The organism is Streptomyces sp. WAC04114 (assembly GCF_019733245.1).
Lineage (GTDB): Bacteria > Actinomycetota > Actinomycetes > Streptomycetales > Streptomycetaceae > Streptomyces > Streptomyces massasporeus_A.
This window is the reverse complement of sequence record NZ_JAIGQA010000031.1, coordinates 1-55,405: the sequence shown is the minus strand read 5'-3', so window position 1 is coordinate 55,405 and position 55,405 is coordinate 1. Positions and strand designations below refer to the sequence as shown.

The 55,405-nt window shown below is 72.4% G+C and carries 49 protein-coding genes and 4 pseudogenes; 37 read left to right on the top strand and 16 right to left on the bottom strand.

All coding sequences use genetic code 11. The features are described 5' to 3' along the window. The 5 genes and pseudogenes from K4G64_RS11765 to K4G64_RS11745 all read left to right on the top strand — a co-directional run. A pseudogene (locus tag K4G64_RS11765) lies at nucleotides 1-779 on the top strand (alpha-1,4-glucan--maltose-1-phosphate maltosyltransferase); the annotation flags it as partial. After that, on the top strand, nucleotides 776-2,494 hold the full coding sequence (treS, locus tag K4G64_RS11760; protein WP_221755969.1) for a maltose alpha-D-glucosyltransferase: 1,719 nt from the start codon (nucleotides 776-778) through the stop codon (nucleotides 2,492-2,494). The pseudogene K4G64_RS11765 and the gene treS, both read left to right, overlap by 4 nt. A 28-nt stretch (nucleotides 2,495-2,522) precedes the next feature. Beyond that, nucleotides 2,523-3,893 carry a maltokinase gene (locus K4G64_RS11755; protein WP_221755968.1) on the top strand — a complete coding sequence of 457 codons (1,371 nt, stop codon included), beginning with the start codon at nucleotides 2,523-2,525 and terminating at the stop codon, nucleotides 3,891-3,893. A gap of 3 nt (nucleotides 3,894-3,896) precedes the next feature. Further along, nucleotides 3,897-6,104: a 1,4-alpha-glucan branching enzyme gene (gene glgB, locus K4G64_RS11750; protein WP_221755967.1), complete on the top strand. Its 2,208-nt coding sequence runs from the start codon at nucleotides 3,897-3,899 to the stop codon at nucleotides 6,102-6,104. A 111-nt stretch (nucleotides 6,105-6,215) separates the two neighbouring features. Continuing rightward, complete coding sequence (locus K4G64_RS11745) at nucleotides 6,216-7,304, top strand: glutamate--cysteine ligase (RefSeq protein ID WP_221755966.1); 1,089 nt, start codon at nucleotides 6,216-6,218, stop codon at nucleotides 7,302-7,304. Between the two features lie 28 nt (nucleotides 7,305-7,332). On the opposite strand, the gene K4G64_RS11740 is transcribed toward K4G64_RS11745, so the two are convergent. Beyond that, nucleotides 7,333-7,566, bottom strand: a complete 234-nt coding sequence (locus tag K4G64_RS11740; protein ID WP_221755965.1) for a DUF6480 family protein — start codon at nucleotides 7,564-7,566, stop codon at nucleotides 7,333-7,335. A 151-nt stretch (nucleotides 7,567-7,717) separates the two neighbouring features. Here K4G64_RS11740 and K4G64_RS11735 point away from each other — a divergent pair, with 151 nt between their 5' ends. After that, nucleotides 7,718-9,616, top strand: a complete 1,899-nt coding sequence (locus tag K4G64_RS11735) for a long-chain fatty acid--CoA ligase (protein ID WP_221755964.1) — start codon at nucleotides 7,718-7,720, stop codon at nucleotides 9,614-9,616. Between the two features lie 117 nt (nucleotides 9,617-9,733). Next, nucleotides 9,734-10,168 carry an ATP-binding protein gene (locus tag K4G64_RS11730; RefSeq protein ID WP_030844024.1) on the top strand — a complete coding sequence of 145 codons (435 nt, stop codon included), beginning with the start codon at nucleotides 9,734-9,736 and terminating at the stop codon, nucleotides 10,166-10,168. 84 nt (nucleotides 10,169-10,252) lie between these two features. On the opposite strand, the gene K4G64_RS11725 is transcribed toward K4G64_RS11730, so the two are convergent. Next, entirely contained in the window at nucleotides 10,253-10,624 is a 372-nt protein-coding gene (locus tag K4G64_RS11725) for a PRC-barrel domain containing protein (protein WP_185013767.1), read from the bottom strand. Between the two features lie 349 nt (nucleotides 10,625-10,973). Between K4G64_RS11725 and K4G64_RS11720 the strand changes: the two genes are divergently transcribed. The 9 genes and pseudogenes from K4G64_RS11720 to K4G64_RS11680 all read left to right on the top strand — a co-directional run bounded on the left by K4G64_RS11720 (nucleotide 10,974) and on the right by K4G64_RS11680 (nucleotide 20,496). Beyond that, nucleotides 10,974-11,366 carry an STAS domain-containing protein gene (locus K4G64_RS11720; protein ID WP_221755963.1) on the top strand — a complete coding sequence of 131 codons (393 nt, stop codon included), beginning with the start codon at nucleotides 10,974-10,976 and terminating at the stop codon, nucleotides 11,364-11,366. A 265-nt stretch (nucleotides 11,367-11,631) separates the two neighbouring features. After that, nucleotides 11,632-12,519: an STAS domain-containing protein gene (locus K4G64_RS11715; protein WP_221755962.1), complete on the top strand. Its 888-nt coding sequence runs from the start codon at nucleotides 11,632-11,634 to the stop codon at nucleotides 12,517-12,519. After that, on the top strand, nucleotides 12,516-12,935 hold the full coding sequence (locus tag K4G64_RS11710; RefSeq protein ID WP_221755961.1) for an STAS domain-containing protein: 420 nt from the start codon (nucleotides 12,516-12,518) through the stop codon (nucleotides 12,933-12,935). Before K4G64_RS11715 ends, K4G64_RS11710 begins: the two co-directional genes overlap by 4 nt. Beyond that, nucleotides 12,935-13,375, top strand: a complete 441-nt coding sequence (locus K4G64_RS11705; protein ID WP_221755973.1) for an anti-sigma regulatory factor — start codon at nucleotides 12,935-12,937, stop codon at nucleotides 13,373-13,375. Before K4G64_RS11710 ends, K4G64_RS11705 begins: the two co-directional genes overlap by 1 nt. After that, nucleotides 13,375-13,758: pseudogene (locus tag K4G64_RS11700) on the top strand (ATP-binding protein); the annotation flags it as partial. The gene K4G64_RS11705 and the pseudogene K4G64_RS11700, both read left to right, overlap by 1 nt. A gap of 249 nt (nucleotides 13,759-14,007) precedes the next feature. Beyond that, nucleotides 14,008-14,859, top strand: a pseudogene (locus K4G64_RS40110) (SpoIIE family protein phosphatase); the annotation flags it as partial. Further along, nucleotides 14,856-16,583 carry a PP2C family protein-serine/threonine phosphatase gene (locus tag K4G64_RS11690; RefSeq protein WP_221755960.1) on the top strand — a complete coding sequence of 576 codons (1,728 nt, stop codon included), beginning with the start codon at nucleotides 14,856-14,858 and terminating at the stop codon, nucleotides 16,581-16,583. The pseudogene K4G64_RS40110 and the gene K4G64_RS11690, both read left to right, overlap by 4 nt. A 217-nt stretch (nucleotides 16,584-16,800) precedes the next feature. Continuing rightward, nucleotides 16,801-18,168, top strand: a complete 1,368-nt coding sequence (locus K4G64_RS11685; protein WP_221755959.1) for an NAD(P)/FAD-dependent oxidoreductase — start codon at nucleotides 16,801-16,803, stop codon at nucleotides 18,166-18,168. Nucleotides 18,169-18,252: 84 nt separating this feature from the next. After that, a complete protein-coding gene (locus tag K4G64_RS11680) occupies nucleotides 18,253-20,496 on the top strand; it encodes an FUSC family protein (protein ID WP_221755958.1) in 2,244 nt (747 codons plus the stop codon). 24 nt (nucleotides 20,497-20,520) lie between these two features. Here K4G64_RS11680 and K4G64_RS11675 read toward each other — a convergent pair whose 3' ends face one another. The 7 genes from K4G64_RS11675 to K4G64_RS11650 all read right to left on the bottom strand — a co-directional run bounded on the left by K4G64_RS11675 (nucleotide 20,521) and on the right by K4G64_RS11650 (nucleotide 24,519). Continuing rightward, nucleotides 20,521-20,955 (bottom strand): hypothetical protein, encoded by a 435-nt coding sequence (locus K4G64_RS11675; protein ID WP_221755957.1) that lies wholly within the window; start codon nucleotides 20,953-20,955, stop codon nucleotides 20,521-20,523. A 28-nt stretch (nucleotides 20,956-20,983) separates the two neighbouring features. Continuing rightward, nucleotides 20,984-21,820, bottom strand: coding sequence for a DUF1206 domain-containing protein (locus tag K4G64_RS11670; protein WP_221755956.1), 837 nt, complete (start codon nucleotides 21,818-21,820; stop codon nucleotides 20,984-20,986). A 90-nt stretch (nucleotides 21,821-21,910) separates the two neighbouring features. Next, complete coding sequence (locus K4G64_RS40105) at nucleotides 21,911-22,282, bottom strand: hypothetical protein (protein ID WP_260460339.1); 372 nt, start codon at nucleotides 22,280-22,282, stop codon at nucleotides 21,911-21,913. Nucleotides 22,283-22,287: 5 nt separating this feature from the next. Then, nucleotides 22,288-22,590, bottom strand: a complete 303-nt coding sequence (locus tag K4G64_RS40100; RefSeq protein WP_308122335.1) for an ANTAR domain-containing protein — start codon at nucleotides 22,588-22,590, stop codon at nucleotides 22,288-22,290. A 136-nt stretch (nucleotides 22,591-22,726) separates the two neighbouring features. Then, nucleotides 22,727-22,990, bottom strand: a complete 264-nt coding sequence (locus K4G64_RS11660) for a DUF5133 domain-containing protein (RefSeq protein ID WP_221755955.1) — start codon at nucleotides 22,988-22,990, stop codon at nucleotides 22,727-22,729. A 30-nt stretch (nucleotides 22,991-23,020) separates the two neighbouring features. Then, nucleotides 23,021-23,884: an RNA polymerase sigma factor SigF gene (locus K4G64_RS11655; protein ID WP_221755954.1), complete on the bottom strand. Its 864-nt coding sequence runs from the start codon at nucleotides 23,882-23,884 to the stop codon at nucleotides 23,021-23,023. A gap of 200 nt (nucleotides 23,885-24,084) precedes the next feature. After that, on the bottom strand, nucleotides 24,085-24,519 hold the full coding sequence (locus tag K4G64_RS11650) for an ATP-binding protein (RefSeq protein WP_221755953.1): 435 nt from the start codon (nucleotides 24,517-24,519) through the stop codon (nucleotides 24,085-24,087). A gap of 267 nt (nucleotides 24,520-24,786) precedes the next feature. Between K4G64_RS11650 and K4G64_RS11645 the strand changes: the two genes are divergently transcribed. The 3 genes and pseudogenes from K4G64_RS11645 (at nucleotide 24,787) to K4G64_RS11635 (ending at nucleotide 27,281) form a co-directional block, all read left to right on the top strand. After that, nucleotides 24,787-25,008, top strand: coding sequence for a hypothetical protein (locus tag K4G64_RS11645; RefSeq protein WP_221755952.1), 222 nt, complete (start codon nucleotides 24,787-24,789; stop codon nucleotides 25,006-25,008). 69 nt (nucleotides 25,009-25,077) lie between these two features. Then, nucleotides 25,078-26,548 (top strand): annotated as a pseudogene (locus tag K4G64_RS41035) (aminotransferase class I/II-fold pyridoxal phosphate-dependent enzyme). Between the two features lie 277 nt (nucleotides 26,549-26,825). Next, a complete protein-coding gene (locus K4G64_RS11635) occupies nucleotides 26,826-27,281 on the top strand; it encodes a cyclic nucleotide-binding domain-containing protein (protein WP_221755951.1) in 456 nt (151 codons plus the stop codon). A gap of 4 nt (nucleotides 27,282-27,285) precedes the next feature. Here K4G64_RS11635 and K4G64_RS11630 read toward each other — a convergent pair whose 3' ends face one another. Further along, complete coding sequence (locus K4G64_RS11630) at nucleotides 27,286-28,578, bottom strand: MFS transporter (RefSeq protein ID WP_221755950.1); 1,293 nt, start codon at nucleotides 28,576-28,578, stop codon at nucleotides 27,286-27,288. Between the two features lie 83 nt (nucleotides 28,579-28,661). Then, nucleotides 28,662-29,279 (bottom strand): LysE/ArgO family amino acid transporter, encoded by a 618-nt coding sequence (locus K4G64_RS11625; protein WP_221755949.1) that lies wholly within the window; start codon nucleotides 29,277-29,279, stop codon nucleotides 28,662-28,664. Nucleotides 29,280-29,348: 69 nt separating this feature from the next. Here K4G64_RS11625 and K4G64_RS11620 point away from each other — a divergent pair, with 69 nt between their 5' ends. Next, the gene (locus tag K4G64_RS11620) at nucleotides 29,349-30,248 is read left to right on the top strand and encodes a LysR family transcriptional regulator ArgP (protein ID WP_221755971.1); all 900 of its coding nucleotides are present in this window, start codon (nucleotides 29,349-29,351) and stop codon (nucleotides 30,246-30,248) included. A gap of 3 nt (nucleotides 30,249-30,251) precedes the next feature. Here K4G64_RS11620 and K4G64_RS11615 read toward each other — a convergent pair whose 3' ends face one another. Continuing rightward, nucleotides 30,252-30,959 carry a TetR/AcrR family transcriptional regulator gene (locus K4G64_RS11615; RefSeq protein WP_221755948.1) on the bottom strand — a complete coding sequence of 236 codons (708 nt, stop codon included), beginning with the start codon at nucleotides 30,957-30,959 and terminating at the stop codon, nucleotides 30,252-30,254. A 103-nt stretch (nucleotides 30,960-31,062) separates the two neighbouring features. Between K4G64_RS11615 and K4G64_RS11610 the strand changes: the two genes are divergently transcribed. The 3 genes from K4G64_RS11610 (at nucleotide 31,063) to K4G64_RS11600 (ending at nucleotide 33,156) form a co-directional block, all read left to right on the top strand. Further along, nucleotides 31,063-32,280 carry a saccharopine dehydrogenase family protein gene (locus K4G64_RS11610; RefSeq protein WP_221755947.1) on the top strand — a complete coding sequence of 406 codons (1,218 nt, stop codon included), beginning with the start codon at nucleotides 31,063-31,065 and terminating at the stop codon, nucleotides 32,278-32,280. Between the two features lie 103 nt (nucleotides 32,281-32,383). Continuing rightward, a complete protein-coding gene (locus tag K4G64_RS11605; RefSeq protein ID WP_030844076.1) occupies nucleotides 32,384-32,638 on the top strand; it encodes a WhiB family transcriptional regulator in 255 nt (84 codons plus the stop codon). Between the two features lie 167 nt (nucleotides 32,639-32,805). After that, on the top strand, nucleotides 32,806-33,156 hold the full coding sequence (locus tag K4G64_RS11600; RefSeq protein WP_221755946.1) for a DUF488 domain-containing protein: 351 nt from the start codon (nucleotides 32,806-32,808) through the stop codon (nucleotides 33,154-33,156). A gap of 19 nt (nucleotides 33,157-33,175) precedes the next feature. Here K4G64_RS11600 and K4G64_RS11595 read toward each other — a convergent pair whose 3' ends face one another. Both K4G64_RS11595 and K4G64_RS11590 read right to left on the bottom strand, forming a co-directional pair. Then, nucleotides 33,176-34,849 carry an FAD-binding dehydrogenase gene (locus tag K4G64_RS11595; RefSeq protein ID WP_221755945.1) on the bottom strand — a complete coding sequence of 558 codons (1,674 nt, stop codon included), beginning with the start codon at nucleotides 34,847-34,849 and terminating at the stop codon, nucleotides 33,176-33,178. A gap of 17 nt (nucleotides 34,850-34,866) precedes the next feature. Further along, the gene (locus K4G64_RS11590) at nucleotides 34,867-35,505 is read right to left on the bottom strand and encodes a TetR/AcrR family transcriptional regulator (protein ID WP_221755944.1); all 639 of its coding nucleotides are present in this window, start codon (nucleotides 35,503-35,505) and stop codon (nucleotides 34,867-34,869) included. A 111-nt stretch (nucleotides 35,506-35,616) separates the two neighbouring features. Between K4G64_RS11590 and K4G64_RS11585 the strand changes: the two genes are divergently transcribed. From K4G64_RS11585 to K4G64_RS11575, 3 genes are all read left to right on the top strand, one after another. Continuing rightward, a complete protein-coding gene (locus K4G64_RS11585) occupies nucleotides 35,617-36,243 on the top strand; it encodes an alpha-ketoglutarate-dependent dioxygenase AlkB (RefSeq protein WP_221755943.1) in 627 nt (208 codons plus the stop codon). A gap of 156 nt (nucleotides 36,244-36,399) precedes the next feature. After that, a complete protein-coding gene (locus tag K4G64_RS11580) occupies nucleotides 36,400-37,146 on the top strand; it encodes an MBL fold metallo-hydrolase (protein WP_221755942.1) in 747 nt (248 codons plus the stop codon). Between the two features lie 41 nt (nucleotides 37,147-37,187). Continuing rightward, nucleotides 37,188-38,459: a DUF4032 domain-containing protein gene (locus tag K4G64_RS11575; RefSeq protein WP_221755941.1), complete on the top strand. Its 1,272-nt coding sequence runs from the start codon at nucleotides 37,188-37,190 to the stop codon at nucleotides 38,457-38,459. Between the two features lie 13 nt (nucleotides 38,460-38,472). On the opposite strand, the gene K4G64_RS11570 is transcribed toward K4G64_RS11575, so the two are convergent. Beyond that, nucleotides 38,473-39,354 (bottom strand): universal stress protein, encoded by an 882-nt coding sequence (locus K4G64_RS11570; protein WP_221755940.1) that lies wholly within the window; start codon nucleotides 39,352-39,354, stop codon nucleotides 38,473-38,475. Nucleotides 39,355-39,416: 62 nt separating this feature from the next. On the opposite strand from K4G64_RS11570, the gene K4G64_RS11565 reads away from it, so the two are divergent. The 5 genes from K4G64_RS11565 (at nucleotide 39,417) to K4G64_RS41030 (ending at nucleotide 46,370) form a co-directional block, all read left to right on the top strand. Continuing rightward, nucleotides 39,417-39,770, top strand: coding sequence for a VOC family protein (locus K4G64_RS11565; protein WP_221755939.1), 354 nt, complete (start codon nucleotides 39,417-39,419; stop codon nucleotides 39,768-39,770). 106 nt (nucleotides 39,771-39,876) lie between these two features. Continuing rightward, entirely contained in the window at nucleotides 39,877-41,553 is a 1,677-nt protein-coding gene (locus K4G64_RS11560) for an FAD-dependent oxidoreductase (protein WP_221755938.1), read from the top strand. Next, complete coding sequence (locus tag K4G64_RS11555; protein ID WP_221755937.1) at nucleotides 41,550-42,995, top strand: ATP-binding protein; 1,446 nt, start codon at nucleotides 41,550-41,552, stop codon at nucleotides 42,993-42,995. The genes K4G64_RS11560 and K4G64_RS11555 overlap by 4 nt, the downstream gene beginning before the upstream one ends. Next, a complete protein-coding gene (locus K4G64_RS11550) occupies nucleotides 42,992-43,345 on the top strand; it encodes a UBP-type zinc finger domain-containing protein (protein ID WP_221755936.1) in 354 nt (117 codons plus the stop codon). The genes K4G64_RS11555 and K4G64_RS11550 overlap by 4 nt, the downstream gene beginning before the upstream one ends. Before the next feature lie 91 nt (nucleotides 43,346-43,436). After that, on the top strand, nucleotides 43,437-46,370 hold the full coding sequence (locus K4G64_RS41030; protein ID WP_221755935.1) for a helix-turn-helix transcriptional regulator: 2,934 nt from the start codon (nucleotides 43,437-43,439) through the stop codon (nucleotides 46,368-46,370). Nucleotides 46,371-46,374: 4 nt separating this feature from the next. On the opposite strand, the gene K4G64_RS11540 is transcribed toward K4G64_RS41030, so the two are convergent. Beyond that, a complete protein-coding gene (locus K4G64_RS11540; protein ID WP_221755934.1) occupies nucleotides 46,375-47,610 on the bottom strand; it encodes an SGNH/GDSL hydrolase family protein in 1,236 nt (411 codons plus the stop codon). A gap of 426 nt (nucleotides 47,611-48,036) precedes the next feature. Between K4G64_RS11540 and K4G64_RS11535 the strand changes: the two genes are divergently transcribed. The 6 genes from K4G64_RS11535 to K4G64_RS11510 form a co-directional block, all read left to right on the top strand. After that, nucleotides 48,037-49,371, top strand: a complete 1,335-nt coding sequence (locus K4G64_RS11535) for a CAP domain-containing protein (RefSeq protein WP_221755933.1) — start codon at nucleotides 48,037-48,039, stop codon at nucleotides 49,369-49,371. Between the two features lie 73 nt (nucleotides 49,372-49,444). Further along, complete coding sequence (locus K4G64_RS11530; protein WP_221755932.1) at nucleotides 49,445-50,122, top strand: AIM24 family protein; 678 nt, start codon at nucleotides 49,445-49,447, stop codon at nucleotides 50,120-50,122. 172 nt (nucleotides 50,123-50,294) lie between these two features. After that, the gene (locus K4G64_RS11525) at nucleotides 50,295-51,353 is read left to right on the top strand and encodes a tetratricopeptide repeat protein (RefSeq protein WP_221755931.1); all 1,059 of its coding nucleotides are present in this window, start codon (nucleotides 50,295-50,297) and stop codon (nucleotides 51,351-51,353) included. Between the two features lie 602 nt (nucleotides 51,354-51,955). Further along, nucleotides 51,956-52,861: a polyprenyl synthetase family protein gene (locus tag K4G64_RS11520; RefSeq protein WP_260460338.1), complete on the top strand. Its 906-nt coding sequence runs from the start codon at nucleotides 51,956-51,958 to the stop codon at nucleotides 52,859-52,861. Between the two features lie 115 nt (nucleotides 52,862-52,976). Further along, a complete protein-coding gene (locus K4G64_RS11515; RefSeq protein WP_221755930.1) occupies nucleotides 52,977-53,936 on the top strand; it encodes a threonine/serine dehydratase in 960 nt (319 codons plus the stop codon). 339 nt (nucleotides 53,937-54,275) lie between these two features. Continuing rightward, a partial coding sequence (locus tag K4G64_RS11510; protein ID WP_221755929.1) for a serine/threonine-protein kinase occupies nucleotides 54,276-55,405 on the top strand: 1,130 nt, incomplete at its 3' end.

The following is a 55,405-nucleotide window of genomic DNA, read 5'->3' as shown; positions in this document are numbered from 1 at the left end:
TGATCTTCCTGGCCGAGGCGTTCACCCGGCCGGCGATGATGCACACCCTGGCCCAGATCGGCTTCCAGCAGTCCTACACCTACTTCACCTGGCGCAACTCCAAAGAGGAGCTGACCGAGTACCTCACCGAGCTGTCGGGTGAGGCCGCCTCCTACATGCGGCCCAACTTCTTCCCCAACACCCCCGACATCCTGCACGCCTACCTCCAGCACGGCGGCCGTCCCGCCTTCGAGGTCCGGGCCGTCCTCGCCGCGACGCTGTCACCGGCCTGGGGCATCTACTCCGGCTACGAACTGTGTGAGAACACCCCGCTGCGCGAGGGCAGCGAGGAGTACCTCGACTCGGAGAAGTACCAGCTCCGCCACCGCGACTGGGCGGCCGCCGAACGCGAGGGCCGCACCATCGCCCCGCTGCTCACCCGCCTCAACACCATCCGGCGGGAACACCGGGCACTGCGCCGGCTCAGAAACCTCCGCTTCCACCACACCGACAACGACGCGCTCATCGCGTACAGCAAGCGCAGCGGATCCGATGTCGTCCTGGTGGTCGCCAACCTCGACCCGCATCACGCCCAGGAGGGCACGGTCTCGTTGGACATGCCGCAACTCGGCCTGGACTGGTACCAGTCGGTGCCGGTGCGCGACGAGCTCACCGGCGAGACCTACCACTGGGGCAGGACCAACTACGTGCGCCTGGAGCCGGGGCGGGCTCCCGCGCACGTCCTTCACGTCCAGTCCCCGCCCGCCGCGCACGCGACCCCAGGGGCAGGAACGTCATGACCGTGAACGAGCCCGTGCTGGACACCTTCGAGGACACCCCCGCGAGGGACCGGGATCCCGACTGGTTCAAGCGCGCCGTCTTCTACGAGGTGCTCGTCCGCTCCTTCCAGGACAGCAACGGCGACGGCGTCGGCGACCTCAAGGGCCTGACCGCGAAGCTGGACTACCTCCAGTGGCTCGGCGTCGACTGCCTGTGGCTGCCGCCGTTCTTCAAGTCCCCCCTGCGCGACGGCGGTTACGACGTCTCCGACTACACGGCCGTGCTGCCCGAGTTCGGCGACCTGGCCGACTTCGTGGAGTTCGTCGACGCCGCCCACCAGCGCGGCATGCGCGTGATCATCGACTTCGTCATGAACCACACCAGCGACCAGCACCCGTGGTTCCAGGAGTCGCGCAAGGACCCCGACGGGCCCTACGGCGACTACTACATGTGGGCCGACGACGACAAGGGCTACCCGGACGCCCGGATCATCTTCGTCGACACCGAGACCTCGAACTGGACCTTCGACCCGGTGCGCGGCCAGTACTTCTTCCACCGCTTCTTCTCCCACCAGCCGGACCTCAACTACGAGAACCCCCGCGTCCAGGAGGAGATCCTGGCCGCGCTGAGGTTCTGGCTGGACCTGGGCATCGACGGGTTCCGGCTGGACGCGGTGCCCTACCTCTACGCGGCCGAGGACACCAACTGCGAGAACCTGCCCGCCTCGCACGCGTTCCTCAAGCGCGTCCGCCGCGAGATCGACGCCCTCTACCCGGACACCGTGCTGCTGGCGGAGGCCAACCAGTGGCCCGAGGACGTCGTCGACTACTTCGGCGACTACGCCAGCGGCGGCGACGAGTGCCACATGGCCTTCCACTTCCCGGTCATGCCGCGCATCTTCATGGCCGTGCGCCGCGAGTCGCGCTACCCGGTCTCCGAGATCCTGGCCAAGACCCCGGCCATCCCCTCGGGCTGCCAGTGGGGGATGTTCCTGCGCAACCACGACGAGCTCACCCTCGAGATGGTCACGGACGAAGAGCGCGACTACATGTGGGCCGAGTACGCCAAGGACCCCCGCATGCGCGCCAACATCGGCATCCGCAGGCGCCTGGCCCCGCTGCTGGACAACGACCGGCACACCATCGAGCTGTTCACCGCGCTGCTGCTCGCCCTGCCGGGCTCGCCGATCCTGTACTACGGCGACGAGATCGGCATGGGCGACAACATCTGGCTCGGCGACCGGGACGCCGTCCGGACCCCCATGCAGTGGACCCCGGACCGCAACGCCGGCTTCTCCACCTGCGACCCGGGGCGCCTCTACCTCCCGGCGATCATGGACCCGGTCTACGGCCACCAGGTGACCAATGTCGAGGCGTCGATGTCGTCGCCGTCGTCGCTGCTGCACTGGACCCGCCGCATGATCGAGATCCGCAAGCAGAACCCCGCCTTCGGACTCGGCTCGTACACCGAACTGCCCTCCTCCAACCCGGCGGTGCTGGCGTTCCTGCGGGAGTACGAGGACGACCTGGTCCTGTGTGTCAACAACTTCGCGCGGTTCGCGCAGCCCACCGAACTGGACCTGCGCGAGTTCGCGGGGCGGCACCCGGTGGAGCTGTTCGGCGGGGTCCGCTTCCCCGCCATCGGCGAGCTGCCGTACCTGCTGACCCTCGGGGGCCACGGCTTCTACTGGTTCCGGCTCACTCGAGTCGCATCCCGCATCGGCCGGCGACTGTGAGCCTGCGCCGAGACAAGGAGGCGTGACCATGCCGAAGACCGCATCCCTGCGCCCGGACCTCCCGCGCCTGGCCGAGCCCATGGAGTCGCTCGGCCGGCTGCTGCGCGACTGGCTGCCCCGGCAGCGCTGGTTCGCGGGCAAGGACCGGCCGGTCACCGAGCTCGGCCTGCTGTCGATGACCGAGCTCTTCCCGGGCTGTCTGCATCTGCTGGTCCACGCCGGTCACGCCGGCCACGCGGGCGTGCCCTCGCCCGGCGGGGCTCCCCAGGCCGGCGACTGCTACCAGCTGCTGCTCGGCGTGCGCGAGCACCCCTCGCCGCGGCTCGGGCGGGCGCTGATCGGGCGGGTGCAGGACGGGCCCCTGGCCGGCCTGACCGTCTACGACGCGCTGCACGACCCCCGTTCGGCCCAGCTGCTGCTGGACCGGCTGCGGCATCCGGGCACCACGGGTCCCCTGCGCTTCGACTGCGATCCGGACCAGCGGGTGCCCGCCGGACTGGTGCCGCGGCTGCTGGACGCCGAGCAGTCCAACTCCTCGCTGGTGTACGGAGACGAGTACATCCTGAAGGTCTTCCGGCGCATCCAGCCGGGCGTCAACCCGGACCTCGAGGTGCCGGGCGCGCTGGCCCGCCAGGGCTGTCACCGGGTGCCCGCGCCCGTGGCCTGGTTCCAGACGAACCATCCGTTCAAGGCCACCCTCGGCGTGCTCCAGCCGTATCTGCGGGACGCCTCCGACGGCTGGACGCTGGGTCTGAACGCGCTGGCCGCCGGGGACGACTTCACCGTCCAGGCCCGGGCGCTGGGGGCGGCCACGGCGGAGGTGCACCTCGCGCTGGCGTCGGCGTTCCCCGTCGGCGGGCCCGGGGAGAACGGACAGACGGCGGCCGCGATGACCGAGCGGCTGGACGCCGCCGCGCACTGCGTGCCCGCTCTGCAGCCGTTCGTACCCGGACTGCGGACCGCGTTCGCCGCCCTCACCAGCTGCGATCCCGGGCCGCCCGCCCAGCGCATCCACGGTGACCTGCACCTGGGTCAGGTGCTGCGGGCGGGGCGCGAGTGGTTCGTCATCGACTTCGAGGGCGAGCCGTCCCGGCCGCTCTCCGAACGGCGCAGCGCCCACTCCCCCGTGCGGGACATCGCCGGGATGCTGCGTTCCTTCGACTACGCCGCCCGGCAGCGCCGCCCCTGGCGCCCGGAGTGGGCCCGTCGCTGTCGCGAGGCCTACTGCGCGGGCTACGCGGCCCGCGCCGGCTGGGACCCGCGCAAGAAACACGGACTGCTCCGCGCCTATGAGACGGACCGGGCCGTGTACGAGGTGCTGTACGAGGCACGGCACCGCCCCGACTGGCTGCCTGTACCGATGGCGGCGATCGAGCGCCTCGCCGTGAGAGGAGACTGAGCCGTGGCCCTGCGCGACACCTCAATCCCGGAGCCGTCCGGCCCGGTCCCGAGCACCACCGCCCCTGCCCTGAGTCCCGAGGACCGCGGGCGTCTGCTGGCCGGAGCCCACCACGATCCGCACGCGCTGCTGGGTGCCCACCCGGTGCCCGGCGGGATCGCGTTCCGGGCGCTGCGCCCCTTCGCCCGCGCGGTGAGCGTGGTGATCGGCGGCAGCCGCACGGCCCTCGTCTCGGAGGGCGACGGCCTCTTCTCGGGCGTGCTGCCGCTGGAGGAGATCCCCGAGTACACGCTGCACGTGGCGTACGAGGGCGGAGAGCAGGAGACGCACGACCCGTACCGCTTCCTGCCCGCGCTCGGCGAGCTCGACCTGCACCTGATCCGCGAGGGCCGGCACGAGGAGCTGTGGCAGGCGCTCGGCGCGCAGCCCATGACCCACGAGGGCGTGACCGGCACCCGGTTCACGGTGTGGGCGCCGAACGCGCAGGGCGTGCGGGTCGCCACGGACTTCACCCACTGGGACGGCACGCAGTTCCCGATGCGGTCCCTGGGCGCCTCGGGCGTGTGGGAGCTGTTCCTGCCGGGTGTCGGCGAGGGCACCGCTTACAAGTTCGAGATCCACTCCCGGCACGGGCACCGCTTCCTCAAGGCGGACCCGATGGCCCGGCGCTGCGAGGAGCCGCCCAACACGGCGTCGATCGTGACGGCCTCGCACTACGAGTGGGGCGACACCGAATGGATGGCGCACCGCGCCGACACACCCGTGCACGAGGCGCCGTTCTCGGTGTACGAGGTGCACCTGGCGTCCTGGCGGCCGGGGCTGACCTACCGGCAGCTCGCCGAGGAACTCCCGGCGTACGTCAAGGACCTGGGCTTCACGCACGTGGAGCTGATGCCGGTCGCCGAGCACCCCTTCCACGGGTCCTGGGGCTACCAGGTGACCGGCTTCTACGCGCCGACGTCCCGGCTGGGCACGCCGGACGACTTCCGGTTCTTCGTCGACTCCTGCCACCGGGCCGGGATCGGCGTGATCATGGACTGGGTGCCGGCGCACTTCCCGAAGGACGACTGGGCACTGGCGCGGTTCGACGGTGAGCCGCTGTACGAGCCCGGTGACGACCGGCGTGCGGAGCACCCGGACTGGGGCACCTACGAGTTCGACTTCGGCCGCACCGAGGTGCGCAACTTCCTGGTCGCGAACGCCGTGTACTGGTGCGAGGAGTTCCACATCGACGGACTGCGCGTGGACGCGGTCGCCTCGATGCTGTACCTGGACTACTCGCGCGAGGACGGCCAGTGGGAGCCCAACGCCTATGGCGGCCGGGAGGACCTGGCGGCGATGGGGTTCCTCCAGGAGATGAACGCGACCGTGTACCGGCGGGCGCCGGGCGTGGTCACCATCGCGGAGGAGTCCACCGCCTGGGGCGGCGTGACCCGGCCGACCGAGACCGGCGGGCTCGGGTTCGGGCTGAAGTGGAACATGGGCTGGATGCACGATTCGCTGGAGTACATCGCCCACGAGCCGGTGCACCGCAAGTATCACCACCACGAGATGACGTTCTCGATGGTGTACGCCTACAGCGAGAACTACGTCCTGCCGATCTCCCACGACGAGGTCGTGCACGGCAAGCAGGCGCTGGTGTCGAAGATGCCCGGCGACTGGTGGCAGCGGCGCGCCACCCACCGTGCCTACCTCGGCTTCATGTGGGGCCACCCCGGCAAGCAGCTGCTGTTCATGGGGCAGGAGTTCGCGCAGGGGGCCGAGTGGTCGGTGGAACAGGGCCCGGAGTGGTGGCTGCTCGACGACGGCTACCACTCGGCGGGTGACCACCGAGGCGTGCGCGACCTGGTGCGCGACCTGAACACCGTCTACCGGGGGACGCCGGCGCTGTGGCAGTGCGACACCCGCCCGGAGGGCTTCCGGTGGGTGGCGGTGGACTCGGCCGACGACAACGTCCTCGCGTTCCTGCGCTACGACGCCGAGGGCCGTCCGCTGCTGGCGGTGTCGAACTTCTCCCCGGTGGTGCGGCAGGACTACGGCCTGTGGGTGCCCGGTGACGTCGTCGCCTGGGAGGAGCGTCTCAACACCGACGACGCACGCTACGGCGGCAGCGGCGTCACCAACCCGGATCCCGTCAAGCCGGAGGACGGCCGTGTCCACCTCACGCTGCCTCCGCTGGCCACGGTGTGGCTGACGCCGTTCGCCGTGTGAAGTCCTGTCGCCCCGGCAGGTGTCCCACCCGCCTGTGAGGGGCACTGGGGGTCGTACCACCGGGAGCACCCGGTGGTACGGCATGGCAGGGCACAGAAGGGCGGGCATCAGGTGCGCACGGTGGGTGTGGAGGAGGAACTCCTCCTGGTCGATCCGGAGACCGGAGAACCGCGGGCGTTGTCCGCAGCGGTGCTCGCCCGGGCGGAGAAGGCCGACGCTGATCAGGACGTCTTCGAGAAGGAACTCCACGAGCAGATGCTGGAGTTCGCCACCCATCCGCAGTCGTCCATGGAGAGCCTGCGCGCGGAGATCGCCCGGTGCCGCAAGGAGGCCGCCCGGCACGCGGAGGAGATCGGCTGCACCGTGGCGGCGCTCGCCACCTCACCGCTGCCCGTCAGCCCCGCTGTCAGCGTGAACCGGCGCTACCAGTGGATGGCGGACCAGTACGGCATCGCCACCCGGGAGCAGCTCGTCATGGGCTGTCATGTGCATGTGTCGGTGGAGTCCGACGAGGAGGGCGTCGCGGTCATCGACCGGCTGCGGCCGTGGCTCCCGGTGCTGCGGGCGCTCAGCGCGAATTCGCCGTTCTGGCAGGGCAAGGACACCGGGTACAACAGCTACCGCAGCCGGGTGTGGCTGCGCTGGCCGTCGGCCGGCCCGACCGAGATCTTCGGCTCGGCCGAGCGGTACCACCGTCTGATCGCGGACATGGTGGCCACCGGGGCCCTCCTCGACGACGGGATGATCTACTTCGACGCCCGGCTGTCCCCGCGGTATCCGACGGTGGAACTCCGGGTCTCGGACGTCTGCCTGCACTCCGGCACGGCCGCGCTCATCGCCACGCTCGTCCGCGGGCTGGTGGAGACCGCCGCGCGCGAGTGGCGGGCGGGCCGAGAGCCGCTGGGCCACAGCGTCAGCCTGCTGCGGCTGGCCGACTGGCAGGCCGCCCGGTCCGGTCTCTCGGGCGAACTGCTGCACCCCGGGACCATGCGGCGGATGCCCGCCGAGGCCGTCGTCCGTGCCCTGCTGGACCATGTCGAGGAGGCCCTCGACGGCACGGGCGACCTGGAGCGGGCCGGCGCCGCCTGCGAGGAACTGCTGCGGGACGGCAACGGCGCTCAGGTGCAGCGCGCTCTGATGGAGCGCACGGGGAGTCTGCGGGACGTCGTCACCGAGTGTGTCCGCCAGACGCAGGCGTGAGGCGTTCCGTCCCGCTCGGACCGGGGGTTCAGAGGATCAGGACGAGGGCGTAGGCCAGGAAGAACGCCGCGATCAGCACCGCGACGACGATGATCACGGTGAGCGGGGCCTTGGCCCAGCCCTTGGTCGGATTGTGGGTCTCCCGGGGCAGCGTTTCCGGCATGCTGCTCTCCACGGGCGGGGTCTCGCCCGGCGGCACACCGCCGCCGGGCTCCAGACCCGGGGTGCGTTCTGGTTCGGGATCGGGGCTGATGTGAGTCATGCCGTCCGGGTCCCCCGATCACGACGAGATCACCAGTGGGTCCACTTCCGTATTTTCCGACCCCGAAGGGTCCTGACTCGACTACATTCGAGCACCGCCGATGACGGTACCCGTCGGCAATGTCACACCCCGTACACGTCAGGAGCAGTGCATGCGCGACCTCGCCGTCGCTCCCCCGGCCGTGGCGCCCCTGACCGGCGGGCTCGCCGACAGCGTCTTCGAGACGGCGGGCCGCGAACCGACCCGGCCGATGCTCGCCCGCCGGGCCGACCCCGCCTCCACGACCTGGGAGGAGGTGACGGCGATCGAGCTGCGCGACCAGGTGGTGGACGTGGCCAAGGGGCTGATCGCCTCCGGGATCGCGCCGGGTCAGCGCGTGGCGATCATGGCGCGCACCCGGTTCGAGTGGACGGTGCTGTGCTACGCGCTGTGGGCCGTGGGCGCCGAGGTGGTCCCGGTCTACCCGACCTCCTCGCGTGACCAGGTGGAGTGGATCCTGCGGGACGCCGGCTGCGTGGCCGTGGTCGTCGAGGACGAGCAGGGCGTCATGACCGTCGGCTCGGTGTGCGCATCGCTGCCGCTGCTGCGCCACGTCTGGCAGCTGGACGCGGGCGCGCTGGAGCAGCTGACGGACCGCGGGGAGTTCATCCCGATCGCCACGGTCGACTCGATGCGGCGCATCGTGCTGCCGGACTCCACGGCCGTCATCGCCTACACCTCCGGCACCTCCGGGCACGCCATGGGCTGCGCCCTCAGCCACCGCAACCTGGCCGGACCCTGCGACACGCTGCTGGCGGGCTGGGGGCACACGGCGGCGCCGCGCGGGGAGCAGGGCTCCGTCCTCGCGTTCCTGCCCTTCTCCCATGTGTACGGGCTGATGATCCAGGGGCTGTGCGTACGCGGCGGGCTGCTGATGGGCCACCAGGGCGATCTGAGCGGGGAGGCGCTGTCGGCGGCGCTGCGCTCCTTCCGGCCGACGTACCTCTACGCGGTCCCGTCGATCCTCGAGAAGATCTACAAGAACTTCCTGCGCACGGCGCAGCAGGGGGGCCACGGCTCTCTGTTCGAGCGGGCCGCGGAGACGGCCCAGGACTTCGCCGCGGCCCTGGAACGCCAGCGGCTGGGCCGCGGCCGGGGGCCCGGCTTCGACCTGCGGCTCCAGCACGCCCTGTACGAGCGCACGGTGTACCGCAGGCTGCGGGCGGCGCTGGGCGGGCGGGTGCAGCGGGCGACGTCCGGCGGCTCCCCCCTCAGCCGCGATCTGTCCCTCTTCTACGAGGGCATCGGCATCTACGTGCACGACGGGTACGGCCTGACGGAGACCGCCGGCGGGGTGACCATGCAGCCGCTCGGCCGGGAGAAGTCGGGGACGGTCGGACAGGCCCTGCCGGGCATGGAGATCCGGGTGGCCGAGGACGGGGAGATCCTGGTGCGCGGCCCGTCGGTGTTCCAGGGATACGTGGGCGACCAGGCCGCCACCCGGGCCGCGCTGCGCGGCGGGTGGCTCGCCACCGGGGACCTCGGACGGCTGGACGCGGAGGGCTATCTGACGATCACCGGCCGCAAGAAGGACATCATCATCACCAGCAGCGGCAAGAGCGTCGCCCCGCTGGCCCTGGAGCAGCGGCTGCGGATGCACCCGCTCATCCACCAGGCCGTGGTGGTGGGCGACAACCGGCCCTGTGTCGGCGCCCTGATCACGCTGGATCCGGAGTTCCTTGCGCACTGGCGGGCCGGGCTGGCGCTGCAGGGCGAGATGCGGGAGGCCCGGGAGGAGAACGCGCTGCGGGAGGAGGTCGCCCGGGCCGTGGCCGCGGCCAACAGTGTCGTGTCGCCGTCGGAGTCGATCCGGGTGTTCCGGGTGCTGCCGGAGTCGTTCGACGTGACCAACGGGCTGCTCACGCCGTCGATGAAACTGCGCCGCGACGAGATCGTGCGGCACTACGCTTCCGAGATCGACGCGATGTACCAGTCACGCAGGCGTCCGGGGCGGCCGAGCACCCCGGACGAACCCTCTAACTGGGACGATTCCGACAACGTGTTCCGCTGAGCCTGCGGCCGGACGCGTAGGCGACGCCCACTCGGGAACACGCAACAGTGGCGACGCAAGAGAAAGGACGACAGCCCTGACGACAGCCTTCGCTGACGCCCGGGCCGGAAAGGCGATATGTCAACCGAGCCGCGTGGGGACGACGCCCTGACCTCCGAGGAGATCCCGAGCCGCACGAACAGCTTCGTGGGCGAGCCGCACGACGTGACAGGTGCGCGACTGGCCGCGGAGGAGTTCTTGCGTGATCTGGCACGCTCCGCCCCGCCCTCTGCCCCCGAGTACTGGGACGACATCCTGCTGGTGGTAACGGAACTGGCCGCCAACGCGGTCCAGTACGCCCCGGGTCCGTTCGCGCTGCGGATGCGCCGGACCTTCGACGGGGTGCATGTGGTCCTGCACGACACCAGCACCACGGAGCCCGCCCCCCGCCCCTTCGATCCGCGCAGCGGCGGCGGGGGCATCGGCTGGCACCTCATCCACACGCTGTGCGACCAGGTGAGCGTGGTGGCCGACGACCGCGGCAAGGACGTGCACGTGTTCTTGCCCTGGTGAGTCTCGCCGGGGTGAGTCCTGCCTCGGTGAGCTTCTCCCCCGACGAGCCGGGAGCGTCACGGGCGCTGTGCGCCCGTGACCGGCTCAGACCGAGGCCGTCTCGCGCGGCGGCAGCCGGTCGTAGTAGTCCCCCACGGCCCGCAGGTACTCCTGGTCCCTCGTCTCGCTGTCGGTCTGGAAGCGGGGCGCCGCCTTGGCGTCCGCCCTGCTGCAGGCAAGTGTGACCTTCCTCCCCTGTGTGTCGATGCCGGTGACCACTCCGGCCGGCACCAGGACGCTGCGGCCGAACACCCAGACACCGGTGTCGACGACCAGGTGCCGCATGTCGTGCGGGGCGGCCTCCCGGTCCACGTGCCCGATCGTGCCGTCGGTCGCGGCGACGGCGTACCCGGTCAGGTCCTGCCCCTCGGTGTGACCGCTGTCCGGCGCGTACGACCAGATTCTGTCGATGGCCACGCTGCCCCATCCTCCCTGGCGATGTGCTGATCGCGATTGCTGCGGCGGACGCCTCGCGCCCGACCCGTTCCACAGCAGCAATTACCCTGCTGCCGCAAGCGCATTCGGCGCACACACCTGCGACCGCGGGCGACTTCCTCGGGCCCGGTCCCGACGATGTTTCGGCAAGCGGTGCATGGAGGGTGGTTTCCGGGGTATTCGCGGGGGCGCGGTGACATCCGAAGCCCGTCAGCGAAGGGAGGCGCATGAGAATCGGCATTCGAGCCCGGAGAACGACCGGGGTCCCCTCGCACCGCGGTCATCCCCAGAGGTGACCAGCCCAGGCCGTAGCACTTCTTGGAGGTAATCCGTGCCCCTCGCCCAGAACCCGCTGTCCGTGGAAGTCGAACTGCCCCGTCCGGACGTGGCCCTGATCACGGTCGACGGCTACCTGGACGTCGACACCGCGACCGAGTTCCAGGCCCATCTGGCCAACCAACTCCACCACGGCCGACGGCATTTCCTCATCGACCTCTCGTCCGTGCCCTTCATGGACTCGTCCGGGATGAACATCATTCTCCGGGTGTACCAGGAGACCCGTAAGACCGAGGGCAGCGTGCACGTCATCAGCCCGACGCCGGCCGTGCGGCGCATCCTCGATCTGACCGGCGTCAGCATCACGGTGCCGATATCGGAGAGCGTCGACGAGGCCCTGGCCCGTGTCGACGCGGAGCCGGACCTCCCGGAGGAGCCGAGCGTCTGACGGTCCGGGTCCCCTCGGGCACGGCGCCGGCGAAGACCGGTGCGTCCGGTGCCCTCGCTCCGCCGTGCCCGGACGACGGATCACTCTCCGCACGCCGCGAACGGCGGGCGCCCAACGCCGTTTCCCCGAACCGGATCTCTTGCCCCGGAGCCGGTGTCGTGCGAGGTCGGCGCATGGTTAGAGTTGTCGCCCGGCAAGTGTCACATCGCCGTCTCGTTGCAAGAAGCGGGCTCGGTCGACGCAACGCGGATGAGGAGAGAACCAGGTGCCGGAGCACGAAGCGGACGGACAGCTCGCCACGCCCACCGACGAGGTCAGGGACTTCCTGCACCGCCGATGTGAGCAGATCGCCCAGCGGTGGGCGGACGAGCCCTTGTTCCGCACCGTGTTCACCGTCTCGCGCGACGAGGCGGTGGAAGCGGGCAAGGTCATCGTGGACGCACTGGCCCAGGTGGCCGACTCGGGCCAGGTGGAGGACCCGGACGCCGCCGGATTCAGCGCCGTGCGCGAGCAGCTGGGCCGGATGGGAGCGGCCCGCTCCCGCGCCGGGCTGTCCAACACCCAGATCTCCAGCGAGCTGGCGGCTCTGCGACCGCCCGTGGAGAACTTGCTGGCCGCCGATCTGGAGCAGGCGCCCCCCGAGCACCTGCGGGCCTGTTCGACCGCGCTGACGGTACTGATGGGCACCCTGCGGCTGGTGGCCATGCAGACCGCGCTGAGCGAATGGCAGGCGCTCAGCGACCGGCAGCGGATGCAGCTGATGGAGGTGGCCACGCCCGTCATCCGGCTGTGGGACGGCATCGTGGCCGTGCCGCTCATCGGAACGCTCGACAGCGCCCGCAGCCAGATCGTGATGGAGACGCTGCTGAACGCCGTCGTCGACCAGCGCGCGCGGTTCGCGATCCTCGACATCACCGGCGTGCCGACGGTCGACTCACTGGTGGCACAGCACCTGATGAAGACGGTCGCCGCGGCGCGCCTCATGGGCGCCCAGTGCATCGTCTCGGGCATCCGCCCCGCCATCGCCCAGACCATCGTGCATCTCGGCCTGGACCTGGACGTGATCACCCGTGCGAGCCTCGCCGACGCGCTGGGGTACGCGCTGCACCAGCTCGGCGCGGACATCGTGAACCCGGGTGCGGGTCTGCGGTGAACGACGCCCACCCCCACCCTGCGACCGGCCATGTGCCGGTCCTCCGGCTCGGCGACGTCCTGCTGGTCACGCTCCAGGGGGACCTGCACGACAGCACGGCGCAGCAGCTCCAGCAGGACCTCTCGGAGACCATTTCCCGTACCGGGGTGCGCGGGGTCCTCATCGACATCTCCGGTGTGGAGATCGTCGACTCCTTCCTCGGCCGGGTGCTGGCCGAGATCGCCGCGCAGTCCAAGCTGCTGGCCGCGCGCACCGTGGTGGCCGGCATGCGCCCGGCTGTCGCCATCACCCTGGTCGAACTGGGTCTGACGCTGCCGGGGCTGAGCACCGCACTCAGTACCGAGGCGGGGATGGAACTCCTCGCGCAGCAGGCCCCGTTGACCCGTCCCGGCAGCCCGCGTCAGGAGAGTCCGTGATGCACACCGCCGCGGGCGTCGAGGCCTGCCTGCCCATCCGGTCGGACATGGACCTGGTGTGGGTGCGACAGCACGTACGGCAGGCCGCTGCCCTGCTCGGCTTCGGCCTGGTGGACCAGACCAAGCTCGTCACCGCGGCCAGCGAGCTGGCCCGCAACACTCTGGTGCACGGCGGTGGCGGACAGATGGAGGCGACGCAGGTCGGCGGGGCGGGTGCGCAGGGGCTGCGGCTGGCCTTCAGCGACGACGGGCCGGGCATCGCCGACCTCGACCTGGCACTGAGCGACGGCTACACCTCCGGCGGCGGTCTGGGGATGGGGCTGAGCGGCGCGCGGCGGCTGGTGCACGACTTCGACATCGACACCACGCCGGGCTCGGGCACGACCGTGCGGGTGACCTGCTGGGTGGGCCGGCCGCCGCGTCCGCGTGAGGAGGTCTGATGCCGCGCGTGTGGGACGTGCCGGTGCGCGACTCGACCCGGGTGCGCGACGCCCGGGTCGCGGCCGAGGGCGCCGCCGCGATGGCCGGGCTGGACGAGCGGCGCACCGCGGCGGCCGCGCTGGTCGCGACCGAGCTCGCCACCAATCTGCTGAAGCACGCCGAGGGTGGCCAGGTGCTCATCGACGTCGTGGCTCCGCCGGTGCTGCGGGAGGGCCGGGAGGGGTCCCGGACGGTGCAGATCGCCGCGATCGATCACGGCCCGGGCATCGCGGACGTGCCCGCGGCGCTGCGTGACGGCTTTTCCACGAGCCGCTCGCTCGGCGCGGGCCTCGGTACGTGCCTGCGCCTGTCCGACGAGTTCGCCCTGCACAGCGTCCCCGGCAGCGGCACGGTCGCGGTGGCCCGCGTGGGCACGACGCCCCGGGGCGGTGAGGCGTCGGTGCGGCCCGAGGACGGTGCCGCCGACGGCGGTCGGTGGCCCGGCGGCGAGCCGCCGTTCGGCGCGGTGGCCTGCGGCGGCCTGACGGGCCACGCGACGGCGGGCCTCACCGGACAGGGTCAGGGCGCCACCGGCGGTATCGCGCCCGCGGCAGACCGTGCGCACGGGTCGTACACGACGCCGGGCCACGCCCACCCGGGAACGGGCGCGCCGGTCCCTCCGACGGCAGCGAGCCACGCTCCTCGGGACACCGGAACGAGGGACCCTCGGGCGACGCGGACACGCGGCCTCACGGACCCGGGCATCCCGGTCCCACAGGCGGCACCGCCCCACGGCCTCACGGACGCCGGTGCCGATCCGGGCCGCCGAACGGCACCGTTCGGCGACTTCCCCGACCCCGGCACCGCCCCGCAGAACCGATCCTTGCCGGTCACCGGAGTACGGGCCGGTGGGGTCAACATCCCCTACGGCGGAGCCGAGTACTCGGGAGACGCCTGGGCGTGGGTGCGGGCCGGGGACCGGGTGACGCTGATGCTGGCGGACGGGCTGGGGCACGGGCCCGAGGCCGCGCGGGCCTCGTCCGCCGCGGTCACGGCGCTGTACCGCTGGGCCCACCTCTCCCCCGCCGAGTCGCTGGGGCGCCTGCACGACGCGCTGAAGGGCACGCGTGGCGCGGCCGTCGCGATGGCCCAGCTCGACCTGTCGGCCGGGCGGCTGCGGTTCGCCGGCATCGGCAACGTCGGGGCGCGACTGCACACCGGCGGCTCCTGGCACGCCCTGCTGTCGCGGCCCGGCATCGTCGGGGTGCACCGGCCCGCCACCCTCCGTGAGGAGGAGGCCGACTGGACGGACGACCCCCTGCTGATCCTGCACACCGACGGCCTGCCCAGCCGCTGGACACCGCCGGCCGGCCCCTGGCTGGCCGCGGCGGACCCGGCCGTGACGGCCGCCGTGACGATACGTGACGCCAGCAGTCCCGCCCGGCCGGTGCGGGACGACACGGCCGTGGCCGTGCTGACCTCGACCCCGCCGGAACGCCCATGATGCGCACTTGGCAGATCACCACCGTCACCGACGCGGCCCGGGCCCGCATCTCGCTCGCGCGCCTGGCCGCCGCGTACGGTGTGCCCACCGTCGAACGGACCCGGCTCGCCACCGCCCTCAGCGCCCACCTGCGCCAGTGCCTCACCAAGGGCGGCACCTGGCGGCTCACCATCGACCTGGCGGGCTCCCCCGCCGAGGAGGGCCTGCTGCACGCCGTGGTGACCCCGTCGCCGGAGGCGTGCGCCGCCGGGGAGCCGCTCTGGGAGGTCACCGTCCCCTGCCCCGAGGCGGCCGAGGCCGCCGAGGACGGCACCGTCGTCGACGACCCCGCCGCCCTGTCGGAGGCGCTGCTCGGTGCGGACGAGGACACGGCCGTGGTGCTGGACAAGCTCACCGAGCAGGAGGACCTGGTCCTCTTCCACCGCGAGGAGCTCCACCAGACCAATCAGGGCGTCCTGGCGCTGCACGCCGAGCTGGACGCGGCCGGGCGGGCCCAGCGCGAGGCCTTCGCCGCCGAGCGCACCGCCCGCAACGAGGCGGAGAGCGCCCGGCGCAGGCTGATGTTCCTCGCGGACGCGAGCGCCGTGCTGACGGCGTCGCTGAACCACGAGGAGATCGTGCGCCGGCTGCCGGACCTGCTGGTGCCGGAGTACGCGAGCAGCGTCGACGTGTGGCTGTTCGACCACGAGGAGGACAGGAACCGCTCGGCGCCGCGTCCGGCCGCGGCCGTGGTCGCGGCCCGTACCGGGCGGCCCCAGTACGCCGCCGACCATCCCGGCAACCTGCCCGGCGTGGAGGACCAGCCACCGTCGGCGCTGGAGCCCGGGCGGCCGCTGCTGTGTGTGCCGCTGCCGACGCGGCGGGCGCCGCTGGGGGTGCTGACGCTGTCGCCGCCCGGTGCGCGCTGGGACCCGGACGACGCGGTGATGCTGATCGAGCTCACGCGGCGGGCCAGCATCGCGATCGACAACGCCCGGCGCTTCGAGCACAACCGCGACATCGCCGAGACATTGCAGCGCGCCCTGCTGACGGATCTGCCCACCACGCCCGGTCTCAGCCTGGCGGCACGGTATCTTCCGGCCACGCACGGACTGAACATCGGCGGTGACTGGTACGACGCGTTCCCCCAGCGGGACGGCGGTCTCATCACCGTCATCGGAGACGTGACCGGGCACGGGCTGCACGCTGCGGTGATGATGAGCCAGCTGCGCACCGCGCTGCGGGCCTACGCCGTCGACGGCGACAGCCCGGGCCGGCTGCTGACCCGGCTGCACCGGTTCCTGCACCATCTCCAGCCGGACCTCTACGCCACCGCCGTCATCGCCCGGTTCCACCCGGACGAGCCCACGCTGACCTGGGCCGCGGCGGGGCATCCGCCGCCGGTGCTGCGGCTGCCCGACGGCACCGTGCGCACCCTCGACGCCAAGCCCGGCGCGATGCTCGGCATCCCGCTCACCCAGGAGATCGCCGACCACACGGAGCAGCTGGAACCCGGCTCGACGCTCGCGCTGTACACGGACGGGCTGGTGGAGCGGCGTGCGCAGGGCATAGACCCGGGGATCGAGCGGCTGGCCACGGCGCTCGGCGGGTTCCGTTCGGCGGAGCTGGGCGCGGATCTGGAGGGGTCGGCGGACCGCTTGCTGCATCCGTTGCTGAGCGATTCCGAGCGGGACGACGACGTGTGTCTGTTGCTCTGTCATTTCCAAGGCCGCGCCCGCTCCTGACGGCGGGTCCGGCCGGCCCGGTGTGCACGCGTTCTTCACTCCCGCCTGGTGCTTTTCGGCCATGGTGCGGGCATGGTGGTGATCGACGCGTTCGTCTGCCTGCCGCGTCCGACTGGCGCACCGGCGGGGCACACGGTGGGATCGAAAGGGTGCGAACCGGCGATCCAGGGGCAGTCGGAAGGCGTTCGAGGCAGACCGCCTGGAGCCGCAGAAAGGGATGAACACCGTGACACGACCCAGGATCCTGGTGGTTGGCGCAGGCTTCGCCGGCGTGGAGTGCGTCCGCCGTCTGGAACGGAAACTCTCCCCGGAGGAGGCCGACGTCACGCTGGTGACGCCGTTCGCCTACCAGCTCTACCTGCCGCTGCTCCCCCAGGTCGCCTCCGGCGTGCTGACGCCGCAGTCGATCGCCGTCTCCCTGCGCCGCAGCAAGAAGTACCGCACGCGGATCATTCCGGGCGGCGCCATCGGTGTGGACCTGAAGTCCAAGGTCTGCGTCATCCGCACCATCACCGACGAGATCGTCGACGAGCCGTACGACTACATCGTGCTGGCGCCCGGCAGCATCACCCGGACCTTCGACATCCCGGGGCTGACGGACTACGCGTTCGGGATGAAGACGCTCGCCGAGGCGGCGTACATCCGTGACCACGTCATCTCGCAGCTGGACCTGGCCGACGCCAGCCACGACCCCGTGGAGCGGGCCTCGCGGCTGCAGTTCGTGGTGGTCGGCGGCGGTTACGCGGGCACCGAGACCGCGGCGTGCCTGCAGCGGCTGACGCATGCCGCGGTCCAGCGCTACCCGCGCCTGGACCCGAGTCTCATCAAGTGGCACCTGATCGACATCGCCCCGAAGCTGATGCCGGAGCTGGGCGACAAGCTCGGCAGCAGCGCGCAGGAGATCCTGCGCCGGCGGGGCATCGAGATCTCCCTGGGCACCTCCATCGCCAAGGCGGGCCCCGAGGAGGTCACCTTCACCGACGGGCGCGTGATCCCGACCCGCACGCTCATCTGGACCGCCGGGGTCGTCGCCAGCCCGCTCATCGCCACGCTGGGAGCGGAGACCGTCAAGGGGCGGCTCGCGGTGGCCCCCGAGATGAATCTGCCCGGCGAGGACGGGGTGTTCGCGCTCGGCGACTCGGCCGCCGTGCCCGATCTGGCCAAGGGGGACGGCGCCATGTGCCCGCCCACCGCGCAGCACGCCATGCGGCAGGGCAAGCACGTCGCCGACAACGTCATCGCGTCGCTGCGGGGCCAGGTGCTGAAGCGTTACGTCCACAAGGACCTCGGGCTCGTCGTCGACCTCGGCGGCACCGACGCGGTGTCCAAGCCGCTGGGCATCGAACTGCGCGGGCTGCCCGCCCAGGCCGTGGCCCGCGGCTACCACTGGTCGGCGCTGCGCACCAACGTGGCCAAGACGCGGGTGATGACGAACTGGCTGCTCAACGCGGTCGCCGGCGACGACTTCGTACGGACCGGGTTCCAGGCCCGCAAGGCCGCGCGGCTGAAGGACTTCGAGTACACCGACGCCTATCTGACACCGGAGCAGGTGCGGGAGCGGGTCGAGGGATCCCGGCCGGAGTAGCACCGGGCCGGGCGGAGGCTTCCGCTCGTGGCATGTCATGCTGAGATACGGATCTTGGTGTGAGTCGGGAGAGAGTGCGGCGGCGTGAGGGCAGCGGGACGCGCGGTGCGGGCACGACTGCGGGACCGGATCGCGGCGTCCGACCCAGGTCTGCTGCGTCTGACGGCCGGGTTGCGGACGGTCGGCGCGATCGCACTGACCGTGGCCGTGCTCTCCCTGTTCGGCGCCGACGTGCACATTCTGGTGGCGGGGGCCATTGCGGCGATGGTCGCCACCTTCGCCATCCGGGAGAAGCAGCTCGGGCCTCAGGCCGTGACCCTGGCGCTGGGGCTTCCGGTGGCCCTGGCCTCGGTGTCCCTGGGGGCGGTGCTCAGCTCGCGGGTCGTGGTCGGTGACGTCTTCTTCGTCGTCCTGATCTTCTGCGCGGTCTACGGCCGCCGGTTCGGCGACCGGGGCACCGCGCTGGGGCTGATCGGCTTCCAGGTCTACTTCCTGTCGCTGTTCGTCGGCGCCACCGTCGAGACGCTGCCGGAGCTGTGCGGTGCCATGGCCCTGGCGTTCTGCTCCAGTGCCCTGATGCGCTTCGCGGTCGTGCCAGCGACGCCCACGGGTGTACTGCTGCGGCTGCGCTCGGCGTTCCGTGCCCGGCTGGCCCAGCTGGTGTCCGCGCAAGCAGAACTCCTCGACGCCCCCGCGGAGGAGATGGACAAGGCGCTGAAGGCCCTGCGCGACGGCACCGCGCGGCTGCACGAGACGGCCATGATGATCCAGGGGCGGCTGGAGGAGGGCACCCCGGACGAGTCGGCGGCACGGCTGGTGCAGCGCAGGATCGCCGACGCCGAGATCGCCGCCGAGCGGCTCGGCCTGCTGCTGCTGACCGCCCGCACCGCCGAACGGGCCGACACACTGACCCTGCACCTGCCGGGCGCGCCCGCACCGACGCTCGCCGGTCCGGACATGCCGGACGAGGCCGGCGCCAGGCTCCGCCGTGATCTGCTGGCGCTGCACACCCTGGTGCTGCGGGCGGGCAGTGGCGACGCGGGCACCGGGCTGGCCCAGGTGCGCAACCGGCTCCTCGGCTACCGGGACGAGGAGAACCTGCCGCCCGCGTCGCCGGCGCTCCAGGACGTCTTCCGCGGCATCGGCGAGTCGGCCCGCTCCGTGCTCGGGCTGCGTATCGCGCTGGACGGCCCTCAGGACGAGTCGGACGACTCGCCGGCGACGGCCCGTTCCCGTGAGGAACTGGACGCCGAGGACGCCGCGATCGACGGCGGCGGCGAGGAGGCCGAGCAGGAGGAGCAGACCGGACTGCGGCGGCCCACCACCCGTGCGGCCGTGCAGGTCGCCGTCGGCTCGTCGCTGGCGATCGTGGGCGGCGAGCTGCTGTCCACGCAGCGCTGGTACTGGGCGGTGCTGACGTGCTGGATCGTCTTCATCAACACGTCGTCGACGGGCGAGATCCTGGTCAAGGGGTACCGGCGGCTGCTGGGGACGGTGTTCGGCGTCGTGGCCGGCATCGTGCTGGCGGGCCTGGTCGGCAACAACACCTGGACCGCGTTCGCCCTGGTCCTGGTGCTGATCTTCGCGATGTTCTACTCGGCGCCGCTGTCGTACACCCTGATGTCGTTCTTCGTCACCGCGATGCTCGGGCTGCTGTACACGCTGCTGCACACCTACAGCCTCGATGTGCTCGTGCTGCGCATCGAGGAGACGGCGCTCGGCGTGGCCTGCGGGGTGGTGGCGGCGGCGCTGGTGCTGCCGGTGCAGACGGACCGCCGTACGAACGAGCTGCTCGGCACCGTGCTGGAGCGGCTGGCCGAGGTCACGGAGGCCGCCGTCGGCCAGCTCAGTGGCGGACCGGCGGACGAGCTGCTGGACAAGGCGCGCGACCTGGACCAGGCGCTGGCGGATCTGCGGGCCGCGACCCAGCCGCTGACCCACCCCGTCACGCCGCTGCGGACCCGGCGCGACACGGCCCGGTACGTGGTGGCGCTGCTGGAGACGTGCGCGTACCACGCGCGGACGCTGGCGGCGACCGCCGAGCTGCTGCCCACGCATCCCTCGATCGCTGCGGACCCGCGACTGCGCGGGGCCGCCGGGCGCACGGTCCGCAACATCGAGACCATCGCGGCCCGGGTCGCCGACGAGCACGCGGACGCGCAGGTCGAGGTCGGGCCGAGCATCGCCTCCCTGCTGGGGTCCGACGCCGGCACACCGCGCTACGGCCGCATCACCGACCGCGTGCTGCGGCATCTGGAGCGGCTGGACGAGGCCGTGGTGGGTCTGGCCCGGCCGCTCAGGGTGCCGGTGGCGGCGCCCAAAGGGTGACCGAGGAGCGCGAGCGGCTGCCCGTCAGAAGTCCGTGGGCAGTCCGCTCACCTTGGCGATGCCCCGCAGTTCCTCGGTCTGCTTGTGCCGGTCACGGATGTAGTCGGCGATCTCGCCGAGGCGGACGGGGTCGGACGCGGTGGTGGCGTCCGTGACGATCCTGACCGGCCCGGTGTCGTCGACGTCGAGTTCGACCACTTCGTTGTCCAGGCGGCCGGTGACGGCGGTGGCGATGACGAGGGCCACCTCGTCACGGACCTCCTGCGGCAATTCGTCGTCGCCCTCGGGATCGAGCGCGAAGTCGAGGCTGGACAGGCGTTCCTCTTCGATCGCCTCGAGGACGGGTTCCACCGCGCGCATCAGAAGGCGGTAGTCCTCCGTGTCCATCCGGATGCGCAGGAGGTCCAGGTACGCGTCCACGGGCCGGCCGTCGCCATGCGGAATCTCGGAATCGCTCATTGGCATCGTGTTCCCCGCAGAACGCGGCTCAGACGCGTCGCCACCGAGCCATGGCGAACGAGAACACTCCGAAGAGCACCAGCCCGGCCGCGACGCAGACCAGCAGCCAGGGGCCCAGCGGGGTGTCGGCGAAGGTGCGCAGGGTGTCGTCCAGGCCCTTGGCCTTGTCGGGTTCGTAGTCGATGGCGGCGCGCACGGCGAAGACCCCGGCCACCGCGAACACCAGCCCGCGGGCGGCGCCGCCGGCCACGCCGGTGACGTCCACCAGCTGCCGCGTCCGCCGGCTCATCTGCCCCAGCCGGAGCTTGTCGTGGTACTTGCGCAGCACCGCGCGTACGGCGATCCAGCCGCCCGCCACCACGATCCCGATGCCGGCGGCGCCGACCAGCCACTGTCCGGCGGGTATCTCCAGGGCCCTGGCCGTGGCGTCCCGGGACTGCTGGTCGCTGGATCCGCCGCTCTGGTGGCGGCTGACGGCGAACGTCAACACCGAGTAGGCGACGAAGACGTAGAAGACGAAGCGGGCCGCCGCCATCAGCCGCTTGCGGGCGCTGCGGCCGTCCTTGCCGACCGAGCCGAAGAGCACTTCGGACAGCCGCCACAGGGCCATGCCGACGAGCCCGATGCCCAGCGCCCACAGCAGCACCGCTCCGAAGGGCTTCTGCGCCAGTTCCTGCAGGGCTCCCCCGCGGTCGGCCTGCCGGCCGGTGTCGCCGAAGGCGATCTGCAGGGCCAGCGCTCCGACGAGCAGATAGATCACGCCCCGGGCGGCGAACCCCGCCCGTGCCGCCCCCTCGGTCACCGAACCCCGCGCCATCCGCCGGGCCCGGAAACGACCGCTCTGTGCCATCGCACTCGTGTTCATGTCGACCTCCCGGCAGTGCGGATGCCCCGGGTCGGCGTTCACACACCCTCCACAGCCCCCGGACCAGGGGGTTCCGGTTCCTGTGCCGCCTCAGGTCCGCCGGAAACTCGATCCGCGGCCGGCGCGGCCGAGGGTGTGCAGGTACTCGAGGGCGTCCAGGACCACCGTGCGGTCGTGCCAGGCCAGCCAGCGGCCCGCCTGGCAGCCGACGGTGTCGAGGGTCTGGGTCTGGGCCGTGGTCAGTGCGCCCAGGGTCCGGTCCACGTGGGCCGAGACCATGCCGACGCAGAGCCCGGACTCGGTCGTCAGCGGGACGCTGTGGCAGGCCCGGCTGCCCGCCGCGAGGATGGCCCGCCGGGCCTGGCGCCACGTCGGTGAGGACGGCACGCCCTGTGCGCAGGCCGCCCGGGACGTCGCCCAGGTCACCGTGCGGCCGACGACCGCCAGCGTGGAGCTCAGCACGCCCTTCAGGACGGCACCGCGGCTGCCGGACCCCCGGACCGGTGCGCCCGGGTGAACGTCAGGTCGGGTTCCGGCCCGCGGACGCGCCGCGGGAACCACAGCGTCTCGGGCCCGTCGGGGCGCGGTGCGGTCACCAGGAAGCCGGCCAGGGTGCGCAGCTTGACGTTGTACCGCTGCGACGCCAACTGCATCAGCGCGAAGGCGCTCTCCGCATCGGGCAGCGCGTACCGCTCCCGCACGATGCCCTGTACCTGGGAGATCAGCGGGCGGACACGGGCCCGGGCCCGTGTCCGCCCGGCTGTGGACACGGGACTCCCTGGGTGTCGATGACGTGACGCGAACGGGCCCGGCCGCGGCTTCCGCCGTCGGCCGGGCCCTCGTTCCGCTTCGCCTTCCCCGTCGCGTCAGCACCACACGCGCATCAGACGGGCTCCGGCACGCGCATCAGACGGGCTCCGGGGTCGGAATGCGCTGTCCGGTCTCCGGAGCGGCCGTTTCCCGGGCCGGTGCGGGCGCTGCCGCCAGCCACTGGTGAGCGGCCTCCAGGGCACGCCTGACGTCCCGGGTGCCGGTGGACACGCACAGCGTGTACGCCAGGTCGCGTGCCCTGGGATTCGGCTCCGCCGGGCCGTCGGCGGCCTCGGCGGCCGCCAGGGCCTCGTACTCGTCGACGAGTCGGCGCAGCACGGTGGGGTGGGGCCTCAGCATGGTCGTTCGCTCCTCAAAAGGGTCGGGTGGTCAGGCCGTCGTGGAGGGACCGCCGCTGCCCCGGTTGCCCGTCCGCTGCCCCAGGACCTCGTCGCGCACCCGGGCGCAGCTGCGGCTGATGAGGCGGGAGACGTGCATCTGCGAGATGCCGAGGTGGTCGGCGATGCGGCTCTGGGTCATGTCCTCGAAGAAGCGCATGTAGAGGATGGCCCGTTCGCGCTCCGGCAGACGGCGCAGGCCCTCCTTGGCGGACTCGCGGTCCACGACGATGTCGTAGGAGGAGTCGGCCGCGCCGAGGGTGTCGGCGAGGCTGTAGCCGTCGTCGTCGGCCGAGAGTTCGGCGTCCAGCGACAGGGTGCTGAAGCTGTCCAGGGCCTCGAGCCCGGCGTTGACCTCTTCCTCGGTCAGGCCGGTGTGGGTGGCGAGGTCTGCCACGGAGGGCTCGGGGCTGCCCGGGTTCTGGGTGAGTTCGCGGCGTGCCACCCGCACCTTGTTGCGCAGTTCCTGCACACGGCGGGGGACCCGCAAGGCCCACATGCGATCCCGGAAGTGCCGCTTGACCTCACCGGTGATGGTCGGGACGGCGTAACTCTCGAAGGCACCCCGGCTCGGGTCGAACCGGTCGATGGCCTTGACCAGGCCCAGCGCGGCGACCTGACGGAGATCCTCGATCGACTCGCCGCGGTCGCGGAAGCGGCCGGCGATGCGGTGGGCCATGGGCAGCCACAGGGTGACCAGTTCGTCGCGGACGGCCTCCCGCTCGGGACCCTCGTCCAGTTCCGCCATCCGGGCGAAGAGGGCGGCTGTGTCGGGGGCGTCGTCGTGACGCCGACGGGAAGCGGTGGTCGTCGTTTCGGGCGTGCCGGGACGATGGGTGGGCGTTTCGATGAGCATGCGGATTCGCTCCTGAACGGTGGTTTCAGGGACTGACCGCGGGAAGGTCGCCGCCCGGATCGCCTGGAGGCCTCCGGGGTAGCGATACCGCTCCCGCTGGGGCGCCTCCGGTCCGAAGCACGAATGTGCGTCTGCCCTTGACCCGGGGGAACAAACTCCGCTTTGCAGTGCAATCTGTCGGGCACCGGTTCACGGGGCGTTCAGGACAGGGGTACGACGGCTGTGATGCACTTGCCCCCGGCGGGCAGGTCCGACACCCGGACGTCACGGGAGAGCCGGCAGACGATGGGCCAGCCGTGGCCTCCGTGCCGCAGCCGTCCGTGCGGGTCGGTGCGCGGCACGGTCACGGGGAGCGCGTCGCTGCGGTCGCTCACCGAGACGCGCACACGGGGGCCGTCGACGTCCACCTGGAAGTCGGTGACACCGCCACCGTGCAGGATCGCGTTCGTCGTCAGTTCCGAGACGACGAGCAGCGCGTCGGACAGGGCGTCCGTGTCGCACATGGTGTGGGTGGCGCGGCAGCGTTCGGCCACGGCCCGCTCCACGGCCCGGCGCGCCTCGGCGGGTTTGCTCGGCCGGGCCCGGTGAGCTCCGGGCGGCTCGAATACGGATTCGATCATGTGCTCCTCGCACATTCTGCAGCTCCCTGACAGCACAGACGGATACCGGGCCCGGACCGCGTTCCATGGCTGCCCGCACGGGCTCGCCCGGAACTCACGGACCCCCTGCTCGCTCGACCTGCCACGGCGCCCGGGGGGCGCTCCGCGCGAGCGCCGCGGTCGTACTCTTCGGCTCACCTCTCCCCGCAACTGCAAACCTCGGGTGCGGCCGGAAGGCCTAAAACACCTCGGACGGTCGTGGGCCGGTGCCATCTCCGGCGGCTGGGCGGGTACGCGGTGTGCATGACCGATGTGGTGGATTCGGATGAGTTGCTGCGGCGTATCCGGCGGGCGAGGGATTGCGCGGTGCAGGAGGAGCGGACGTGGCGGACCAGGAGCGAGGAGCTGGATGCGACCGACCCGCAGGGAGCCCGGGACGCGACCGTGCGGCAGATGTCCTACGAGGCGGTGCTGCGGGTCCTGGACGAGATCGTGACCCCGGGCAAACACGGCCCGGAGGACTGACCGGGCTGAGGCCGGTGCCCGTGCGGGCGGCAGCCGGATTGCGGGGGCACACGCCGGGACCCGGCGCGCATGACTGCCGACCACACGCGAGCACCGGTTCTGGAAGCCCTGGACGAGTACCGACGCAAGGGGCATCTGTCGGTCACTCCCCCCGGGCACAAGCAGGCCCGGCGGCGCCGATCCGGCGGTCCGGGAGATCCTCGGTGACGCGGTGTTCCACCGGGACGTGCTGGCCTCGGGCGGTCTGGACGACCGGCTCACCCGGGGCCGGGTGCTGCAGCGGGCCCAGGAGCTGATGGCCGACGCGGTGCACGCCGAACACACGTACTTCAGCACGTGCGGGAGTTCCCTGTCGGCGAAGGCGGCGATGCTGTCGGCCGCCGGGCCGCACGAGAAGCTGCTGATCGGGCGTGACGCCACAAGTCCGTGGTGGCGGGGCTGATCATCTCCGGTATCGAGCCGGTCTGGGTCGAGCCCCGGTGGGACGCCGAGCGGAACCTCGCCCATCCCCCGTCCGCCGAGGAGTTCGGCCAGGCCTTCGAGGCGCATCCGGACGCGCGCGGCGCGCTGGTCACGAGTCCCACGCCGTACGGCGGTTGCGCGGACCTGCGGGCCATCGCCGATGTCTGTCACCGGCGCTCGCGGCCGCTGATCGTCGACGAGGCGTGGGGTGCGCATCTGCCGTTCCACCCGGATCTTCCGTCCTGGGCGATGGACGCGGGCGCGGACATCTGCGTGACCAGCATCCACAAGATGGGCAGCGGTCTGGAGCAGGGCTCGGTCTTCCACCTCCAGGGCGACCTGGTGCCGCCGGAGCTCCTGGGGATGCGGGCGGACCTGCTGGGCACCACCAGCCCGTCGGTGCTGATCTACGCGGGCCTGGACGGCTGGCGGCGGCAGATGGCACGGCACGGCGAGGAGCTGATGGGCGGTGCGCTGGACCTCGCGGCCGGGGTCCGGGCCGCCATCGAGGAGATCGACGGACTGCACGTCAACGACCGGGACGACTTCTGCGGCCCCGGCCTGTCCGACGACCTCGACCCGCTGCCCGGCGTCATCGACCTCACCGGACTCGGGATCACGGGCTTCCAGGCGGCGGACTGGCTGCGCGAGCACCGGCACATCGACGTGCACCTGGTGGACCACCGCCGCATCGGCGCGCAGATCACCCATGGCGACGACCGGGAGACCACCGGGCAGCTGCTGGAGGCGCTGCGGGACCTCGCGCGTGTCGCGCCGGACCTGCCCAGGGCGCCGCGGGTGAAGGATGCCCTCCCCGGCGGAGCTGCGGATGGAGCAGGCGGTGCTGCCCCGGGACGCCTTCTTCGGCGTGGCCGAGTCCGCGCCGGTGGCCGAAGCGGCGGGGCGGATCGCGGCCGAGATGATCACGCCGTATCCCCCGGGCATCCCCGCGGTCCTCCCGGGCGAGCGCCTGACGGAGCCGGTGCTCGCGTACCTGCGGACGGGGCTGGACGCGGGCATGAACCTGCCCGACCCGGAGGATCCGGAGCTGGAGACGATCCGGGTGCTCGCGGAGTGACCCGGAAGTGAAACGGGTCACGCAACCGGGTCCTGGGTGCGCACACCCCCGCTAGATGGTTTATCGTTCACTCATACGTGGTGACGGAGTCGACCCCTCGTCCTCCGTGCATCACCGCAGTACGGCCCTGGCTGGTCTCCCCCGTCCAGCCAGGGCTTTTTCATGCCCGGACGGTCCGTCGCAAGAAGTCTCGTACGCCGAGGTGCCCAAGGCCCCACCAGCCGCTGAAATGGGATGGGGACAGCACCGCAGTCGACCGCCCGGCGAGGAGCTCCGCATGACCAAAGCGATCAAACTCCTGACCGCCCTGCCTCCGCCACAGCGGCAGCGCCTGATGACGCTCGCCCGGGAGGTGTCCTTTCCCGAGGACGCCCGGATCTTCGAGGAGGGCGGCCCGGCCGACCGCTTCTGGGTCATCCGCTCCGGCGCGGTCTCCCTGGACCAGCAGGTCAGCTCCCTGCGGCGGGTGACCGTGGCCAGCCTCGGCGCGGGCGACCTGCTCGGCTGGTCGTGGCTGTTCCCGCCGTACGTCTGGGACTTCGGCGCGGTGGCCTTCAGCCCGGTGCGGGCCTACGAGTTCGACGCGCGGGCCGTACTGAAGCTGTGCGAGGAGGAGCCGGAACTCGGGCTGATGCTGGTGCGCAACGTCGCCGAGGTGCTCGCGCACCGGCTGGAGATGACCCGGGGCAAGCTGATGGAGCAGTACACCCTGCACCGGCGCGGGGCGCTGTGAGACGTCAGACGCGGTAGCGCCGCAGCGCCGGTACGGCGGCGGCCAGCACCAGCATCACCACGACGACCAGGAGCCCGCCGCCCGCGACGGCGGTGCGGGGGCCGAAGGCGGATCCCGCGGTGCCGTGCAGCACGTCGGCGAGACGGGGGCCGCCGGCCACGACGACGGTGAACACGCCCTGCATGCGTCCGCGCATCTCGTCGGTGGCGGCGGACAGCAGGATCGCCCCGCGGAAGACCATGGAGACCATGTCGGCCACCCCGGCGAGGGCGAGGAACGCCACCGCGACCCACAGGTTGCGGCTCAGCCCGAAGCCCGCGATCGCCACGCCCCAGGCGACCACCGCCCCGATCACCATCCAGCCGTGCCGCCGGGCCCGGGAGAAGGTGCCGGAGAACAGCCCGCCCAGCACGGCGCCGATGGGGATCGCCGCGAACAGCAGGCCGAGCGCGAGGCCTTCGCCGTACGGGGCGTAGGTCTGGGAGGCGAGCTGCGGGAAGAGGGCGCGGGGCATGCCGAGGACCATGGCGATGATGTCGGCGAGGAACGACAGCAGCAGCACCGTGTGCCCGGAGATGTAGCGGAATCCGGCGGCGATCTCCTTCACGCCCGCGCGCCGCACCGCCGTGCCGGCCAGGGGCGGCAGCGCCGGCAGCCGGTACACCGCCCACACCGTCACGCACAGGGCCAGGGCGTCGATGAGGTACAGCTCGGGCAGCCCGATGACGGGAATGAGGGCGCCGGCGAGCAGGGGGCCCGCCACCTGCCCGGTCTGCATCACGGTCGAGCCGAGGGCGCCCGCGGCGGGCAGTTCGTCCTCGGGGACCAGCCGGGCTATGGAAGCGGTGCGGGCCGGCGCGTTCAGGCCCCAGAAGGCCTGCTGCACGGCGAGCAGCAGCATGAGGGCGCCCACCGATTCCAGGCCCACGAAGGCCTGGAGCCAGAACAGCAGGGAGGTGACGGCGATGCCGCTGTTGGTGATCAACAGCAGCTTGCGCCGGTCCATGGTGTCGGCGATCGCCCCGCCCCACAGCGCGAACACGATCAGGGGCACGAGGCCGGCCAGGCTCGCGGCGCCGACCCATGCCGAGGAGCCGGTGAGGTCGTAGATCTGCTTGGGGACGGCGACGGCGGTGAGCTGGCTGCCGACGGCCGTGACGATGGTCGAGCCCCACAGTCGCCGGTAGGCGGGACGGCGCAGGGGGCGGGTGTCCATGGCCCAGCGCCGCAGGCCCCGGCGGCGGGGTGCCTGCGGTTCGGGTTCCCGCTCTTCGGTGGTGCTCTCGCTCGCGTCCACGCGCCGCTTCCTCGATGCTCGCTACATCTTTCCGGGCGTGGATCACTATCGCACCAGCCTGCCGGTGCCCCGCGGCCGAGGTGTCAGCTTCCGACGATGAGTACGGCGCCGAGCACGATCATCGTGGCGGCGACCAGACCGTCCAGCACGCGCCAGGCGGCGGGCTTGGCGAGGAAACGGCCGAGCAGCCGGGCGCCGAACCCGAGGCCGGTGAACCAGCACAGGCTGGCCAGCACCGCGCCGAGGCCGAAGGTCCAGCGCAGCTCGCCGTGGTCGGCGGCGACGGAGCCCAGCAGGAAGACGGTGTCGAGGTAGACGTGCGGGTTGAGCCAGGTCATCGCCAGGCAGGTGAGCACGGCCCTGCGTACCGATCCGGCCGCCTCCCCCTCCGTGCGCAGGGCGTCGCCGCCGGGCCGCAGTACCCGGCGGGCGGCCAGCGCGCCGTAGACCAGCAGGAACGCGCCGCCGATCCAGCCGACCGCGGTCAGGGCGGCCGGCCACTTCACCACCACCGCGCCGACCCCGCCGACCCCGAGCGCGATCAGCGCCGCGTCCGACAGGGCGCAGATGGCGACCACGGCGAGGACGGCCTGGCGGCGGATTCCCTGGCGCAGGACGAAGGCGTTCTGTGCGCCGATGGCGACGATGAGGGACAGTCCGGTGCCGAAACCGGCGGCGCCGGCGGTGAAGGTGCTGGTCATGGCGTCGACGCTACGGAAGCGTCCCATCCGGGTCCAGCTAAGGATTCTTACGTATCATTAGCACGCATGATGATTACCGATCTCCCGCTGGACCAGGTGCGGACCCTGCTCGCCGTCGTGGACGAGGGGACCTTCGACGCGGCGGCGGCCGCGTTGCATGTGACGCCGTCGGCGATCAGCCAGCGGGTGAAGGCGCTGGAGCAGCGCACGGGGCGGGTCCTGCTGCTGCGGACCAAGCCGGTACGGCCGACCGAGTCGGGTGAGGTGCTGGTGCGGCTGGCCCGCCAGGTGGCACGGCTGGAGCACGACGCCTACGCGGAGCTGGGGCTGGCCGACACCGGCGAGCCGATCCGGGTGTCCGTCGCAGTGAACGCGGACTCGCTGGCCACCTGGTTCCTGCCGGTGCTCTCGCGCGTGCCGCAGGAGCCGCGGCTCTGCTTCGAGTTGCGCCGCGAGGACGAGGACCACACGGCGGCCCTGCTGCGGGAGGGCGTGGTGATGGCCGCGGTGACCTCGTCGCCGGACCCCGTGCCGGGCTGCTCCGTGCGGTCGCTCGGGCGGATGCGCTACCTCCCCGTGGCGGCGCCGGACTTCGCCGCGCACCATCACGGCGGGCCTCTGGCGCAGGTGCTCACGGAGGTGCCCGTGGTGGTCTTCGACCGGCGTGACGACTTCCAGGACGGCTTCGTCCGCCGGCTCACCCGGGGGCGGAGCGGCGCGAGCGCGCTGCGGCACTACGTGCCGACCTCGGAGGGGTTCGTCGAGGCCGTGGCCGCCGGGCTGGGGTGGGGCCTGGTGCCGGAGCCCCAGGCGGATCCGCTGCTGCGCGACGGCCGGCTCGTCGGCATCGCCCCGGCCCGCGCGGTCGACGTGCCGCTCTACTGGCAGCAGTGGAAGCTCGACTCACCGGCGCTGGCCCAGGTCGCGGACACGGTGACGACGACCGCGGCGGAGGCGCTGCGGGGCTGAGGCTCAGTCGCGGATGCCCTCCAGTCGGGCCGCCGCGCTGTCCAGCAGCATCTCCAGGGCCGTCGGGTAGGCGCTGGTGAGCATCCGGGTGGCGAGCAGGGGCGCCGCCTCGGCGATGCGGGGATGGGTGGTGGCGGGCAGGCGGGCGTACGTCGAGCGCCACATGTCCTCGTCGGCGTGCAGCGAGTCGCTGGGCAGGGCGAGCGAGGCTGCGTCCAGCGCGGCGAAGGCCAGGGTCTGGTCGATGAAGGCGTGGTAGATGCGCACGGTGTCGGGCAGGGGGAAACCGGCCCTGCGCAGGACGTCCAGGACGGCCTCGTCCGCGGCGAGCTCGTGGGCCCTGCCCGTGACGCGGTTGGTGGTGAGCAGGGCGGCCTGCGGATGGGCGAGGTAGGCGGCGTGGATGCGCAGCCCGAAGGACCGCAGGTCCGCCCGCCACTCCCCCGTGGGCCGCCAGCCCGCCAGGGCCTGGCCGATGAGCGCGTCGCCGATGGCGAGGGTCAGGTCGTCCATGCCGCGGAAATACCGGTAGAGCGTGCTCGGGTCGGCGTCCAGGGCGAGGCCGAGCCGGCGGGCGGTCAGTCCGGCGCTGCCGTGTTCGCGCAGCATGCGCAGCGCGGTCTCGACGATCAGCTCCTCGGACAGCACGGTCCCGCTCCTGGTGGGCCTGCGCCGGCGACGTTTCTCCTCGGGCACCACGGGCTTGGGCACGACGTCTCCCTCCTTATGCCAACGCCATTGACCTTATGACACGGGGCGGCGTTTCATCTCTGCAAGGACGCGTCACGTTCTTCGCACATAGGGAGTTTCTGTCATGCGTGTACTGCTCGTGGGCGCCGGTGGTGTGGGCGGGGCGATCACCCGGATCGCGGCCCGGCGGCCGTTCTTCGAGGCGATGGTGGTGGCGGACTACGACCCGGACCGGGCCGAGGCGGCGGTCGCGGCCCTGGGCGGCGACGCGCGGTTCACCGCGGAGCAGGTGGACGCGGGCGACGAAGCGGCCGTGGCCCGTCTTCTCCAGTGGCACCGCTGCGACGTCCTGCTCAACGCCACCGACCCCCGCTTCGTGATGCCGCTGTTCCGCGCGGCCCGCGCCGCGGGCGCCACCTATCTCGACATGGCGATGTCGCTGTCCCGTCCGCATGCCGAGCGGCCCTACGAGGAGTGCGGGGTCAAGCTCGGCGACGAGCAGTTCACGCAGGCCGCCGACTGGGAGCGGGAGGGGCTGCTGGCCCTCGTCGGGATGGGCGTGGAGCCGGGCCTGTCGGACGTCTTCGCACGGTACGCCGCCGACGAACTCTTCGACGAGATCGAGGAGATCGGCATTCGCGACGGCGCGAACCTGACCGTCGACGGCTACGACTTCGCGCCTTCTTTCAGCATCTGGACCACCATCGAGGAGTGCCTCAACCCGCCGGTCGTCTACGAGACGGGCAAAGGCTGGTTCACCACCGAACCGTTCAGCGAGCCCGAGGTCTTCGACTTCCCCGAGGGCATCGGCCCGGTCGAGTGCGTGAACGTGGAGCACGAGGAGGTCCTGCTCGTCCCGCGCTGGGTCGACGCCCGGCGGGTCACCTTCAAGTACGGCCTGGGCCGGGAGTTCGTCGAGACGCTGAAGACGCTGCATCTGCTGGGTCTGGACCGCACCGACCCGGTGGCCGTGCCCGGGCCGGACGGACCGGTGAAGGTCTCGCCGCGGGACGTGGTCGCCGCATGCCTGCCCGACCCGGCCGGCCTCGGTGAGCGGATGCACGGCAAGACGTGTGCGGGCACCTGGGTGCGCGGCGTGAAGGACGGCGAGCCGCGTGAGGTGTACCTCTACCACGTGGTCGACAACCAGTGGTCGATGGCGGAGTACGGCTCCCAGGCGGTGGTGTGGCAGACGGCGATCAACCCCGTCGTCGCGCTCGAACTCCTCGCCACGGGCGCCTGGTCCGGTGCGGGCGTGCTCGGCCCGGAGGCCTTCCCGGCCCGGCCGTTCCTGGACCTGCTGACCGACTACGGCTCCCCCTGGGGGATGCGGGAGCAGTGAACGACTGTCCGGGAACGCCCTGTTTCAGCGCGCATCGACAGGTCACCCGAAAAGCAGTAAGCAGACGAGAGAGCACGTTTCTACTGCGATGCAGGTGACTTCGATGGACAACTGGCGAGACCACGCTGCCTGTCGGCACGAGGACCCCGAGCTCTTCTTCCCGATCGGCACCTCTGGCCCGGCTCTGTTGCAGACGGAGCAGGCCAAGGCGGTGTGCCGACGGCGCTGCCCGGTGCAGGAGCAGTGTCTGCAATGGGCCCTGGACACGGGTCAGTCCATCGGCGTCTGGGGCGGGACGAGCGAGAACGAACGGCGTGCGCTGAAGCGCCGCACGGCCGCCCGCCGCCGCTCCGGCTGACATCGGCCCGCACCCCTGGGGACCCGGCTGCACCGCAGCGGTCCCCAGGGGTGCGGGCGTCCGGCCGGGGTCAGGCTCGCGGCACGTGTCCGTATCGCGCGTGTCCGTGTCATCGCGCGTGTCCGTGTCATCGCGCTTGTTCGTGTCGCCGCGGAAAGGAGCTGTTCATGAGCGTGCGCGTGCGCCGTGTCTACGATCCCGCCGAGCCGGACGACGGGGTGCGGGTCCTGGTCGACCGGCTGTGGCCGCGCGGACTGGCGAAGGACGCGGCCCGGGTGGACGAGTGGCCGAAGGCGCTCACCCCGTCGACGGAGCTGCGCCGCTGGTATCACGCGGGCGAGGGCTCCTACGAGGAGTTCGCCGAGCGGTACGAGGCGGAGCTCGCCTCCGACGAAGCCGCCGAGGCGCTCGACAGCGTGCGTGATCTGGTCCGTAAGGGCGACGTGACCCTGCTGACCGCGTCGAAGACGCCGGAGCAGAGCCACGCCACCGTGCTGACCCGCCTCCTCGAAGGCTGAGGAGACGGGCCCGCGTTCGTCAGGCGGTCTGCTTCGCCGCCGCCCGGCCCGCCGCCCGGCCCGAGAAGAGGCAGCCGCCGAGGAAGGTGCCCTCCAGCGCGTTGTAGCCGTGGACACCGCCGCCGCCGAAGCCCGCGACCTCGCCGGCCGCGTACAGCCCCTCGACCGGCTTGCCGTCGGTCCCGAGGGCGCGGGAGTCCAGGTCGGTCTGGATGCCGCCGAGGGTCTTGCGGGTGAGGACGTGCAGCTTGACCCCGATCAGCGGGCCGGCCGCCGGGTCGAGGATGCGGTGCGGGGTGGCGACGCGGCCGAGGCGGTCGCCGATGTAGCGGCGGGCGTTGCGGATGCCCTGGACCTGGGCGTCCTTGGCGTAGGGGTTGGCGATCTGCAGGTCGCGGGCCTCGATCTGGCGCTTGATCCCGGCCGCGTCGAGGAGCGGCTTGTCGGTGAGGTCGTTCATCTTCGCGACGAGCTGTTCGACGGTGGACGCGGTCACGAAGTCGGCGCCCTTGCGCAGGAACGCGTCGACCGGCCCGGGCGCGCCCCTGCCGAGGATGCGTTCCTTGAGGAATCCGGCGCGGTCCTTGGCGGTGATGTCGGGGTTCTGCTCGGAGCCCGACAGGGCGAACTCCTTCTCGATGATCTTCTGGGTGAGGATGAACCAGGAGTGGTCGTACCCGGCGATGTCCTCGGTGGTGCGCAGGTGCTCCAGGGTGCCGAGGGTGTCGTAGCCGGGCAGGCAGGGCCCGGGCAGGCGGCGGCCGAGGGCGTCGAACCACATGGAGGACGGTCCGGGCAGGATGCGGATGCCATGGCCGGGCCAGATCGGGTCCCAGTTCCGCAGGCCCTCGGTGTAGTGCCACATGCGGTCGCGGTTGACCAGCCGGACGCCCGCGGCCGCGCTGATGTCGAGCATCCGCCCGTCGACGTAGGCGGGGACGCCGGTGACCATTTCGCGGGGCGGGGTGCCGAGGCGCTCGGGCCAGTGGCGGCGGACGATGTCGTGATTCGCGCCGATGCCGCCGCTGGTGACGACGACGGCCTGGGCGGTGAGTTCGAACTCGCCGATCGCGTCGCGGCTGGAGGCGACGCCCCGGGGTGAGGGGTCGTCGGCCAGGACCGTGCCGCGCACGCCCGTGGCGGTGCCGTCCTCGACGACGAGGGCGTCGACGCGGTGCCGGTGGTGGAAGGTGAGCAGGCCGTCGCGGGCGGCCTGCTGGGCGTAGTGCACGAACGGTTCGACGACGCCGGTGCCGGTGCCCCAGGCGATGTGGAAGCGGGGCACGGTGTTGCCGTGTCCGTGCGCGGTGAGGTCGCCCCGCTCGGCCCAGCCGACGGTGGGCAGGAACTTGATGTGGTGTCCCTCGAGCCAGGAGCGCTTCTCCCCGGCGGCGAACTCGACGTAGGCGCGGGCCCAGCGCACGGCCCAGGAGTCCTCGTCCTCCAGCCGGTCGAAGCCCGCGCTGCCCCGCCAGTCGCTCCAGGCGAGGTCGAAGGAGTCCTTGATGCCCAGCCGGCGCTGCTCGGGCGAGTCGACGAGGAACAGCCCGCCGAAGGACCAGAAGGCCTGCCCGCCGAGATTGCCGGCGTTCTCCTGGTCCACGAGGGCGACCCGCCGGCCCCTGCTGGTCAGTTCGTGCGCCGCGACCAGGCCGGCGAGGCCCGCTCCGACGACGATGACATCGGCATCCATGGCGACCGTTCCCTTCTTCAGTTCTTCGTGTGATCGAGGGTGCCGCTGCCATCGGTGAGCAGGGCCGTGAGCAGTTGCTTCAGCCAGCCGCGGGCGTGGTCCAGGTCCCGGTCCAGCAGCAGTTGCGTGGTGACGCCGTCGTACGCGGCGACCACGGCGTGGGCCGCGCCGTCCGTGTCCCCCAGGACGGCGGGCAGCGCGGTGTGCCCGCGGGCCCGGCCCAGCCGCTCGGCGATGGCCCGCCGCAGCCGCGCCCGGTGTTCGAGCAGACTGCGCGCCACCTCCGGGTCGCGGGCGGCGTGCACGAGGAAATCCGTCTTCACCAGGAGCCAGTCGCGGTCGAGCAGCAGCACGTCGGTGACGCGGTCGACGGCGGCGGGCACGTCGAGGTCGGGTCCGTCGAGGGCCAGGGCGCCGGAGACCTGCTCGGCGATCAGGTCGGCCCGCTCGCGGTAGAGCGCGAAGAAGAGCTCGTCGAGGCTGGAGAAGTTGGAGTAGAAGGCGCCCCTGCTGTAGCCCGCGGCCTCGCAGACCTCCTCGATCGAGACGTGCCCGAAGCCCTTGGCCGCGAACACGGAGAACGCCGCGTCCAGGAGGTTGGCGCGGGTGTGGACACGGCGCCTGGTCACGCGCCCGGTACTTCCCTCGACAGCCATGCCCGGCCCTCCTTTCGATACGGGACTGTATTGGATACACCGGTGTATCGAAAGGGTGGGGCAGCGGATCTCTCATGGAACAAACTTTCGATTTAGGGGTACGCTGACGGCATGCACCACCTCCAGGGCTCCCTCTTCGACCAGGCCGACGAGCTCCGCCTCGGCTCTTTGGACGGGATCAGCCGTACCCACCTCGGCTTCGGCGCCTGGCTCGACGTGCTGCCCGGTTGGCTCGGCGGCTCGGACGAACTGTTCGAACGACTGGCCGCCGAGGTCCCGTGGCGGGCGGAACGGCGCAAGATGTACGACAGCGTGGTCGACGTCCCCCGCCTGCTCGCGTTCTACGGCGCGGACGACTCGCTGCCGCACCCGGTGCTGGCCGAGGCACGGGACGCGTTGAGCGCCCACTACGGCGAGGAGCTGGGCGAGCCGTTCGCCACCGCCGGGCTGTGCTACTACCGCGACGGCCGGGACAGCGTCGCCTGGCACGGCGACCGGATCGGACGCGGGGCGCGCGAGGACACGATGGTCGCGATCCTCTCGGTCGGAGCACCCCGTGACCTGCTGCTCCGCCCGATGCGAGGCGGCCGGGACACCGTGCGCCGTCCCCTGGGCCACGGCGACCTCGTCGTGATGGGCGGCTCCTGCCAGCGCACCTGGGAGCACTCGATCCCCAAGAGCGCCCGGGCGACGGAACCCCGCATCAGCATCCAGTTCCGTCCGCGCGGCGTGGGCTGAGGGCGGTCCGAACGCCCTGCCGCACGGCGTGCACCGGGCAGGTGAACACCCCCGCCGCCCGGCTCCGTTGCGGCGGACCCGGCGATTCCGTCCGCTGCGGGATCTGCTTTTCTTCTCCCGTCGGGCCGGTACCGGGACCACACGAGGCGGGCGATCATGCGAACGGACGTACAGCAAGTCGCGGACGGCACCTACCTGGTGCACGGGTCGAACACCAACTGGGTGATCCTCACGGAGGGGGACGCCGTCACGCTGGTCGACACCGGCTACCCCGGCGACCGGGACCAGGTCCTCGCCTCGCTCGCGCAGGTGGGCAGTTCCCCGGAGGCGGTGGCGGCCGTGCTGATCACGCACGCGCACAACGACCACCTGGGCAGTGCGGAGTACCTGCGCGCCACGTACGGCAAGCCCGTATATCTGCATGAGGCCGAAGTGCCGCACGCGCGCCGGGAGTTCCTGCACCAGGTGTCCGTCGGCACGGTGCTGCGCAACGGCTGGCGGCCGGGAGTGCTGCCCTGGGCGGTGCACGCGCTGCGCTCGGGCGGCACGACTCCCGTCCCGGTCACCGCGCCGCAGGCCTTCCCGACGGCGGGCGCGCTGGACCTGCCCGGGCGGCCGGTACCGGTGCACACCCCGGGTCACACCGACGGGCACTGCGCCTACCACCTGCCCGGCACCGGGGTGCTGATCTCCGGGGACGCCCTGGTCAGCGGGCACCCCACCTCGCGGGTGGAGGGGCCGCAGCTGCTGCCGGACATGTTCCACCACGAGCGGCCCCGCGCCCTGGCCTCGCTGGACGTCCTGGCGGAGCTGGAGGGCGAACTGCTGCTCCCCGGGCACGGGCCGGTGCACCGCGGGCCGGTGCGCGACGCCGCTCGGCGGGCCCGGGACCTCGCCCTTTAGAGTGAGGCGACGGTCGGCAGCGAGACAAGGACACCGGGCGCATGGCACTGCAGATCAACGCGACCAACCCCGAGCACCCCGCGCTCCTGCTGGAACTGCCGTGGCACCTGCCGCTGGAGGACTGGCCCGAGGAGTACCTCGTCCCGCTGCCCCGCGGCATCTCCCGGCACGTGGTGCGCTACTCCCGCGCCGGTGACGAGGTGATCGCCGTCAAGGAGCTGGCCGAGCGGCCCGCGCTGCGCGAGTACGAGCTGCTGCGCGACCTCGACCGGATCGGCATCCCCGCGGTGGACCCGCTGGCCGTGGTCACCGGCCGCACCGACGCGAGCGGCGCCCCGCTGGAGAGCGTCCTGGTCACCCGGCACCTCGGCGGCTCGATGCCGTACCGCTCGATGTTCGAGACGACCATGCGGCCCGCCACCATGCACCGGCTGATGGACGCGCTCGCCGTGCTGCTGGTGCGCCTGCACCTGGCCGGGTTCGCCTGGGGCGACTGCTCCCTGTCCAACACCCTCTTCCGGCGCGACGCGGGCGCCTACGCCGCGTATCTCGTGGACGCCGAGACCGGTGACCTGCACCCGCAGCTCAGCACCGGGCAGCGGGACTACGACCTCGACCTCGCCCGCGTGAACATCAGCGGGGAACTGCTGGACCTGGAGGCGTCCGGGGCGCTGCACCCGTCCGTGGACCCGATCGAGTTCGGCACGGAGATCTGCGCCCGCTACCGCGGCCTGTGGGACGAGCTGACCCGGGCGTCCGTCTACCCGGCCGGCAAGTACCACTACATAGAACGCCGGATCCGCCGCCTGAACGACCTCGGTTTCGATGTCGCCGAGATGCAGATCGAGCACGCCTCGAACGGCGACACGGTCAGCTTCGTGCCCAAGGTCGTCGACGCCGGCCACCACCAGCGCCAGCTGCTGCGCCTGACCGGTCTCGACACCGAGGAGAACCAGGCCCGGCGGCTGCTGAACGACCTGGAGAGCTGGATGGCGACCCAGGAGGACTACGCGCCCGGCGATCCTCCCCCAAGTTCTCGGCTTCGCTCGAACAGGGGGGACCCCCATGGCGCCCGCCCCGAGGTGCTGGCCCACCGCTGGGTGCGGGAGGTGTTCCGGCCGACCGTGCGGGCCGTGCCGCCCGAACTGCGCGGCGCGATGGAGCCGGCGGAAATCTACCACCAGCTCCTCGAACACCGCTGGTACATGTCCGAGCAGGCCCAGCACGACATCGGCCTCGAGACCGCCGTCGAGGACTACATCGCGAACATCCTGCCCAAGGCGAGCAGGAGCCTTCAGCCGACGGCGGAGTGACGAGCCGGAGCCCTCACGCGTGCGGCACCACCGCCACCGGGCAGTCGGCGTGGTGCAGCATCCCGTGGGCCACCGAGCCGATGCGGGCCCCGACGGCCGTGCGGTGGGCCCGGCGGCCGACGACCATCAGCTGGGCCGTCCCGGCCACCGACAGCAGCACCTGGCTCGCGCTGCCCATCTCCACGTGCTCCTCGACCGGCACGTCGGGGAAGCGTTCCCGCCACGGCCGGACCGCGGCGGCCAGGCTCTTCCTCTCGTACGGCTCCAGTCCCCCGGCCTCGTCGAGGAGCTTCAGCGAGCCCGGGCTGTAGGCGAAGACGGGCGGCAGGTTCCAGGCGCGTACGACCCGCACGGTCGCCCCGCGCGCGGCGGCCGTCTCGAAGGCGAAGCGCAGCGCGTCGGCGCTGTCCTCCGGGTCGCCCTGCTGACCCACGACGACCTCCCGTCCGGCCGCCTCGGACGAGGGCTGATCTCCGGCCCGGACGAGCACCACGGGCCGGGTGGTCGCCGCGATCACCTGCTGGCCGACCGAGCCAAGCAGGAAGCCGACGATGCGACCGTGCCCGCGCGAGCCGAGGACCAGCATCTCGGCGTCCGCCGCGGAGGCGACCAGGGTGTCGGCCACCGGGCCCTCGACGACATCGGTGGTCACCGCGAGGTCCGGATGCCGTTCGGTGACGGTCCCGACGGCCTCGGTCACCGCGCCGTGCACCCACTGGGCCTGGCTGTCCGCGTCCCCGGCGATCCCCGCCTCGATCACCTCCTGGGGGTGGGCCCGCCAAGCGTGCACCACCCGGAGCGCCAGGCCGCGCCGCACGGCCTCCCTCGCCGCCCACGCCAGGGCGGCGAGGCTCTCCTGCGATCCGTCGACCCCTGCGGTGATCGGGCGTGTCATCCGGCTGTCTCCCTCGTCGAAATCACTACGTGCTCATGATCAGTCTTCACTACACTGCCCGCATGTCACTGGAGTGGGAACAGGTAATGGTGGACTCGGCCGACCCCGAGGCCCTGGGCCGCTGGTGGGCCGAAGCACTCGGCTGGGTGGTGGTGAACGACGAACCCGACGAGTTCGAGATCCGTCCCACCGCGGACCGGACGCCGGGACTGCTCTTCACTTCGGTGCCGGAGCCTAAGACGATCAAGAACCGTCTCCACCTCGATTTCCGGCCCGACGACCAGAAGGCCGAAGTGGCGCGGCTGCTGGCGCTCGGTGCGCGGCACGCCGACATCGGGCAGGGCGAGCAGCCGTGGGTGACGCTCGCCGACCCGGAGGGCAACGAGTTCTGCGTGCTGGGCGCCTCCCACAGCTGATCCCCATGTCCGGGCACGGCACCGCGATCGAACATACGATGGGCGAAGGTCGGCGCGGTGCCCCGGGACGCCGTGCCGTGAGTCGACCGCCCGGTGTGGGGGACGCATGGCACAGGCCGCCGATACGGCGCGGACCGTCATCATGACCGTGGACGACGACCCGGGTGTCTCCCGGGCCGTGGCCCGGGACCTGAGGCGGCGCTACGGCGCGTCGTACCGGATCGTGCGGGCGGAGTCCGGCGCGTCCGCGCTGGACGCGCTGCGCGAGCTGAAGCTGCGCGGCGATCTCGTGGCGGTGATCCTCGCCGACTACCGGATGCCGCAGATGAACGGCATCGAGTTCCTCGAACAGGCCCTGGACGTCTACCCGGGCGCGCGGCGCGTGCTGCTGACCGCCTACGCGGACACGAACGCCGCGATCGACGCGATCAACGTCGTCGACCTCGACCACTACCTCCTGAAGCCGTGGGACCCGCCCGAGGAGAAGCTCTACCCGGTCCTCGACGATCTGCTCCAGGCCTGGCGGACCAGTGACTTCCGGCCCGTGCCCAGCACCAAGGTCGTGGGGCACCGGTGGTCGTCGCGCTCCTCGGACGTGCGGGAGTTCCTGGCCCGCAACCAGGTGCCCTACCGCTGGTACTCCTCCGACGAGCCGGAGGGGCGGCGGCTGCTGGCCGCGGCCGGCGAGGACGGGCTGCGGCTGCCGGTGGTGATCACGCCGGACGGGACACCGCTGGTCGAGCCGGAGGCCGTGGACCTCGCCGCCCGGGTCGGTCTGGCGACGACCCCGACGGCCGACTTCTACGACCTGGTCGTCATCGGCGGCGGCCCGGCCGGGCTCGGCGCGGCGGTCTACGGCGCCTCCGAGGGGCTGCGGACCGTGCTGGTGGAGCGGTCCGCGACCGGCGGGCAGGCGGGGCAGAGCTCGCGCATCGAGAACTACCTGGGCTTCCCCGACGGCGTGTCGGGGGCGCAGCTCACCGACCGGGCACGGCGGCAGGCGGCGAAGTTCGGCGCCGAGATCCTCACCGCGCGCGAGGTGACGGCCCTGGAGGTCAACGGCGCCGCGCGGATCGTGCGGTTCTCCGACGGCTCGGCGGTCGCCGCGCACAGCGTGATCCTCGCGACCGGCGTGTCCTATCGGCAGCTGGAGGCGCCCGGCTGCGAGGACCTGACCGGCTGCGGTCTGTACTACGGGTCCGCCCTGACGGAGGCCCCGTCCTGCCAGGACCAGGACGTGTACATCGTCGGCGGCGCCAACTCCGCGGGGCAGGCGGCGATGTATCTGTCCCGGGGCGCCAAGTCGGTGACCCTGCTGGTGCGCGGGGAGTCGCTGTCGGCGTCGATGTCGCACTACCTGATCCAGCAGATCGAGGAGTCTTCCAACATCCAGGTCCGGTCCCGCACGGTCGTCGAGGCCGCGCACGGCGACGGCCGGCTGGAGCGGCTGACCCTGCGGGACGTGGACAGCGGACAGACCGAACAGGTCGACGCGCAGTGGGTGTTCGTGTTCATCGGCGCGGCACCGCTGACCGGTTGGCTGGACGGCACGGTGCTGCGGGACGAGCGTGGGTTCATCCTCGCCGGGCCCGACCTGAGCGCGGACGGCCGTCCGCCGGAGGGCTGGGAGCTGGACCGGCCGCCGTACCACCTGGAGACCAATGTGCCCGGCGTGTTCGTGGCGGGTGACGCCCGCTCCGAGTCCGCGAAGCGGGTCGCGTCCGCCGTCGGAGAGGGAGCCATGGCCGTGATGCTCGTCCACCGGTATCTGGAGCAGTCGTGAGCGGGCAGGCGGCACCCTGCGACCCGCATGAGATCGGGGCGCTGTTCCTGTTCGAGAAGCTCACGCCCGAGCAGCTCGGCAGGCTGTGCAGCGAGGGGCGGGTGGAGCGCTTCGAGCCCGGCCCGGTGTACACCGAGGGCGAGCCCGCCACCTGCTTCTACGTGATGCTCGAGGGCTCGGTGGTGCTGTACCGCCGGGTCGGCGGGGACGACGTGGAGGTGACCCGGACCTCCCAGCGGGGGGTGTACGCGGGGTCCATGCAGGCGTACCTGGGCGACCGGGTGCGGCAGGTCTACAACAACTCCATGCGCGTCACGGAGCCGACGCGGTTCTTCGTGCTGCCCGCCGACACCTTCGCGGGGATCATGCAGGAGTGGTTCCCGATGGCGGTGCATCTGCTGGAGGGGCTGTTCTTCGGTTCGAAGAGCACTCAGCGGGCCATCGGGCAGCGTGAACGGCTGCTGGCGCTGGGCTCGTTGTCCGCCGGTCTGACGCACGAGCTGAACAACCCGGCCGCGGCGGCCGTCCGGGCGACCGCGACGCTGCGGGAGCGGGTCGGCAAGATGCGCCACAAGCTGGCGATCATCGCGCAGGGTTCCTACTCCCCCGAGGTCATGGCCAACCTCATCGACATCCAGGAGCGCACGGCCGAACGGGTCGCGAAGGCACCGGTGCTGAGTCCGCTGGAGGCCTCCGACCGGGAGGACGCCGTGACCGACTGGCTGGACGACCAGGGCATCGAGGAGGGCTGGCGGATCGCGCCCACGTTCGTGCAGGCCGGTCTCGACGTGGACTGGCTGGACCAGATCGCGGCGGCGGTGGACGAGGACATCCTGCCGAGCGCGATCGGCTGGCTCAACTACACCGTCGAGACCGAGCTGCTGATGGACGAGATCAACGACTCGACCACCCGCATCTCGCATCTGGTCGACGCGGCGAAGCAGTACTCGCAGCTCGACCGGGCGCCCTTCCAGAATGCCGACGTGCACGAACTCCTCGACTCCACCCTGCTGATGCTGTCGGGCAAGATCGGCAAGCAGATCAAGGTCGTCAAGGACTACGACCGGACGCTGCCGAGGATCCCCGCGTACCCCGCCGAGCTCAACCAGGTGTGGACGAACCTCATCGACAACGCGGTCGCGGCGATGAACAGCGCGGGCGGGGAGGGGACGTTGACCGTGCGGACGGCCCGCCACCACGACCGGCTCCTGGTGGAGTTCCGTGACACGGGCGTCGGAATCCCGGCGGAGGACCGGGGGCGGATCTTCGACCCCTTCTTCACCACCAAGCCGGTGGGTGAGGGGACCGGGCTCGGGCTCGACATCTCCTGGCGGATCGTGGTCAACAAGCACCACGGGAGCATCCAGGTGGAGTCGGAGCCGGGTGACACGCGTTTCCAGGTACTGCTTCCGCTGACAGCGGTGGAGGAGGAGTCTGCATGAGTGGCGAGAACGGCATCGACCCGAGCGTGCCGCCGAGCGGCAGCGGGTGCGCGGAGTGCGATGCGGCCGGGGGGTGGTGGTTCCACCTGCGGCGGTGTGCGCAGTGCGGGCACGTGGGGTGTTGTGACAGTTCACCGGCGAAGCACGCGACGGGGCATTTCCGGGAGACCGGGCATCCCCTGGTGCAGAGCTTCGAGCCGGGTGAGGACTGGTACTGGCACTATGCGACGAACGAGTTGTACGAGGGCGGGCCGGAGCTGGCCGCACCGGTGAGCCACCCGGCCGACCAGCCCGTGCCGGGTCCGGCGGGGCGGGTGCCGGCGGACTGGGCGAAGGTTCTGCGGGCCTAGGAGGTCGGGGCTCGCTGTCCGGCGGTGGCCGCGGGTTGTGTCCGGTTGATCGCGCAGTTCCCCGCGCCCCTGAAGCAAGAAGGTTGGTTCTGTGCAGCAGGCTTCATCGGCCACCCCCGTCGTCGGGCGGGACGCCGAACTCACGCGGCTCTCCGGTGTGCTGGAGCGTGCGCGCGGTGGTGAGGCCCGGGCCGTGCTGATCGCCGGGGACGCCGGCGTCGGCAAGACCCGGGTGCTCGACGAGGTCGGGGGGCAAGCCGCCGCCACCGGCATGACCGTGGTCACCGGGCACTGCGTGGATCTCGGCGACGTCGGGCTGCCGTATCTGCCGTTCACCGAGATGCTCGGGGTGCTGGCCGCCGACGAGCGGTTCGCCGACGCTCTCGCCGCCCATCCCGTGGTCGAGCGGCTGCTGGGGGCCGGATCCGACTCCGTGCGGGACGTGGACGGGCGGTTGCGGCTGTTCGAGGGGATGGCGGGGCTGCTGGCCGAGGTCGCCGAGGTCGCGCCCCTGCTGCTGGTGCTGGAGGACCTGCACTGGGCGGACCAGTCCTCGCGGGACCTGCTGCGCTTCCTGCTCGGCCGGGGCGTGCTGCGGCACCGGCTGGCGGTCTTCGCCTCGTACCGGGCCGACGACCTGCACCGCCGGCATCCCCTGCGGCCGCTGCTCGCGGAGCTGATCCGGCTGCCCCCGGTCGAGCGGCTGGAGCTGCGGCCGCTGGCCGACGCCGACGTGGACCGGCTGGTGCGGGCCCTGGAGCCCGGGCCGCTGCCGGACGCCACGGTGCGCCGGATCGTGGAACGGGCCGAGGGAAACGCCTTCTACGCGGAGGAGTTGCTCGCCGCGACCGACACGGAGTCGGGCGGGGTGCCCAGCGGGCTCGCCGATGTGCTGCTGATCCGTTTCGAGCAGCTGTCCGAGACCGCGCAGCAGGTGCTGCGGACCGCCGCCGTCGCCGGACGCCGGGTGGAGCACGACCTGCTGCGGGAAGCGGTGGGGCTGCCGGAGGCGGAGCTGGAGTCGGCGCTGCGGGAGGCGGTGGGGCGGCAGCTGCTCGTCGCCGGGGACGACGACACCTACTCCTTCCGGCACGCACTCGCCCGCGAGGCCGTCTACGCCGATCTGCTGCCCGGGGAGCGGGCGCGGCTGCACGGCGCGTTCGCGCGGCTGCTCGCCGGGCGCGGGCACCTCGCCGAGAGTGCCGCCGAGCGCGCCCACCACTACCGGGAGAGCCACGACCTCGCCGAGGCGCTGGCCGCGTCCCTGGAGGCCGCCGATCACGCTCAGCGGGTCGGTGCGCCGGCCGAGGAGCAGCGGCATCTCGAAACGGCCCTGGACCTGTGGGCGGCGGTGGATCCCGCGAGCCGGCCGTCCGGCGGGGGCGTCGACCGGGTCACGCTGACGCTGCGGGCGTCGGCGGCCGCAGCGCACGCCGGCCGGCTGCACCGCGCGATCGCCCTCACCCGGTCCGCGCTGGCGGAGCTCGGCCAGGACGCCGACTCCGAACTCGCCGCGCGGGTCCGCTACACCCTCGCCGGGAACCTGCTGAGCGTGGACAGCCTGACGGCGGCGTTCGCCTACAGCAGCGAGGCGCTGGCGATGATCCCGGAGGATCCTCCCTCGCGTACGTGGGTGTGGGCGGCGGCCACGCATGTCCTGGCCGCACGCCATGTCGGGGAGAACGAGACCGCGTTGCGGGTCGCCCGCCGTGCCCTGGGGGTGGCGGAGCAACTGGGGGTGACCGACGCCCAGGCGGACCTGCTGATCTCACTGGCCGTTTTCGACGGGGCCGGGCGGCGCGGCCCGGAGGGCCGTGAGCGGCTGGTCAAGGCCCGTGCCCTGGCCCGGAGTTCGGGCAACGCGCCCGTGGAGCTGCGGGCCCTGTTCAACCTGGCGATGGGCTGTTACGAGTCGGGGGCCCTGTCGGAGTGCGTGCCCTGGCTGACCGAGGGCCTGGACCGGGCCCGGCAGGCCGGGCTGCTGTCCTCGACGTACCCGCTGGAGATGCGGTACCTGCGGCTGCTGGTGCTGCATGTGCTGGGCCGCTGGGACGAGTGCCTGCGCGCGGCGGCGGCCGATCCCGAGGTGCCGCAGGCGGCCGGCGGCTACACCTTCGGTCCCGCGCTGTACGTGGCGTTGGCGCGTGGCGATCTGGGAGCCGCCGACCGGGCACGTGCGCTGCTGGAGGGTCCCTTCGACTGGATGGCCACGCTGGTGGCGGGCATCGTGCTCACCGACGCCGCGGCGCTGCGTGGCGATCCCGAGGACGCGGTGCGGTGGATGCGGTCCACGGTCACGGCCCTGGCCGACGAGGCCGTCCCCCGCCCGGGCGTCACGGTCCGGCTGGCCGCCCTGGCGCTGTCCGCGGTGGCCGACGCGGCCACGGGGCTGCGGCTGACCGGCGACGAGGCGGGGGCCCGCCGCTGGAGCGACACCGCGAGCGAACTGGTGGAACTGGCCCGGGCCGTCGCCACCCACGGCGAGGGCGGCGCACCTCAGGGGCCGGAGGGGCAGGCCTGGCTGGCCCGGGCTGAGGCGGAGTGGATCCGGGCCACGAAGGGGCCGGACGCGGCCGCCTGGTCGGAGGCGGTGAGGGCGTTCGGCTACGGCGACGTCTATGAGCTGGCGCGCTGCCGTGTGCGGTACGCCGAGGCCCTGGTGGCGGCCGGGCGTCGCGAGGAGGCGGCCGCGGAGGCCCGGGCGGTCGTTGAGATCGCCGACGGTCTCGGCGCCACGCCGCTGCGGGAGCAGGTGGACGCGCTGGTGCGGCGCGGCCGGCTGTCGGACGCGCCGGGCGACGACCGGGCCGGCACGCTCACCGCGCGCGAGCAGGACGTGCTGCGGCTGCTCGCCCTCGGCCGCAGCAACCGGCAGATCGGCGAGGAGTTGTTCATCAGCGGCAAGACCGCGAGCGTCCACGTCTCCAACATCCTCGCCAAGCTGGGCGCGTCGAGCCGCGGGGAGGCCGTGGCGATCGCCTACCGCGAGGGCCTGATCACCCCGGAGCCCACGACGTCCGGCTGACGGCTCAGCCGGTCCCGCAGTCGAGGCTCCGGAGGTCGACGGCGTCGGCCATCGCCTTCATGCCCTTGTCGTTGGGGTGCAGATGGTCGCCGCCGTCGAAGGCGGGGAGCATCCGCTGGGGGTCGTCGGGGCTGCGCAGGATCCGGTCGAAGTCGGTGACCCCGTCGAACCCGCCGCTGTCGCGGATGAAGGTGTTGACCCGCTGCCGTACCGCCTCGCCGGCGGGGTCCCACTCCTGCCAGCCCTTGTAGGGCGCGATCGTGGCGCCGACGACGCACTTCCCGGCCGCGTGCGCCCGGTCGATCAGCCGGCGGTACCCGGCGATCAGCCCGGCGCTCGTGGCGCCGGGCTCGGCCTTGATGTCGTTGACGCCCTGGAAGAGGAAGACCGTGCGCACGCCCGGCAGGGACAGGGCGTCCCGCTGCACACGGTTCAGGGCGCTCTCGCCGGGGCCGTCGAAGAGAACCTTGTTCCCGGCGATGCCCGCGTTGGCCACGCCCTTGACCGCGGTGCCGGAGGTGCCGAGCCGACGGGCCAGGTAGTCGGGCCAGCGGCGGTTCCGGTCGATCGTGGAGTGCCAGCCGTCGGTGATGGAGTCGCCGAGCGCGACCACGGCACCCGTCCCCTTGCGGGGGCGCACGGTGACGGCGTCGAGGTAGACGTAGGAGCCGGTCCGCCGCTTCCAGTGCGTCGCGCCCTCCTCCGCGGTGTGGTCGCCGTCGGTGGTGTACGACGTCTGCATCCCCATCCAGTGCCCGGTGAGCGTGTCGCCCGCCCGGGAGACGTACAGGCTGACGGCGAGGGTGCGCCCGGCGGGGACGTGGCCGGGCAGCGGGTCGCTGTAGACGATGCCGCCGGCGGGGACGGTGACGGAGCGGGCGCCGCCGAAGGTCAGGCGCCTGTTGCTGCCGGGGACGAGGGCGGCGCCGTCCCGTTGCAGGCCGGCGTGGACGTTGTCGAACGTCACAGGCTCGTCGCCGAAGGCGTTCGTGAGCCGCACCCTGAGGTCGCTGCCGCCGACGCTGGTGTGCACCATCAGCCGGTAGCCGCGGCCGTCGGCCGCCTCACCGATGTGGCCGGCGGAGGAGGCCCAGGTCACCACGCCGCGCCCGGCTGCCGCCGGGGCGCTGGACGGCGGGTTCGGCCGGTCCGCCTGCGGCACCGTGCCGGTTCCGCAGCCCACTGCGACGCAGCAGGAGAGGGCGGCCAGGGCGGCACGGGGACGTGCGGTGCGGGACATGCGGCGGCGCTCCTTCGGCCGGTCGGTCGGGTGCGGGCGGGGTCGTCCCGGCGTACGCCACCGTAGCGGTGCGGCCGGCGGCACCGCGCAGGTGCCCCTCGACTGGCGTGCCGTCCGTGCCGGTCAGGGCGACTTCGGACGTCGATCCGGTCGATGTCCGGGGCGTAGCCGGAACCGCTGTCGGGATGTGGTCGGCGACGGCCTTCCTGCCGCGCGGGAAGCGGATCGGGTCGGCCTGCCGCCGGGCGTAGCGGTCGAAGCCGGCTTCACCACGCCTGGTCGCGATCGCTCTGCGCGCCGGGCGCCTTGCCCTGATTCGTCCCGGGGCCCGAGAGCCAGGGAGCCCGGCCCACCGAGGGAACCCTGACGCTCCGGCAGCCGTTGTCCGGGCACCGAATCACTCGCGGAGCGGGACAGGGGGGCGCGATGGGCGAGTTGGTTCCCGGAGGGAATCTGGCACTGCCGGGCGGAGCGGTGACGGTCCGGGTGCCCGGGCCGTTCGACGTGTCGGCGCTCGTGACCGACGACGGCGGGCGAGTCCGGGACGACGGCGACTTCGTGTTCTTCAACCAGCCGGCGGCGCCGGGGGCCGTGCTGCGGGGCGACGCGCTCACCGTGGACCCGCCGGGGCTGCGCGCCGGCGCGACCCGGGTGACCGTCGTCGTGAGCCCCGCCGACCCCGAAACCGCCCTCGGCGGCCTGCCCTCCCCCACGCTGCACGTCACCGACGCGAAGAACCGTCCGCTCGCCCGCTTCACCCCGCGGCGCCCCGGCCCGGAGACGGTGCTGCTGCTCGCGGAGCTCTACCGTCGCGGCGACCGCTGGAAGCTGCGCGCCCTGGGCCAGGGGTACGCCGACGGACTGGCGGGACTCGCACGGGACTTCGGCGTCGACGTCGTGGACGACACCTCCCCCACCGCTCCCGTGCCCGCCTCCGTGGCCCCCGGACCGGACGGCTTCCCACCTGCGGCCGGCTCCGTCGCCGATCCCGACGGCTTCCTGCCCTTGGTCAACTCCGCCCGCGCCACGGGTGGTTCGCCACCGCTCTCCTTGGACGGCCGCCTGGTGTCGGCGGCTCGGGTGCACGCCGGCGCCATGGCCGCGGCCGGACGTCTCGGCGTCGAGACGCCCGACGGTGTCTCCGTCTACCAGCGTGTCATCGGCTCCGGGTTCGCCTACCTCGCCGTCGGCGAGCACCTGGTGTCCGGACCGCGCACGGCCGCCGAGTTCGTCGCGTACTGCCTGCGCACGGACGGGCCCCGGCGCACCCTGCACGACCCGGCGTTCACCCACGCCGGACTGGCATATGTGCACGACGGGCCCTCCGGTGACGTCTACTGGACGGCCCTGTGGGCCAGGCCCTTCACCCCGGACGGGCTGGCCGGCACGGCGGCGGCCGTCATCGACCTCACCAACCGGGAGCGCACCCGGCACGGCCTCCCGCCCCTGTCCGCCGACCCGCTGCTCACCACGGCCGCCCAGGCGCACAGCGCGGACATGGTGGCCCGCGCCTTCTACGCGCACACCGCACCGGACGGCGGTCAGCCCTGGGACCGGGCCGCCGCCGCGGGTTCCACCCGGCGTTCCGTCGGCGAGAACATCGCCTGTGGCCAGCGCTCCCCCGCCGACGTCGTGGAGGGCTGGATGAACAGCCCCGGCCACCGGGCCAACATCCTCACACCCGGCTTCACCCACATCGGCGTGGGCTTCGCCGGCGGCGGGCGGGCCGGCACGTACTGGACGCAGCTCTTCGGCGGTTGACGGCCGCCCGCTTCACGACGGGACCTCCTGCGCGATCTTGGCGGAGGGAATCGCTCCGGGCGAGGATGCCGGTATGAAGGGTGACCTCTTTTCCAATGAGCACATGGTGCAGCCGGCCGTGGCGCCGGGCATGGCGGTCGAGAACGCCAAGTGCATCCGATACACGGTGAACGGTGAAATGCTCGCCCGGCAGGGCGCGATGATCTCCTACCGCGGCAACCTCCAGTTCGAACGCAAGGGCCAGGGCGTGGGCGGCATGCTCAAGCGCGCCGTCACCGGCGAGGGGCTGCCGCTGATGGCGGTGCGCGGACAGGGTGAGGCCTGGTTCGCGCACGAGGCGCAGAACTGTTTCATCGTCGACGTCGAGCCCGGCGACGAGTTCACGGTCAACGGCCGCAACGTCCTGTGTTTCGATGCCACGTTGTCGTATCGCATCGCGACCGTGAAGGGCGCGGGCATGACCGGCGGCGGCCTCTTCAACAGCGTCTTCACGGGGCACGGCAAGCTGGGCCTGGTGTGCGAGGGCAATCCGCTCGTCATCCCGGTCTCGCCGCAGTACCCGGTGTACGTCGACACCGACGCGATCGTCGGCTGGACCGCGGGTCTGCAGACCTCGCTGCACCGCTCCCAGTCCATCGGGTCGATGCTGCGCGGCGGCTCCGGCGAGGCCGTGCAACTGCTGCTCCAGGGCGAGGGCTATGTCGTCGTCCGGCCGAGTGAGGCGACACCGCAGAGGGCCGGCCAGCACTGAACACCCATCAGGTGATCTGCGCCTCACAGGCAACCCGGTCCGTCCCGCCGACGTCTTGATCGGCAACAGGTGCTGCCCTGGCCCTTGTGGCCAGGGCAGGTTTTCACCCTTCTATGCACCTCATGTATACGCACTGTGTATACATGAGGTGCATACGGACCGAAAGGCATCGATGTACGGCAAGGCATTCGCCCCGGAGTACCAGGGCGCGCTCACCACTCTGTCCGTCAACTCCTCCCTGACCGACGTCCTGGCCGCCGGTACCGAGCAGTTGAGAGCGGCCGAGCGCGCCGGTCAGCCCGGGGAGGCGGCGCGTTCCGGTCTCGCGGTGGCCGAGGCGCACCGCCGGCTGGGCCGGGTCGAGGACGCGGACCGGGCCTGGAAGGCGAGCTACCGCGCGGCCCGGCAGGCCGGCGACGTCGGGGCGATGGCCTGGGCGCTGTGGAGCGGCGGCACCCTGGCCCGGCAGCGCGGCGCGCTCCGGCTGGCCCGCAGGCTGCTCCAGCTGGCTGCCGACCTCGGCGAACGCGGCGGGGACATCGTCGTCCGCGGTTACTCGCTGGCCGGCCTCGCCGAGACCGGCCGCATCCAGGGCGACTACGAGGCCGTCGGGCGACTGCACGAGCAGTTGCTCGCCGAGGCCCGGCGGCGCGGGGAGGCGCGGCACACGGTGTGGGCGCTGGAGGGCATCGCCCAGATGCACCGCAACACCGGGCGCTACGACACGGCGTACGCGCTGTTCGAGGAGGCCGCCGAGATCGCCGCTCGGGCCGACGACCGGCGCGGTCACGCCTGGGCGCTGCGCGGGCTGGCCGACGTGGTGTCGGTGCGCGACGGGGACACCGAGCGGGCCCTGGAACTGCTGAGCGAGGCGGAGACGGCGTGCCGAGCGATGCGGCTGTCCAGCGCGCTGGCCTACAACCACAAGATGCGCGGCAACGTCCTGTACCGGGCGGGGCGTTACACCGAGGCCCGGGAGCTGTACGAGCAGGCGCTCGCCGAGTTCCGCGAGATGAGCGAGCCGCGCGGGGAGGCCCTGTCGCGGCTGGGACTCGCCAAGTCCCTGGCCCGCCTGGGCCGCGACCGCGCCGAGACGGCGGCCGAACTGGCCGACCTCGCCGGCCTGCTGGAGCGCATCGGCCTCCAGCACGCCCGCCGGATGGTGGCCCGGGCCCACGAGGAACTCGGCATACCGGCCGCCGAGCAGTCGGCGACGGAGGCCGCACGATGACGGCGCCGCCCACGACGATGCAGACGGCACGACGGGGCACCACGACGGCACCGCCCCCGGCAACCGACCGGCCACGACGGCAGGACGCGGTGCAGGAGGCTCCGGCTACGGCACGGCCGACGCGGCAGGACGCGGCGCACGAGGCTTGCGGTGCGGCACGACCGCGGCAGGACGCGGCGCACGGCGCTCCCGCTACGGCACGGCCCACGCCGCAAGACGCGGCGCACGAGGCTTGCGGTGCGGCACGACCGCGGCAGGACGCGGCGCACGGCGCTCCCGCTACGGCACGGCCCACGCCGCAAGACGCGGCGCACGAGGCTTGCGGTGCGGCACGACCGCGGCAGGACGCGGCGCACGGCGCTCCCGCTACGGCACGGCCCACGCCGCAAGACGCGGCGCACGGCGCTCCCGCTGCGGCACGGCCCACGCGGCAGGGTAAGTCTGGCGCCCTCACGGCCGGCTCTCTCGCGGACGGCTCTCTCACCACCGGCGCTCTCGCGACCGGCCCCGGCGTCATCCCCCGTGTCCTCGACCGCTGCCGCGCCCTGGTCCGGCCCGCCCTGGAGGAGGCCGTCGGGCGGCTGCACCCCTGGGTCGGCGAGATGGCCGCCTACTCCTTCGGCTGGTGCGAGGTCGGCGGTGCGCCTGCCGTCGCCTCCGGCGGCAAGGGCGTACGGCAGGCGCTGGCGGTGCTCGGGGCCGAGGCGGCCGGTGCGCCGGAGCGGGCCGGGGTGGCCGCGGCCGTCGCGGTGGAGCTGGTGCACACCTTCTCCCTGCTGCACGACGACATCATGGACGGCGACGGGGACCGGCGAGGCCGCCCGACCGTGTGGAAGGCCTACGGCACGGGGCCCGCGGTGCTCGCGGGCGACGCCCTGTTCGCCCTGGCCGTCGAGACGCTGGCCGCGCAGCCGGGTGGCGCCGAAGCCGTGCGGACCCTGTCCGTGGCGCTGGGCGACCTGGTGCGCGGGCAGGCGGACGACCTGCTGTTCGCCGACCGTCCGTGGACCGGGCCGCAGCGGGTGCGGCCCGACGAGTACCGGGCGATGGCGGAGCACAAGACGGGCGCGCTGCTGGGCTGCGCGGCCGCGCTGGGTGCCGTGCTCGGGGGTGCCGGCCCCGAGACGGTCGCCGCGCTCGACCGGACGGGCCGGCATCTCGGGGTCGCGTTCCAGATCGTCGACGACGTGCTGGGCATCTGGGGTGATCCCCGCGTCACCGGCAAGCCGGTCCACGGCGATCTGCGCGAGGGGAAGAAGACGTTCCCCGTACTGGTGGCGCTCGACTCCCCTGGGGGCGGCCGGATCGCCGACCTCCTGGAGTCGGGGGGCGCACCGGAGACGGCGGCGTCCCTGATCGAGGAGGCCGGCGGACGCTCGGCGGCCCTGGCGGAGGCCCGACGGCACATCACCGCCGTCGAGGCGGCCCTCGCCGACCTGCCGTCGACCACCCGTGCCGCCGACGAACTGCGTTCGCTGCTGGACTACCTGGTGCGGCGCGACGTCTGAGCGACACGAGCGGGTGCGCGACGCCGACGCCGTCACCGCGTTGACCTCGGCCCCACGCGCGCGTCAGGGTTCGACACGGCGCGTTTCGTGATCCCGCGCCGGAAGGATGGCTGCCATGATCGGCATCTCGGACATCGAAGCCGCGGCGGGGCAGATCGCCGGGCACGTCGTGCGCACCCCGACGGTGGACAGCCCGGGGCTGTCGGCGTTGCTCGGTGCCCCGGTCACCGCGAAGCTCGAACTGCTGCAGCGGACCGGTTCGTTCAAGTCGCGAGGGGCCACGGCGAAACTGCTGTCGCTGGGCGAGGCGGAACGGGCCGCGGGCGTGGTGGCGGTCAGCGGCGGCAACCACGGGATCGCCCTCGCGGTCATGGCCGCGGCTCTCGCTGTGAAGGCCACGGTGGTGATGCCGCGCTCGGCGCCCGCCCGTGCCGTGGAGATCGCGGAGGCGGCCGGAGCGTCGGTGCGGCTGACCGATGACATGGACGGCGCTTTCGCGCTCATGACGCGGCTGCAGCAGGAGGGGCTGACCCTGGTCCACCCCTTCGACGACCCGGTGGTGATCGCCGGACAGGGCACGGTCGGGCTGGAGTTCGCCGCCGACGCCGGTGAACTCACGGACGTCCTTGTGAGCATCGGGGGTGGCGGGCTGATCGCCGGCGTCGCCGCGGCGCTGCGTGCCCGCCGGCCCGGGGTGCGGGTGTGGGGCGTGGAGACCGAGGGCGCGCAGGCCATGTCCGAGGCGCTGGCGGCCGGTGGTCCGCTGCCGGTCGCCCTGTCGTCGATCGTCTCCACCCTCAGCGCGCCGTCCGTGTCACAGCTGACGTACGACCATGTCTCCGCCCTGGTCACCGAGGTTCTCGTGGTCCCGGACCGGGAGGCCGTGCGGGGCTCGCTGGATCTGGCCGACCATGCCAAGGTGTGGGCCGAACCGGCGGCCGGCTGCCTGCTGCCCGCCGCCCGGCAGGTCCTGGAGCGGGTCGGCGAGGGGGCCCGGCTCGGCCTGGTGGTGTGCGGGGGCAACGTGACGACGGGCGATCTGTTCGCCTGGTCGCGTCGCTTCGGTCTGGGCTGACGTTCCGGTGGCTCCCGGGGAATCCCGCGCGGAATTCATCGGAGGGCTGCGAGTTCAGACCTTGTACACGTCCGCATTTACCGCCGGTTACCAGCAGGCCGGGCAGGAATTCGCGAATCCGCGGGCGCGGCGGGCCGATTTCTCCGGCCCGCCGCGGTCTCGGCACCGAGGTGAGCCGCCCCCGAGGCGGCGAAAGACCGTTTTTTCTCGCACAGTTGATCCCTTCTCTTGAACAAAAGACAGAAATGAACACGGAGTTGCGATCCGTTTGAACGCAGGGCGCCTCACCCCCCGTACCTCTGGAAAAGGTCAGAGCCAGGTTTCCAGCGAGGGATGGCCATGGGCAGGGCGCACGTCTCCACACACCATTTGGTCGCCGGCCGGTACCGGCTGCAAGAGATCATCCAGCGCGAGACCAACCGCATCTGCTGGTACGCCGAGGACACCGGGGCCGGCGAGATCTCCCGCCCGTGCCTCGTGACCCAGGTCGGGCTTCCGGAGGACCCGGGTGGGGTCGAGCGCCGGGCCGCCGCCCGGCTGCTGCGCACCACCGAGAACATGGCGCTGCTGTGCCCGGGCCGGATCGCCACGGTGGTCGACGCCGTCGAGGAGGCCGGTGCCCTGTGGACCGTGAACGAGTGGATCGACGGCACCCCGCTGGGCGAACTCCTCTCGGAGCAGGGCACGTTCAACTACGTGCGGGCGGCGCGGATCGGCCTGGAGCTGCTCGACGTGCTGGACGCCGCGCACGCCCAGGGCATCACGCACGGCGAGCTCAGTCCCGGCCAGGTGTTCGTGCGCGAGGACCACTCGGTCGTCGTCACCGGCTTCGGCCTGGCCGGCGCGACCCACGCGCCCCGGCTCACGGCACCCGCGTACGCCTCCCCGGAGCAGGCCCGCGACGAGCGCATCGGCCCCGCGGCCGACCTGTGGGCGCTGGGCTCGATCCTGTACACGATGACCGAGGGGCGCCCGCCGTTCCGGGACCGGGGACGCCCGGAGAACACCCTGAAGGGCGTGGACCGGCTGCCGCTGCGCACGCCGGTGCGCGCCGGGCCGCTCACCCAGGCCGTGCAAGGGCTGCTCCGCAAGGACTCACGGGAGCGGCTGACTCGCCAGGTGGTGCGTGAGGCGCTGACCCGGGCACTGAGCGAGGATCCCGAGGCGGCCCTGGCCGCGGCACCGGTGCCGCGGCTGCGCGGCGCCTACGCCGCGATGCGCCCGGGGGGGCCGGCGTGGAGCAGACGGACCATGGTGGTGGGAACGACCCTGGCCGTCGTCACCGTCGCGGTCGCCATCCTCGCCGCGACCCAGGGGCTGCCCGGCACGGACAGCGGCAGCGACGCGGCCGAATCACCGGTCCGGCCCCCGGCCTCCGCCGCCACACCGGGCGAGGGCGCGGGCGGCGACAGCGCCGATCCGACCGCGGCGCCCAGCCCGTCCAAGTCCCCCTCCCCCAACCCCACTTC

Coding starts and splice junctions, on each gene's coding strand:
- K4G64_RS11585 (WP_221755943.1), top strand. CDS start 35,617: ATGCACCACCTCCAGGGCTCCCTCTTCGACCAGGCCGACGAGCTCCGC.
- K4G64_RS11600 (WP_221755946.1), top strand. CDS start 32,806: ATGAGCGTGCGCGTGCGCCGTGTCTACGATCCCGCCGAGCCGGACGAC.
- K4G64_RS11645 (WP_221755952.1), top strand. CDS start 24,787: ATGACCGATGTGGTGGATTCGGATGAGTTGCTGCGGCGTATCCGGCGG.
- K4G64_RS11610 (WP_221755947.1), top strand. CDS start 31,063: ATGCGTGTACTGCTCGTGGGCGCCGGTGGTGTGGGCGGGGCGATCACC.
- K4G64_RS11730 (WP_030844024.1), top strand. CDS start 9,734: ATGTCAACCGAGCCGCGTGGGGACGACGCCCTGACCTCCGAGGAGATC.
- K4G64_RS11660 (WP_221755955.1), bottom strand. CDS start 22,990: ATGCTGAGGCCCCACCCCACCGTGCTGCGCCGACTCGTCGACGAGTAC.
- K4G64_RS11535 (WP_221755933.1), top strand. CDS start 48,037: ATGGGCGAGTTGGTTCCCGGAGGGAATCTGGCACTGCCGGGCGGAGCG.
- K4G64_RS11620 (WP_221755971.1), top strand. CDS start 29,349: ATGATTACCGATCTCCCGCTGGACCAGGTGCGGACCCTGCTCGCCGTC.
- K4G64_RS11575 (WP_221755941.1), top strand. CDS start 37,188: ATGGCACTGCAGATCAACGCGACCAACCCCGAGCACCCCGCGCTCCTG.
- K4G64_RS11705 (WP_221755973.1), top strand. CDS start 12,935: ATGCACACCGCCGCGGGCGTCGAGGCCTGCCTGCCCATCCGGTCGGAC.
- K4G64_RS11595 (WP_221755945.1), bottom strand. CDS start 34,849: ATGGATGCCGATGTCATCGTCGTCGGAGCGGGCCTCGCCGGCCTGGTC.
- K4G64_RS11635 (WP_221755951.1), top strand. CDS start 26,826: ATGACCAAAGCGATCAAACTCCTGACCGCCCTGCCTCCGCCACAGCGG.
- K4G64_RS11670 (WP_221755956.1), bottom strand. CDS start 21,820: ATGAACACGAGTGCGATGGCACAGAGCGGTCGTTTCCGGGCCCGGCGG.
- K4G64_RS11565 (WP_221755939.1), top strand. CDS start 39,417: ATGTCACTGGAGTGGGAACAGGTAATGGTGGACTCGGCCGACCCCGAG.
- K4G64_RS11570 (WP_221755940.1), bottom strand. CDS start 39,354: ATGACACGCCCGATCACCGCAGGGGTCGACGGATCGCAGGAGAGCCTC.
- K4G64_RS11605 (WP_030844076.1), top strand. CDS start 32,384: ATGGACAACTGGCGAGACCACGCTGCCTGTCGGCACGAGGACCCCGAG.
- K4G64_RS11685 (WP_221755959.1), top strand. CDS start 16,801: ATGAACACCGTGACACGACCCAGGATCCTGGTGGTTGGCGCAGGCTTC.
- K4G64_RS11525 (WP_221755931.1), top strand. CDS start 50,295: ATGTACGGCAAGGCATTCGCCCCGGAGTACCAGGGCGCGCTCACCACT.
- K4G64_RS11590 (WP_221755944.1), bottom strand. CDS start 35,505: ATGGCTGTCGAGGGAAGTACCGGGCGCGTGACCAGGCGCCGTGTCCAC.
- K4G64_RS11540 (WP_221755934.1), bottom strand. CDS start 47,610: ATGTCCCGCACCGCACGTCCCCGTGCCGCCCTGGCCGCCCTCTCCTGC.
- K4G64_RS11690 (WP_221755960.1), top strand. CDS start 14,856: ATGATGCGCACTTGGCAGATCACCACCGTCACCGACGCGGCCCGGGCC.
- K4G64_RS11655 (WP_221755954.1), bottom strand. CDS start 23,884: ATGCTCATCGAAACGCCCACCCATCGTCCCGGCACGCCCGAAACGACG.
- K4G64_RS11560 (WP_221755938.1), top strand. CDS start 39,877: ATGGCACAGGCCGCCGATACGGCGCGGACCGTCATCATGACCGTGGAC.
- treS (WP_221755969.1), top strand. CDS start 776: ATGACCGTGAACGAGCCCGTGCTGGACACCTTCGAGGACACCCCCGCG.
- K4G64_RS11515 (WP_221755930.1), top strand. CDS start 52,977: ATGATCGGCATCTCGGACATCGAAGCCGCGGCGGGGCAGATCGCCGGG.
- K4G64_RS11740 (WP_221755965.1), bottom strand. CDS start 7,566: ATGACTCACATCAGCCCCGATCCCGAACCAGAACGCACCCCGGGTCTG.
- K4G64_RS11530 (WP_221755932.1), top strand. CDS start 49,445: ATGAAGGGTGACCTCTTTTCCAATGAGCACATGGTGCAGCCGGCCGTG.
- K4G64_RS11550 (WP_221755936.1), top strand. CDS start 42,992: ATGAGTGGCGAGAACGGCATCGACCCGAGCGTGCCGCCGAGCGGCAGC.
- K4G64_RS11755 (WP_221755968.1), top strand. CDS start 2,523: ATGCCGAAGACCGCATCCCTGCGCCCGGACCTCCCGCGCCTGGCCGAG.
- K4G64_RS11625 (WP_221755949.1), bottom strand. CDS start 29,279: ATGACCAGCACCTTCACCGCCGGCGCCGCCGGTTTCGGCACCGGACTG.
- K4G64_RS11675 (WP_221755957.1), bottom strand. CDS start 20,955: ATGAGCGATTCCGAGATTCCGCATGGCGACGGCCGGCCCGTGGACGCG.
- K4G64_RS11520 (WP_260460338.1), top strand. CDS start 51,956: ATGGCCGCCTACTCCTTCGGCTGGTGCGAGGTCGGCGGTGCGCCTGCC.
- K4G64_RS11650 (WP_221755953.1), bottom strand. CDS start 24,519: ATGTGCGAGGAGCACATGATCGAATCCGTATTCGAGCCGCCCGGAGCT.
- K4G64_RS11580 (WP_221755942.1), top strand. CDS start 36,400: ATGCGAACGGACGTACAGCAAGTCGCGGACGGCACCTACCTGGTGCAC.
- K4G64_RS11735 (WP_221755964.1), top strand. CDS start 7,718: ATGCGCGACCTCGCCGTCGCTCCCCCGGCCGTGGCGCCCCTGACCGGC.